Here is a 55,836-nt window from a genome sequence, read left to right as displayed (position 1 = left end):
CTAGCACCCGTTGTGCGGGAAGCTCTCGAAGCCGCCGGCTTCGACCTCGACGCGCTCGACGTGAATCAGGCTGGGCGCCGCCGTCTGGTCAAAGTGGTCGTGGACGGCGAGGACGGGATCGGTCTCGACGAGGTCGCCGAGGCGAGCCGCGTGGTCTCCGCCGCACTCGACGAGCACGACCACATCATCAACGGGCCGTACACCCTCGAGGTCACCTCGCCGGGTGTCGACCGTCCCCTGACGCGCCCGCGCCACTGGAAGCGCGCTCACCTGCGTCTCGTGAAGATCAAGCAGCCCGACCAGGCCGAGTGGTTCGGCCGGGTCGGCGAGTGCGACGAGACCGGTGTCGAGCTGCTGCACAAGGACGAGCTGCGACGCGTGGAGTTCCGGCACATCGAACGCGCGGTCATGGAGATCGAGTTCAAGCAGCCGCCGGTCGAGGAACTGGCTCGGCTCACTCGGAGAGCACCGAAGGAGGAGCCGAGGTGAACGTCGACATCGCCGCCCTGAGGGCGATCGAACGTGAAAAGGACATCCCCTTCGAGACGGTCCTGGAGGCGATCGAGTCAGCACTGCTGACCGCCTACAAGCACACCGAAGGGCATGCCACGCATTCGAAGGTGGAGATCGACCGCAAGACCGGGGTCGTGCGCGTGATCGCGCAGGACATCGCGCCGGACGGCGCGGTCCGGGAGGAGTGGGACGACACTCCGGAGGGCTTCGGCCGCATCGCGGCCACGACGGCGCGTCAGGTCATCCTGCAGCGCCTGCGCGACGCCGAGCACGAGCGCACGTTCGGTGAGTTCGCCGCCAAGGAGGGCGAGATCATCGCGGGTGTCGTCCAGCGCGACGCCCGTGCGAACGCCCGCGGCATGGTCGTCGTGCAGGTCGGCGACACCGAGGGCGTGCTGCCGCCGGCCGAGCAGGTGCCGGGCGAGCAGTACAACCACGGTGAGCGCATCAAGTGCTACGTCGTGAGCGTCTCCCGCGGCGCGCGCGGCCCGCAGATCGCCCTGTCCCGGACGCACCCGAACCTCGTGCGGCGGCTGTTCGCCCTCGAGGTCCCGGAGATCGCGGACGGCACCGTGGAGATCCCCGCGGTGGCACGTGAGGCAGGTCACCGTTCGAAGATCGCGGTGAAATCAACGGTTGCCGGAGTGAACGCCAAGGGCGCCTGCATCGGCCCCATGGGAGCCCGTGTGCGCAACGTCATGCACGAGCTCGGTGGCGAGAAGATCGACATCATCGACCACTCCGACGACCCGGCCACTTTCGTCGGGAATGCATTGTCACCAGCGAAGGTTGTGTCGGTGAAGGTGCTCGACGAGCGGGCCAAGACGGCCCGTGTCGTGGTGCCGGACTTCCAGCTCTCGCTGGCGATCGGCAAGGAGGGCCAGAACGCCCGCCTGGCCGCCCGTCTGACGGGCTGGCGCATCGACATCCGCAGTGACGCGGAGGCTCCGGCCGCCGGTGCGGTCACATCTGGTTCGGCTGAGTGAGCTCCAGGGGATAGAATTATCAACGGTTCAACGTCGGGATCGGTTTCCCAGCACATCGGCCCTGTTCGTACGTGCATTGGATGCCGTACCCGAGCGTTGCCGTCTGAGCTGCTGCGTGTGGTCGCGGTGGACGGTTCGGTGGTTCCGGACGTCCGTCGGCGGCTTCCTGGTCGGGGTGCTTGGTTGCATTTCGATCTCGAATGTCTCCGCAACGCCGAGCGGCGACGGGCGTTCTCGCGGGCCTTCAAGGTCCAGGGAGCACTCGACGTCGCTTCGCTGCGCGAGCACGTGGAGCAGCAGCAAGGGAACTTGGCCTCGGGACAGCCCCGCGGCCAGCAAGCATCAAGGAAGCAGGTCGACCCGTCATGAGTCAGCCGTGAAGCTGAAGACATGAACGCGCGACGTTAAGACGAGGTCGATGGGACTTGCCCGCCGGCCTCACGACCTAGGAGAGCAGTGGCAGGCAAGGCCCGCGTGCACGAGCTCGCAAAAGAGCTTGGTGTTACGAGCAAGGAAGTTCTGAACAAGCTCGCCGAACAGGGCGAGTACGTGAAGTCCGCGTCCTCGACCGTCGAGGCCCCCGTGGCCCGGCGGCTTCGTGACGCCTACGAAGCCAAGTCCTCGAAGCCGTCGGCTCCCAAGCCGGCCGCTCCGAAGCCGAAGGCACCCGCACCCGCTGCTGCCGCAGCGCCCGCCGCACCGGCGGAGTCCAAGCCGGCAGCTTCCGACAACAGGCCCGCTGCGCCCAAGGGCATGCCCGGACCGCGTCCGGCCGCCCCGCGCCCGCCGGCACCGAAGCCCGCACCGGCAGCTCCTGCCGCGCAGGCCCCGGCTCCCGCGGAGCAGGCACCCGCCCCCGTGCAGCCCCAGGCTCCGGCCGCCGCACCGGCACCCGCCGCGTCGGCACCGGCAGCCCCCAAGGCTGCCCCGGCACCCGGTGGCTCCAAGCCCGGTGGCGGCCCGCGTCCCGGCCCGCGCCCGGCACCGCAGCAGCCAGAACAGCCCCAGCAGCCGCAGGCTCCCGCCGCGGCCGCCGGTGCACAGCAGTCCCCGTCCGTGGTGCCGCCGCGCACGCAGTCTCCCAAGCCTGCTGGCCCGCGCGCCCCTCGTCCGGGCAACAACCCCTTCGGTGTCGGTGGCGGCAACGCCCCCTCGCCGCGTCCGGGGCCCCGCCCCGGCCCGCGTCCGGAGCAGGGCGAGCGCCCTTCCGGCCCGAAGCCCGGCGACCCGCGTCCTGCGAACCCTCGTCCGAGTGGTGCGCCTGGTCAGGGTGGTCAGCGTCCGGCAGCCGCACAGGGTGGCGGTCGTCCCGGCCCCGGTCAGGGCGGTCCCCGTCCCAACCCGGGCAACATGCCCCCGCGGCCGAACCCCGGCATGATGCCGGGCAACCGTCCGGCCGGTAACCGGCCTGGTCCCGGCGGTGGCGGCGGTGGCCGTCCCGGTGGGGGCGGCGGTGGCGGCGGTCGTCCCGGTGGGGGCGGCGGCGGTGGCGGCGGCTTCCGCGGCGGCGGCGGCGGTGGCGGCGGTGCCGGTGGCGGCTTCCGTCCCGGTGGCGGCGGTGGCGGTGGCGGCGGCTTCCGTCCCGGTGGCGGCGGTGGCGGCGGTGGCGGCTTCCGTCCCGGCGGTGGCGGCGGCGCAGGCGGCGGTGCACCTGCCGGTGGTGGCGGCGGTTTCCGCGGTCGTCCCGGTGGTGGCGGCGGCGCAGGTCGCGGCGGTACCGCTGGTGCCTTCGGTCGTCCGGGTGGTCCGGCGCGTCGTGGACGCAAGTCCAAGCGGCAGAAGCGCCAGGAGTACATGGACAACATGCAGGCGCCTTCGGTCGGTGGCGTCCGCCTGCCCAAGGGCAGTGGCGAGACGATCCGCCTCCCGCGCGGTGCCTCGCTGACCGACTTCGCCGACAAGATCAACGCCAACCCGGCGTCGCTCGTGCAGGTGCTCTTCCACCTGGGCGAGATGGTCACGGCGACCCAGTCGGTGTCCGACGAGATCCTGGAGCTGCTCGGCTCCGAGATGAACTACGTCGTGCAGGTCGTGTCCCCCGAGGAGGAGGACCGCGAGCTGCTCGAGACGTTCGACATCACCTACGGCGAGGACGCCGGCGGTGAGGACGACCTGCAGATCCGTCCGCCGGTCGTGACCGTCATGGGTCACGTCGACCACGGTAAGACCCGACTCCTCGACACCATCCGCAAGGCGAAGGTGCACGAGGGCGAGGCCGGTGGCATCACCCAGCACATCGGCGCTTACCAGGTGCAGACGGAGCTCGAGGGCAACGAGCGCCTCATCACCTTCATCGACACCCCGGGTCACGAGGCGTTCACCGCCATGCGTGCTCGTGGTGCGAACGCGACCGACATCGCGGTCATCGTCGTCGCCGCTGACGACGGCGTGATGCCGCAGACGGTCGAGGCCATCAACCACGCGCAGGCCGCTCAGGCGCCGATCGTGGTCGCGGTCAACAAGATCGACAAGGAGGGTGCGAACCCCTCCAAGATCCGCCAGCAGCTGACGGAGTACGGCCTCGTCGCCGAGGAATATGGCGGCGAGACCATGTTCGTCGACATCTCGGCCAAGCAGGGCATCAACATCGACAGCCTCCTCGAGGCCATCCTGTTGACCGCCGACGCCTCGCTGGACCTCCGGGCCAACCCGGACATGGAGGCCCAGGGTGTCGCGATCGAGGCTCACCTCGACCGCGGCCGCGGCCCGGTCGCCACGGTGCTCGTCCAGCGCGGTTCGCTCCGCGTTGGCGACTCGATCGTCGCGGGTGACGCGTACGGTCGCGTCCGCCGCATGGTCGACGAGCACGGCGATGACGTCACCGTCGCGACCCCGTCGCGTCCGGTGCAGGTCATCGGTCTGACCTCGGTGCCGCGCGCCGGTGACTCGTTCCTCGTCGTCGACGAGGACCGGGTGGCCCGCCAGATCGCCGAGCGTCGTCAGGCCCGCACCCGCAACGCCGCCAACGCGGCGAAGCGCAAGCGCGTCAGCCTGGAAGACCTGGACGCAGCGCTCAAGGAAACCAGCGCTCTCACCTTGATCATCAAGGGTGACAACTCGGGTACCGTCGAGGCCCTCGAGGACGCGCTCATGAAGATCGAGGTCGGCGACGACGTCGAGCTGCGCGTGATCCACCGCGGTGTCGGTGGCATCACCGAAGGCGACATCAACCTCGCCGTGGCCGGTAACGCCATCGTCCTGGGCTTCAACGTCCGGGCAGAGGGCAAGGCGACCGAGCTCGCGAACCGCGAGGGCGTCGACGTGCGCTACTACACGGTCATCTACCAGGCGATCGACGAGATCGAGGCGGCCCTCAAGGGTCTCCTCAAGCCGGAGTACGAAGAGGTCCAGCTCGGCCGCGCCGAGATCCGCGACGTCTTCAAGTCCTCCAAGGTCGGCACGATCGCGGGTTGCATGGTCCTGTCGGGCGAGATCCGTCGCAACGCCAGGGCTCGCCTGCTCCGTGACGGCAAGGTGATCGCGGAGAACCTCCCGATCAGCTCGCTCAAGCGGTTCAAGGACGACGCCACCGAGGTCCGCGAAGGTTTCGAGTGTGGTCTCACGCTCGGCAACTACAGCGACCTCAAGCTGGAAGACATCATCGAGACCTTCGAGATGCGCGAGAAGCCGCGCGCCTAGTCGGTAGATGAGGGGTGCGGAGCCGTTTAACCGGTGGCTCCGCACCCTTTTCTTCTGGAGGATCTTGCCCATGTACGTGGGGGCTCTGGAACTGGACGTGCTCTTGGGCGACGTCCACTCGTTGAAGGAGAAGCGCTCGCTGGTGCGGCCCCTGGTGGCCGAGCTGCGCAAGCGCTTCGAGGTCGCTGTCTCCGAAGCGGGTCATCTCGACCTGCATCGGCGCAGCTTGATCGGGGTCGCGGCCGTCGCCGCAGACCTGGAGCACGTCAGGGACGTTCTCGCCGGCTGTGAAAGGCTGGTCGCCGGACGTCCCGAACTGGAACTGCTCTCCACCCGGACAAGGTTCGTCGGGCCGGAGGACGACTAGGAAGGGGAGGCTCGTGGCCGACACGGCACGTGCCCGCAAGCTCGCCAAGCGGATCTCGCAGATCGTCGCTTCGGCTCTTGAGCACGAGGTCAAGGACCCGCGCCTGGCGCGGGTCACGATCACCGACACCAAGGTGACCGGCGACCTGCACGACGCGACTGTGTACTACACCGTTCTCGGTGAGCGGCTGGACGTCGAGCCCGACTTCGTGGGTGCCGCGCTGGCGCTGGAGAGTGCCAAGGGTGTGCTTCGATCCATGGTCGGAGCGCAGACCGGGGTGCGTTTCACGCCCACGCTGACGTTCATGACCGACACCGTGCCGGACGAGGCGCGGAAGATGGAAGAGCTGCTCGCCAAGGCTCAGGCCTCGGACGCCGAGGTGGCTCGGCGCGCGGTGGGAGCTGCTCCCGCCGGCGACGCCGACCCGTACAAGGCGCCGCGTGAGGACGAAGACGAGGACTGAGTCCTCGTCGGACTGTTGTGACCAGGGGCGGACACGGTGAACCGTGTCCGCCCTTCGGTCTGCGCGGATGGTCCACTTGGCACACTCGCGCTGAAATTGGATGGAAACTGTCTTGTCTGAGGGTGCCGTACAGCACTTCGAGACGGTGAGCGGCTAACGTCTCCCTGTGGCAGACGACCTGAGCACCACCATCGCCGAGGCCGCGCGGTTACTGGCCGGCGCCCGTGATGTGACCCTCCTCAGTCACATCAACCCCGACGCTGACACGCTCGGGAGTGCTCTGGCGGTGGGGCTCGCGCTGCACCGGCGCGGAGTGGCGGTGCGCGTGGCCTTCGGCGAACCGGAGACCGTGCCCGAGTCGCTCAAGGCGCTGGACACCGCCGGGCTGCTCGTTCATCGCGACGAGGTGCCGCAGGAGCCCGAGCTGCTGGTCGTCATGGACACGGGCAGCCTGGAGCGGCTCGGACCGTTGGGTGACCGCGTGGCGAACTGCCGCGGGCCCGTCATCGTCGTCGACCACCACGTGTCGAACACGCGCTACGGGACGTTGCACTGCATCGACGAGCACGCGGAAGCCACGGCGCTCATCGCGTTGAAGCTGCTCGACGAGATGGACGTCGAGGTCGACGAGCCGATCGCGCGCTGCATCTACGCGGGGCTCGTGACCGACACCGGAGGCTTCCGCAAGGCCGGGCCCGAGGCGCACCACACCGCCGCGCGGCTGCTGGAGACCGGAGTGGACGCGTACGCCGTCACGCGGCCGCTGATGGACGCGCATCCGTTCGCGTACCTCGGCATGTTGTCGCGTGTGCTGGCCAAGGCGGAGCTCGACCAGGAGGCCGCGCACGGCCTGGGGCTCGCGCATGCCGTCGTGAGCATCGAGGACGTTCGCGGTGTCCGCAGCGAGGAGGTGGAGAGCGTGATCGACGTCGTGCGCTCCACCGCCGAGGCCGAGGTCGCTGCCGTGCTGAAGGAGCTCAAGCCCGGGTTCTGGTCCGTGTCGCTGCGGGCCGTGAGCCGGGTCGACGTTCGGGAGGTGGCACAGGTGCTCGGGGGCGGCGGGCATCGGCTGGCGGCCGGGTTCACCTTCGCCGGCACCGCCGAGCAGGTCGTCGCCGCGCTGAAGGGCGCGTTGGAGCAGGTGGGGTCATGACACGGACAGGAAGCCCGCGGCTGCTGCGGGAGATCAACGACCGGGCCGCGATCGAGACGTTGCTGCGCAGCGGGGCGATGACGCGGGCGGAGCTGGAAGAGGTCATCGGTCTGTCCAAGCCCGCGACCGCCCAGCTGCTGGCGCGGCTCGAAGAGGACGGCATGGTCGTCCGCACCGGGCTGCGCGGTGGCGGGCGCGGGCCTCGGGCGCAGATGTGGGCCGTGAACGGCGGCGTCGGGTACGTGGCGGCGGTCGCGCTGACGGCCGACCTGATCGACGTGGCCATCGCGGACATCACCGGCTCGTTGCTGGCCGAGCACAGCGCGCCGATGCCGAAGGAGAACTCGCTCCGGGTCTTCCGCGAGACCGTGCAGAAGGCGGCGGCGCTGGCCGGGCTGAAGCTCGACGCGTTGTCGCACGTCGTCGTAGGTACGCCAGGTGCGGTGGACCCGTCCACCGGGCACCTCGGGTTCGCGCCGCACCTGCCGGGGCTGGTGGACGTCGACCTGCCGTCGACGTTGCGCGAGCTGCTCGGCACCTCGGTGTCGATCGAGAACGACATCAACCTCGCCGCGCTGGAGGAGATGAGCTCCGGCAAGGCGGCGGGGGTGCGCAACTTCGTGCTGTTCTGGCCCGCGGACGAGATCGGGTCGGCGGTCGTGGTCAACGGCGTGCTGCTGCGCGGCGTCACGGGCGGAGCGGGCGAGATCGACTCGATGCAGGTGCCCGGCGGCCGCTACGGCGACCAGGTCGACAACGAGGCGATCATCGCGCTGGCGGCCGAGCACGGGATCTCCGAGTCGTCCGGCCTGGAAGCGGTGGCGCACGCGCTCAACGCGGGCACCGACGGACGGGCGTTCCTCACGGTGCTGGCACACCGCATAGCGCTCGGGCTCGCGAACGTCGTGTGCGTGCTCGACCCCGAGCTCGTGCTGCTGTCCGGTGGGGTGGCGCACGCGGGCGGCGAGACGTTGTGCGATCTGGTGGCTGCCGAGCTGTTGAAGCTCGTCGTGCCGCGGACGCCGGTGTACCTGGCGCAGATCACCGCGAACCCGGTGCGCTCCGGTGCGCTGCACTCGGCGCTCGCGGTGGCGCGCGAGCAGGTGTTCGGGCTGCCCCAACGGTCGTGAGTGGCCGCCATCACCGCACGTTGGCGGCTGGGGGCGCATAGGTTCATCGGGTGGAGGATCGGGTTCCCGCTCGGCGGGTGATCGGGCTGGCGGTACCCGCACTCGGGGTGCTGGCGGCCGAGCCGTTGTACGTGCTCGTCGACACCGCCGTGGTCGGGCACCTCGGGGCGTTGCCGCTCGCCGGGCTCGCGCTCGGCGGTGTGCTGCTCACGCAGGTGTCGACACAGCTGACGTTCCTGTCGTACGGCACGACGGCGCGCACGGCCCGGTTGCACGGGGCTGGGCGTCGTCAGGAGGCCGTCGAGGAGGGCGTTCAGGCGACGTGGCTGGCGTTGGCGGCCGGTGTGCTCGTGGTGCTGCTGGGGCAGTTGTTCGCGCGGCCGTTGGCGGAGCTGCTCGCCGGGCCTGGTGCCGTGGCGGACGCGGCGGTGGAGTGGGTGCGCATCGCGTTGTTCGGTGCGCCGTTCATCCTCGTCACGATGGCCGGCAACGGGTGGATGCGCGGCGTTCAGGACACCAAGCGGCCGTTGAAGTACATCCTGATCGGCAACGGCATCAGCGCGGTGTTGTGTCCTGCGCTCGTGTACGGCGCGGACTGGGGGCTTGAGGGCTCCGCCGTGGCGAACGTGGTGGCACAGGTGCTCTCGGCCGGGTTGTTCTTCCGTGCGCTGTTCGCGGAGCACGTGTCGTTGAAGCCTCAGTGGACTGCCATGCGTGCGCAGCTCGGCATGGGGCGCGATCTGGTGTTGCGGAGCTTGGCGTTCCAGGCGTGCTTCATCAGCGCGGCCTCTGTGGCCGCACGGACGTCCGTCGGGGCGTTGGGCGCGCACCAGGTCGTGTTGCAGCTGTGGACGTTCCTCGCACTAGTGCTCGACTCGTTGGCCATCGCCGCGCAGTCGCTCGTGGGTGCGGCGCTGGGGGCGTCGAAGCGCAGGACCGCGGAGAAGCTCGCGTGGCAGATCACGCGGTACGGGCTGGTGTTCGGCATCGGGCTCGGGGTCGTGTTCGCGGCGCTGTTCACCGTGCTGCCGCGGGCGTTCACGACGGACGCCGGCGTGCTGTCCGAGATCCCGAACGCGTGGTGGTTCTTCGTTGCGCTGCAACCGATCGCGGGCGTGGTGTTCGCGTTGGACGGTGTGCTGCTGGGCGCCGGTGACGTGAAGTTCATGCGCACGGCCACGCTCGGGTCGGCGGTGATCGGGTTCCTGCCGCTCGTGTGGGCCTCGTACGCGTTCGGGTGGGGACTCGTCGGCATCTGGACGGGGTTGTCGGCGTTCATGGTGCTGCGACTCCTGGCCGTCGTGTGGCGCACGCGGTCGGGGGCGTGGGCGGTCGAGGGCGCGGTCCGGTAGGTGTGAGCAGTCCCACGGCACGAAGCCCCGAACGGGCGCTGTGTGCGACCTCACGGCATGAAACCGTTACCAAGAAGGTTGTTTAGGCGATGTAACTAATATCCGCCGCCTCTGACCTGGGAGAGTGCCGTCTTGCCACCGGTCGATCGCGCCACCCGAACCTCGTGGCTGATCTGGACCACCGCCGTCTTCGTCTACTTCGCCGCCCTGTTCCACCGCACCACGCTCGGCGTGGCCGGACTGGAGGCGAGCGAACGCTTCGGGCTCGGACCCGCTCAGCTCGGTGTGTTCACCGTGCTGCAGATCGGTGTCTACGCCCTCATGCAGATTCCCACCGGCCTGCTCGTGGACCGCTACGGGCCGCGCCGCGTGCTCACCGTCGCCGCCCTGCTCATGGGCACGGGCCAGCTGCTCTTCGCCATCGCCGACTCCTACGCGCTGGGGCTCACCGCACGAGCCGTGCTGGGCATGGGCGACGCGATGACGTTCATCAGCGTGATCCGCCTGGTCGCCACCCACTTCCCGCCGCGCCAGTACTCGCTCGTCGTCGCGGTCACCGCCGCGATCGGCGGTGTCGGCAACCTCGTCGCCACGGTGCCGTTGACGCTCATGCTCGGCTCGATCGGGTGGACGTGGGCGTTCCTCATCGCGGGCGGGATCACCGCGCTGTACTCGGTCGTGGCGTTCCTGCGGGTGCGCGACGTGCCCACCGGGTTCGTGGCGCCGAAGCCGGAACCCGTGCCGCTGCGCAGGATCTGGCCGAAGGTGCGGCAGGCGTGGAGCGTGCCCGGCACCCGGCTCGGCTTCTGGGCGCACTTCAGCACCATGTCGACGCCCGCCGTCATCGGCCTGCTGTGGGGGTACCCGTACCTGGTGCAGGCGCAGGGCATGTCTCCCAAGGCAGCGTCCTCCACGCTCGGACTGCTCGTCATCGGCGCGATCGTCGCGAGCCCGATCATCGGCGGGTTGTTCTCGCGCAACCCCGAGTGGCGCATGCCGATCTCGGTCGGGTTCCTGGCCTTCGCGTTCACCGGGTGGGGAGTGCTGCTGCTGTGGCCGGGCGGGCACGTGCCGACGCCGGTCATCGCGGTCGTGTTCCTCGTCCTGACCGTGGGCGGGCCGATCTCGGGCGTGGCGTTCGCTCTGGCCCGTGACTACAACCCGTCGCATCGCCAGTCCACGGCCAGTGGCCTGGTCAACGTCGGCGGCTTCCTCGCCGTGACCGTGACCGCGCTGGGCGTAGGTGTGCTGCTCGACCTCTTCGAGGGCGTCATGGCGCCTGCCTCCGCGTTCCGCATCGCCCTGAGCTTCTGCGTGCTGGTGCTCGTGGTGGGCGGCTGGCGGATGCTCGTGTGGTGGCGTCGCGCACGTGCCGCCGTGTTCGAGGCGGAGGAGCGCGGCGAGACGGTGCCGGTGCAGATCAGGCGCCGTCGCTGGGACGCTCTGCACGTCGCTTAAGCTTCTGCGGCGTGAAACCCTCTGTTGCACCGGGCCTGGTCGTCGTCGACAAGCCGGACGGCATGACCTCGCACGACGTGGTGGCGCGTGTGCGCAGGATCCTCGGCACCCGCAAGGTAGGACACGCGGGCACGCTCGACCCGATGGCGACCGGCGTGCTCGTGCTGGGCATCGAACGAGCCACGAAGCTCCTCGGCCACCTCGCCCTCGACAGCAAGGCCTACCTCGCCACGATCGTGCTCGGCGCGTCCACCACCACGGACGACGCCGAGGGCGAGGTGCTGTCCACTGAGGACGCCTCCGGTGTCTCCGACGACGCCATCGCAGCCGAGATCGCGAAGCTGACCGGCCCGATCCAGCAGGTGCCGTCGTCGGTCTCCGCGGTGAAGATCGATGGCAAGCGCGCCTACGCCCGCGTCCGCGCCGGCGAGGAAGTCGAGATCCCCGCACGCCCCGTGACCGTGCACCGGTTCGACGTGCTGTTCTCCCGCCGCGAGGACAAGCAGGTCCTCCTCGACGTGATGGTCGAGTGCTCGTCCGGCACCTACGTCCGCGCGCTGGCCCGCGACCTCGGCGCCGCCCTGGGCGTAGGCGGACACCTGGGTGCGTTGCGCCGCACCAGGGTCGGCCCGTTCGACCTGCGCGTGGCCAAGACGCTGGCGCAGCTGGAGGAGACGCCCGGCCTGTCGCTCGACCTGGACGCCGCGGTGGCCACGGCGTTCCCGCGCAGGGAGATCGATCCGACCGAGGCTTCGGCGCTGTCGCACGGGCAGCGGCTGCGCTCGGGTGGGATCGAGGGGACCTACGGGGTGTTCGGGCCCGATGGGCACGTCATCGCGCTGGTCAAGGACGAGGGCACGGCGTGCAAGGCCGTGGTGGTGCTGAGCCCGGCGGGCTGACGGGACCGGATCACGATGACGTACATCGAAGCCGATCACGTGGCCGAGCTCATCCGGCAACACGGTCTGGTGGTCGCCCCCGCACAGTGGTCGCAGGACTTCGGCGCACACCTGAAAGGGCTTGCCTGGAAGGGTTTCAGCCTGGACTGGAACGGCGTTGAGCACCAGCTCGTCGACCTCGAGGACCCCGGCTCGGATCCGGTGCCGGAGTTGATGGCGTCGAGGTGGCCGGACGTCCGGCGGCTGTTCGTCCTGTACTCGCCGTCCGAACCGGGCCTGGTCGCGGATGCCGCGTTCGTGGCGAACGAGTTCGACCAGCTCTACTGGAAGGCTCCCGGCAGCCGGTACATGTGCGCCGTCCGGAGCGTGGCGGGCGAGGACGAGCCCGACTTCACGAGGCTGATCGAGTTCAACGGTGCGAACAGGCTGGTGTTCGCGGGCTAGCTATCGGGACGTCACCCGCGGCTGCCTCGGCCGTGGTCGTAGGCTGATCACCGTGCAACGCTGGCGCGGACTAGATCACCTCCCCGGCGGCTGGGGCCGCCGCGTAGTGACCATCGGCGTGTTCGACGGTGTCCACAAAGGCCATCAGGCCCTGATCGGGCGTGCCGTCGAGCTCGCGCGGCAACGTGGTCTGCCGAGCGTGCTGATGACGTTCGACCCGCACCCGTCCGAGGTGGTGCGGCCCGGTAGCCATCCCGCGCAGCTCACCACGTTGCGGCGGCGGGCGGAGCTGGTCGAGCAGCTGGGGGTGGACCACTTCGTGGTGGTGCCGTTCAGCCTGGAGACCAGCCGGATGCCCGCCGACCAGTTCGTGCACGAGGTGCTGGTCGAGAAGCTGCACGCGGCGGCTGTCGTAGTGGGTGAGAACTTCACTTTCGGGCACAAGGCGGCCGGTAACGTCGAGATGCTGCGCCAGCTCGGGCAGCGGTTCGGATTCGTGACCGAGGGGGCTGATCTGGTGTCCGCAGACGAGGTGACGTACTCGTCCACCTACATCCGGGCGTGCATCGACGCCGGTGACGTGAAGGCGGCGGCGGAGGCTTTGGGCCGGCCGCACCGGCTCGAGGGGATCGTCGTCAAGGGTGACGGGCGCGGCAAGGACCTCGGGTTCCCGACGGCCAACCTGTCCACGCCCAAGTTCGCCGCTGTGCCGGCGGACGGCATCTACGCGTGCTGGTTCACCGACGCCAAGGGCAAGACGCTCAAGGCCGCGGTGTCGGTGGGGACCAATCCCACCTTCTCCGGCAGGGAACGCCGCGTCGAGGCGTTCGTGCTCGACGTGGACGAGGACTACTACGGGCAGCGCGTGGCCGTCGACTTCGTCGAGAGGCTGCGCGAGATGGAGAAGTACGACTCCGTCGAGGCGCTGCTCGAACAAATGCATCGAGATGTAGACCGAACGAGGGAACTGCTGACCGACTCGTGACCGTCAGATTGGGCGAAGCGGACGTCCGTGCGTCCGCGGCCTGGCAGGATGCGGGTCTCAGAGCTGGCTACCGGAGAGGCCATGGTGGAGGACCACAAGATCGTTCAGCGCAACCTCGCCCTGCAACGGGAGTGGTACGGGGAGCCGCTGGGTGACCGCGTGCGGCGGCTGGTCGTGGCCTTCAACGTGTCCCAGGCGCAGCTCGCGGACGTGCTCGGGATCAGCGCGCCGATGCTCAGCCAGGTGATGAGCGGGCGGCGCGCCAAGATCGGCAACCCGTCCGTGCTCGCTCGGATGATCATGCTCGAGCGCAAGATCCTCACGCCGGACGTGGCGACCGGGGCGCCGGAGGCGTTGCAGCGCGCGCTCGACGACGTGCGCGAGTCCAAGCCGACGGTGTCGCGCGACTCGTTGCCGGTCAACGGGGACGAGAGCGTCGCGTACCCGGTGCTGCGCCGCGTCGCGGACCGGGTCGAGCTCCAGCAGGCCGCCGACCTCCTGCACGAGGACTTCCCCGCGATCGCCGAGCTGTTCCGCCGAGCCATCCGGGCCGCCACGAGGTGAAGTTCTTCACCGCGATCTACCCGCCGCGGTACGTCGTGGACGAACTCGACGCCGTGTTGGACCGCGGTCTCGATCTGCAGTGGACGAAGCAGGAGAAGTGGCACATCACGTTGTGCTTCCACGGCGAAACCGCTGATGAGGAACGTTTCAAAGCCCTCGAGGGTCATGAGGTGCCGGAACTTCGCCTCAAGAATTTCAGCGACTTCCGCGGCAGGGTTCTGTGGGCTGGTGTTCACGGCGATTTAAATCAGTTGGCAAGGGCGGCGGGCGCGGACGACAATTGGTTCGCGCACTTGACGGTGGCGTACGGGTACGGGGGACAGGCGATGCCGGAGTTCCTCGGCAGCCCGTGGCAGCCGTCCGAGGCAGTGCTCGTGAGCAGCGCCGACGGCGTCCACACACCCCTGGATCGGGTGGGGTTGCGCACGTCAGCGCGCCGCTGAGCGGTGTGCCTGATAGCCTTCGCAGTTGGGTCTGGCTGCGGTCCGTGGCGGCCAGTACCGGCTACCCCGGCCAGCAATTCGGCGGACGGGGCCGCACGGACCTGAACAAGTAGGAGAAGTACCTAGTGGCACTGTCCACGGATCAGAAGAAGTCCATCCTCGGTGAGTACGGTCTGCACGACTCGGACACCGGCTCCACCGAGGCCCAGGTGGCCCTCCTGAGCAAGCGCATCGCTGACCTCACGGAGCACCTGAAGCAGCACAAGCACGACCACCACTCCCGCCGTGGTCTTCTGCTGATGGTCGGCCGTCGCCGCCGTCTGCTGAACTACCTGACCAAGGTGGACATCAACCGCTACCGCGCGCTGATCCAGCGCCTCGGTCTGCGCAGGTGATACTTGCCGAGGGGGAGTGACCGGCCGGTCACTCCCCCTCGGCGTACAACCAGGTGTATACAGATCCCTGGTTGCAAAGAGGAACAAACAGGACCCGCATCGCGCGAAGCAGTTTCTACGCCGGTCCTCGGTAGTGGCCTCCTGGTGGAAACGCCCCAGGGGACTTCGATCGAAGACCGGCCTCGTCAAAACGCGTGAGCGGTGTCCAAAAGACGAGGAGTAACAAGTAAATGACGGACATCGAGGTCCACGAGGCGACTGCCGTTATCGACAACGGCAAGTTCGGCTCGCGCTCCATCCGCTTCGAGACCGGGCGCCTCGCGCGTCAGGCCGCCGGCAGCGTGGTGGCGTACCTGGACGACGAGACCATGCTTCTGAGCGCCACGACGGCGTCGAAGCACCCCAAGGAGCACTTCGACTTCTTCCCCCTCACGGTGGACGTCGAGGAGCGCATGTACGCAGCGGGCCGCATCCCCGGCTCGTTCTTCCGGCGTGAGGGCCGTCCCAGCACGGACGCCATCCTCACCTGCCGCCTGATCGACCGTCCGCTGCGCCCGTCCTTCGTGGACGGTCTGCGCAACGAGATCCAGGTCGTCATCACGGTGATGAGCCTGAACCCGAAGGACCTGTACGACGTCGTGGCGATCAACGCCGCGTCCGCGTCGACGCAGCTCGCGGGTCTGCCGTTCTCCGGCCCGATCGGTGGCGTCCGCGTGGCGCTCATCGAGGGCCAGTGGGTCGCCTTCCCGACCTACGAGCAGCTCGAGAAGGCCGTGTTCGACATGGTCGTCGCGGGCCGCGTGGTCGACTCCGGCGACGTCGCGATCATGATGGTCGAGGCCGAGGCCACCGACAACGTGATCGACATGATCGCCGAGGGCGCCACCGCCCCGACCGAAGAGGTCGTGGCCGCCGGTCTCGAGGCCGCCAAGCCGTTCATCAAGGTCCTCTGCGAGGCCCAGGCGCAGCTCGCCCAGGTCGCTGCGAAGGCCACCGGCGAGTACCCGACGTACCCGGCCTACCAGGCCGACGCGTTCGAGGCCGTCGAGGCCTCCGCCTCCGGCGAGCTGGCGCAGGCGCTGACCATCGCGGGCAAGGCCGAGCGCGAGTCGAAGCTCGACGAGGTCAAGGCCGCCACGCTGGAGAAGCTGGCCGAGCAGTTCGAGGGTCGCGAGAAGGAGGTCGGCGCCGCGTTCCGCTCGCTGACCAAGAAGCTCGTGCGCCAGCGCATCCTGCGCGACAAGGTCCGCATCGACGGCCGCGGCCTCACGGACATCCGTGACCTCGGTGCCGAGGTGGCCGTGATCCCGAGGACGCACGGTTCGGCGCTGTTCGAGCGCGGCGAGACCCAGATCCTGGGTGTCACCACGCTGAACATGCTGCGCATGGAGCAGCAGATCGACTCGCTCGCCCCGGAGACGCACAAGCGTTACCTGCACCACTACAACTTCCCGCCCTACTCGACCGGTGAGACCGGCCGCGTGGGTTCGCCGAAGCGCCGCGAGATCGGCCACGGCGCGCTGGCCGAGCGGGCGATCATGCCCGTGCTGCCCAAGCGCGAGGAGTTCCCCTACGCGATCCGCCAGGTGTCCGAGGCGCTGAGCTCCAACGGCTCGACGTCCATGGGCTCCGTCTGCGCCTCGACGCTGTCGCTGCTCAACGCGGGTGTCCCGCTGAAGGCGCCGGTCTCCGGCATCGCGATGGGTCTCGTCTCCGACGAGGTCGACGGTGAGACCCGCTACGTGGCGCTGACCGACATCCTCGGTGCCGAGGACGCGTTCGGCGACATGGACTTCAAGGTCGCGGGCACCAAGGAGTTCGTGACGGCGCTGCAGCTCGACACGAAGCTCGACGGCATCCCGTCCGAGGTGCTGGCGGCGGCGCTGGGCCAGGCCCGCGACGCGCGCTACACCATCCTGGAGGTCATGGCCGAGGCCATCTCCGACCCGGACGAGATGAGCGCCTTCGCTCCGCGCGTGACGTCGGTCAAGATCCCGACCGACAAGATCGGCGAGGTCATCGGCCCGAAGGGCAAGATGATCAACTCGATCACCGAGCAGACCGGTGCCGACATCTCCATCGAGGACGACGGCACGATCTACGTCGGTGCGGCGGACGGCCCCTCGGCCGAGGCCGCGATCGGCATGATCAACGCGATCGCGAACCCGCAGCTGCCGAAGGTCGGCGAGCGCTTCCTGGGCACCGTGGTGAAGACCGCGGCGTTCGGCGCGTTCGTCTCGCTGCTGCCCGGCAAGGACGGTCTCGTCCACATCTCGAAGCTGGGCAACGGCAAGCGCATCGCGAAGGTGGAGGACGTCGTCAAGGTCGGCGACAAGCTCCGCGTCGAGATCGCCGACATCGACCAGCGCGGCAAGATCAGCCTCGTCGTCGTGAACGAGGACGACGCCGCGAAGCCGGCTGACGCCCCGGAGGCCGTCGAGGCCACCGAGGCCGCTGAGGCGGCTCCCGCGCAGTGAGCACGACTGACAACAACGTGACGGCCGCGGGTGCATCCACCCGCGGCCGTCCGCGTACTCACACGTTGGGGCACCTGCAGAAGCCGGGCAGCACGCGGGTGCTCGAGATGTCCGCGGGGTCCGAGGTGCGGCGCAGCATGCTGCCGTCGGGCCTGCGGGTCATCACCGAGCGCATCCCGAGCGTGCGGTCCGCCTCGGTCGGGCTGTGGGTGCAGGTCGGCTCGCGGGACGAGCGGCCTGAGGTCGCCGGTGCCGCGCACTACCTGGAACACCTGCTGTTCAAGGGGACTTCGCGGCGAACGGCGGCGGCCATCGCGGAGGAGATCGACGCGGTCGGCGGCGAGCTGAACGCGTTCACCGCGAAGGAGCACACCTGCTACTACGCGCACGTCCTCGACGAGGACCTGCCGTTGGCGGTGGACCTGGTGGCGGACGTGGTGTTCGAGGCGATCTGCGGCCCGCGTGACTTCGAGACCGAACGCGGTGTCGTGCTCGAAGAGATCGCGATGCGCGACGACGACCCGGAAGACCTGCTGCACGACGCGTTCACCGAGGCGTTGTTCGGCGGGCATGCGTTGGGGCGTCCCGTTCTCGGCACCGAGAAGTCCATTCAGGACATGGAACGTGACGCGCTCTACTCGTTCTACAAGAAGCGCTACACGTTGCCGCGCATGGTGTTCTCCGTCGCGGGCAACATCGAGCACGCGCACGTGATGCGGCTGGTGCGCAAGGCCATCGGCGACCGGCTGTCGCGGGAGGGCAGCGCGGTCGCGCCACGAGCGGGCCGCGCGCGCATCGCCGACGCCCGCAAACTGGTGCTGCACACCGACGACACCGAGCAGGCGCACCTGATGCTCGGCATGCGCGGGATCGACCGCCACGACGAGCGCCGGTTCGCGTTGAACGTGCTGAACGCGGCCATCGGCGGCGGCATGAGCTCCCGGCTGTTCCAGGAAGTGCGCGAGCGGCGAGGCCTGGCGTACCAGGTGTACTCGTCGGTCGGGCTCTACGCGGACACCGGCACGTTCGCCGTCTACGCGGGCTGCCAGCCGGACCGGCTCGGCGAGACCGCCGGCGTCATCCGCGAGGTGCTCGTGGACGTCGCCCGCGGCGGCCTGTCGGATGCGGAGGTGGCGCGCGGCAAGGGACAGCTGCGCGGTGCGCTCGTGCTGGGCCTGGAGGACACCAGCTCCAGGATGTCGCGCATCGGCAAGTCCGAGCTGAACTACGGCGACCACCTCAGCGTGGAGGACACGCTGGCGCGCATCGACGCGGTGTCGGCCGACGAAGTGGCGTTGCTCGCACGTGATCTGCTGCGCCGCCCCACCGCCGCGGCGGTGGTCGGCCCTTACGATCACGCCGACGATCTGCCGGACCAGGTACACGAGGTGATTGCATGATTCGCGTCGGAGTTCTCGGCGCGCGGGGCCGCATGGGCGCCGAGGTGGTCCGCGCGGTCGAGGCCGCGAAGGACATGGAGGTCGTGGCGGCCATCGACGCCGACGACCCGTTGCAGGCGTTGGTGGACGCCGACGCGCAGGTCGTCGTCGACTTCACGCACCCCGACGTCGTGATGGGGAACCTGGAGTTCTGCATCGGCGCCGGAATCCATTGCGTGGTCGGCACTTCCGGCTTCGACCAGCCGAAGCTGGACGCGGTGGAGGCGTTGCTCGCCTCGCAGCCTTCCGTCGGCGTGCTGGTGGCCCCGAACTTCGGCATCGGCGCCGTGCTGCTGATGCGCTTCTCGGAGATCGCCGCGCGCTACTACGAGTCGGCCGAGATCATCGAGCTGCACCACCCGCGCAAGGCCGACGCCCCGTCGGGCACGGCCGCGCACACCGCCCGCCTGATCGCGGCGGCTCGGTCCGGAATGGACCCGATGCCCGACGCGACCACGCAGGAGGAGCCGGGCGCGCGCGGTGCCGTTATCGACGGTGTGCGGGTCCACTCGCTGCGGATCTCCGGCATGATCGCGCACCAGGAGGTCGTGTTCGGCGGGGAGAGCGAGACCCTGACGCTGCGGCAGGACTCGTTGCACCGCACCTCTTTCATGCCCGGCGTGGTGCTGGGCGTGCGGGAGATCGTGGGTCGCCCCGGGCTCGCCGTCGGCCTCGACAAGTACCTCGACCTGTGAAGGTCCGCATCACCGTCGGGGTGCTGATCGCGGCTCTCGCGGTCTACTTCGTCCTGCTCACCGGCCGGGCCGTGGCACTGCTGCGGACCGGCGAGGTGGTCGGTGTGCTCCTCGGCGTCGGCGTGCTGATCCTGCCGCTGCTCGGGGTCTGGCTCGTGTACTCCAACCTGCGGTTCGGGTGGGAGACCGAGAAGATGGCCCGCGAGCTGGACGCGGACGGGCTGCTGCCGGACGTCTCGCACCTGCCGCGCCGGCCGTCCGGGCGGGTGGACCGGGATGCCGCCGACTCGTGGTTCGAGGAGCGGCGGGCCGAGGTCGAGGCATCGCCCGAGGACTGGCGGGCGTGGTTCCGGCTGGCTTACGCGTACGACATCGCGGGGGACCGCGGGCGGGCGCGCGAGACGATGCGGAAGGCGATCGAGCTGCACGCCTGATCTTGTCGGGGGTGCTGAGTACGTTGTGATGCAGGGGTTCCCGGTTCGAGGGGACCCCTGCGTCAGCCTGAGACAGCGGCTATCCGTTGACCACGGCCGCGATCAGCTCCGCCGCCAGGTCCCCCTTCTGCACCACCAGAACGTCCTCCAGCCCCAGCCAGTCGGCCATGTGCCGCAGCTCCGCGGCCAGCTCCACCGCGACCCGGGACCGCTCCACCCCGGCCTCGGCCCACGCGGACTGCACCCGCAGCACCCCGGCCGCCCGATCTGCCTTGATGTCCACGCGGGCCACCAGCGAGCCGTCCAGCAGGAACGGGAACACGTAGTACCCGTGCACCCGCCGGGGCTCTGGCACGTAGATCTCGATGCGGTACCGGAACCCGAAGATCCGCTCGGTCCGCGCCCGCTCCCAGATCAGCGGGTCGAACGGGCACAGCAGCGCCCGCCCCACGACCCGCCGCGGCGCCTTCGCGTCAACGTGCCGGTAGCCGACGCCGCGCCAGCCGTCGACGGCCACCGGTTCCAGCACACCGTCCTCCACCAGCGAGGCCACGGCGGCCTGCGAGCGGCGGGGGTCGAGGCGGTAGTAGTCGCGCAGGTCTGGTTCGGTGGCCACGCCCAGCGCCACGGCGGAACGCAGCACCAGTTCGCGGGCGCCCTCGTCCGGGGTCCACTTCTGGGACAGGACGTCGGCCGGGATCACGCGCTCGGTCAGGTCGTAGAGGCGCTCGAACGAACGGCGGGTGCCCGTCGTCAGGATGCCCACGCCGAAGAGGACCTCGCAGATGCGCTTGACCTCGGACCAGTCCCACCACGGGCCCTTCGCGCGGCCCTGGTCGCCCATGAGGGCCTTCTCCAGGGTGCCGGCGCCGATGGGGCCCAGTTCCTTCACGGCGGCCAGCACGTCGTCGACCAGAGCAGGGGAGCGTTCGAGGATCGTCTGGTAGTTCTGCCACCAGCCGCGCTTCTTCGCGCCCGAGTGGAACAGCGGCCAGTCCGCTACCGGGACGAGCGAGGCCTCGTGTGCCCAGGTCTCGACGAGCATGCGGGGTTTGCGCGGCGAGTGCGTCCAGGCGGCCTCGTCCAGCAAGGACGGCGCGTACGAGCCCAGGCGGGAGAACAGCGGCATGTAGTGCGCGCGCACGGCCACGTTCACCGAGTCGATCTGCAGCAGCTGCACGCGGGACAGGACTCGCTGCAAGTGTCTGCGGGTGGCGGCGGACGGCCGCAGGTCGGTGAAGCCCTGGGCTCCCAGCGCGATTCGACGGGCCACGTCCGCACTCATCCTCTGCACGTCGCCGATGGTGCCACGCACCCCTGACAATTCCGCGACGCGGCGTCGATAAGCTGCGTTTATGGCCGACGCCGGCGTGCACATCGCCACCGCTGCTGACCTTTCGGAGATCGTCCGCATCCATCGGGAGACGTGGCGGCTCGCCTACGCCGAACTGCTCCCGCCGGAGGTGCTGGACGCGCTCGACGCCGACGACGCGTGGGCTCTCGCCGTCCGCAGCGGCGCGGTGCTGAAAGCGACCGAGGGGGAGTGGACCGTCGGGTTCGTGGTGGCCAGCAAGGCTCCTGACGAGGAGGTGGCCAAGGCGGACGGGACGCTTCCCGAGGACGCCGCCACCACGGCGCTGCTGAGCGTCCTCGTGGAACCCCGCTGGGGGCGGCGCGGGCACGGCACGCGGCTCGTCGCGGAAGCGACCAAGAGGCTCGGCGAGACCGGTGCCACGCGCGGGATCGCGTGGGTGCCGGAGGCCGACAAGGCGTCGCGGAACTTCTACGAGCGACTGGGCTGGACGGGTGATGGCACTGTGCGCACGTTGGACGCAGGCGGGCGTCCGTTGAGAGAGGTCAGGGTCTCCGGTCCGCTCGAGGTCCGACTCGCCGACTGAGATGTGTGTAGCCTCGGCCGGGTGCTCGCCCTGGTCGGTCTCACCTTCGGGGTCGCGCTCGGCTCGGCCATCGTTCCCCTGATCAGCATCGAGATGTTCGTCCTGGGACTGTGCGCGCGCTGGCCCGACACTTCGTTCTGGATCGTCGGCCTTTCGGTCGCCGTGGGCCAGGTGCTGGGCAAGCTGCTGTACTTCTACGCCGCGCGCGGCGACATCCACCTGCCGAAGTTCATGCACCGCAAGCCCAGTGACAAGCCGTCGAAACTGGCGCGCTGGTTCGGGCCCGGCACGCGCATGCACCGCTGGGGCGACTGGATCCACGTGAAGTGCAAGGCGCACCCGAACTGGATGGCCGGCACGCACGGGGTGAGCGCGCTGGTCGGGGTGCCGCCGTTCATGGCGACGAGCGTGCTCGCCGGGCTCGCGGGCATGTCGACGCTGATGTTCGTGGCGACCGGCATGGTGGGCCGCTTCGCGAGGTTCAGCTTCCTCGCGGCCTCACCGGCCATGGTCATGGCCTGGCTCTAGTAGCTGAACAGGATCGACGCCGTCACCGAGAAGGCGATCAGGACTGCGGCCACGGCGATGCGCGCTGACTCAAGCACGACCCCGAAGTTATCGAGCCGCGACCGATGAATGCCAGGCGCAAACGGGTGAGAACCGAATGATCTGGCTCTCACCCGCCCGTTTCACGCCTGATTATTCGAGCACGAGCGCGCCGTCGGGCACGCCGGGGATGTCGAACGAGTGCCACATCGGCCGCCAGCCGGGCAGCTCCAGCATGCGGCGCAGGTCCGCGAAGCCGGACAGCCAGCCCATCCACGGCCCGTAGGGCGGGCTCGCCGGGTCGAAGCCGCTCTGCACGAACGTCAGCCGCGTCTTGCCCTCCGAGCCCTTCAGCTCCCAGGACGACACCATCCCGCCGTGGAACTCCAGCGCGAGGTTCCCCTCGTCCAGCGCGATGACCTTGCCGGGGTTCGGATCGTCCTCGAGGCCGCCCATCGTCCAGCGGCCGCCCACGTGCGGCTCGATCTCCATCCGGGCGCCGAACCACCGCGCGAACACGTCGGGATCGGTCAGCGCGTTGATGATGGCCGCGGGCGACGCCGCGATGTCGAACTCGAACCGCTGCTCGGGTGAGGTGAAGTCGCAGAACCCCAGCACCGGGCGGCCTTCGACGAGCTCGACCAGGTTCCCCAGCGCCAGCGGCCAGAACGTCTGCAGGACCTCTGACTCGTCGTCGCCGACGCCCCACTCCGGGTAAGGGGACTGCGTCACCGCCACGAGCGTCTCGCCGTCGCGCTGTTCCACGGCGAGCTCGACCGTGTACTCGGTGCCGTACAGCAGCCACGTGAAGCGCACCGACGAGTCCGTCAGCTCCAGCAGCTTCTGCCGGCCGCGTTCGCCGTCCGGTGTGAAGCGCCCCCAGAACTCGAAGGTGTCCTGGTCCACCACGGCGTGCTCGGCCAGCCAGACCTGCAACTCCTCCGCGGTCGTCAGGGCCTGGTGGACCCTCGCGGCCGGCGCGGACGTGCGGACGCGGATGGTTCCGGTGCTCATGGGTTCTCTCCCTTGGGGTAGCAGGCGAGCGCGATGCGGAACGCATCCCCCTCCGCGCCGCCGTATCGGGTGAAGAGGTCCTGCAACGTCGTCTGCAGCTCGGCCAGGAACTGCTGCCGCTCCTCCGGTCGCACCCGGATCTCGCCGGACACGCCGACGGACGGCAGTTCGCTTCCGCGGTCCAGGCCCGCCACGTCGATCTGGATCTGCTCGGCGAGGTCGACGAGGTGGCCCAGCACGAGCTCGTCGCGCGACCCCAGCCGGCCGACCAGCCGCGGTGACAGCCAGTACGACCGCGCCACGGCCTGGTAGAGGCCTTCCTGGACGCCGCGCACCTTGCGTTCGGACACCTGGGTGGCCAGACCGGCCTTGACCAGCTGCTTCACGTGGTAGTGCACGCGTTGCGGCGTCTGGTCGAGCACGTCGGCGACCTCGGTGCACGAACGCGGCGCGGCGAGCTGCCGCAGCACCTCCACGCGCTGCGGCTTGAGCAGGGTCTCGGCCTGCTCCATCCGGTCCAGATAGATCACGTCTCTCATTGCAAAAAAGACTTTGAACGTTCAAAACTCTTTTGTCAATGAGACGGACAACTATGGACTGACAGATATTGAAATCTGTCAGTCCATCGGGCATGGTGGAGGAACAGACAGAGACGAAGGGGTTCGAAATGCAGAAGCGTCAGCTCGGAGCCACCGGCCCGGTCGTGTCCGCCATCGGGCTGGGCTGCATGGGCATGTCCAACGCCTACGGCCCGGCCGACAGGGACGAGAGCATCGCGACCGTCCACGCCGCCCTCGACGCGGGCGTCACGCTGCTCGACACCGGTGACTTCTACGGCCAGGGCCACAACGAGATGCTCGTCGGCGAGGCCATCAAGGGCCGTCACGACGAGGTGCAGCTCAGCGTCAAGTTCGGCGGCATGCGCGACGCCGACGGCGCGTTCATCGGGTTCGACACCCGCCCGGTCGCCGTGGCCAACTTCCTCGCGTACTCGCTGCAGCGCCTCGGCGTCGATCACGTCGACATCTACCGGCCGGCGCGGCTCGACCCGGCTGTCCCGATCGAGGACACCATCGGCGCCATCGCCGAGCAGATCGACAAGGGCCGCGTGCGGCACATCGGCCTGAGCGAGGTCGGGCCTGAGACCATCCGCCGCGCCCACGCCGTGCACCCCATCGCGGACCTGCAGATCGAGTACGGCCTGCTGGAGCGCGGTGTCGAGCGGGAGATCCTGCAGACCACCCGTGAGCTGGGCATCGGCATCACCGCGTACGGCGTGCTGTCGCGCGGCCTGATCTCGGCCACGCCGCTCACCCTCGACGCGGGCGACTGGCGGGGCCACGCGCCCCGGTTCCAGGGCGACAACCTGACCCGCAACCAGGGCCTGGTCGAGAAGCTCGACGAGATCGCGAAGAACAAGGGCGTCACGGTCGCGCAGCTCGCGATCGCGTGGGTCGCGGCGCGCGGCGAGGACGTGGTGCCTCTGGTCGGCACGACCAAGCGTGCGAGGCTGACCGAGGCGATCGGTGCCGTCGACGTGACGTTCACCGAGGCAGAATTGAAGGAGATCGAGGCCGTCGCTCCCCTGGGAGCCGCCGCGGGCACGCGTTACGCGGCCGAGCAGATGGCCATGCTGGACAGCGAGAGGTGAGATGAAGTGGCGGAGGCGTTGACGTCGGAGGCGATCCTCGCGGCGACCGAAGAGGTCCTGCGCAGGTACGGCCCCGCCAAGGCGACGGTGGTCGACGTCGCCAAGGCGCTCGGGGTCAGCCACGGCAGCGTCTACCGCCACTTCGCCACCAAGGCCGCGCTCCGGGAGGCCGTGACAAGGCGCTGGCTCGACGCCATCCACGACGAGATGGAGAAGGAGTTCGACCCGACCCTCTCCGCCTCCGAGATGCTGAGGGACTGGCTGCAGCGGCTCTTCGACAAGAAGCGGCTCTCGCACACCGACGACGTCGAGCTGTTCACGACGTTCCGGACGCTCGTCGGCGAGAACAGCGCCGTCGTCGACTACCACCTGGAGCACCTGGTCGGTCAGGTCGAACGCATCATCCGCCAGGGAGTGGAAACCCGGGAGTTCGTGACCGACGACGTCAAGAGGACGGCGCAGGCGGTGTGGGACGCGACGCAGGTGTTCCACCACCCGGCTCACGCCCAGGAGTGGGGGAATCCTCACATTCAGGACGCGTTCGACGCCGTCGTCTCACTGGTCGTCGCCGGACTGCGGTACAACCGAATCCCTAGTGCCACAGGCGATGCTTGAGGGTCACGGAGGTGAACGGTGCCGCCTGACGAGTGGATCGATCTGCTGGGAGCGCCAGAGAGGCGTCCTGACCCGGTTGACTGGCACGCGGTCAAAGCACGGGTCGGCACCGCGCTGCCCAGCGACTACGTGCATCTCGCGGAGGCCTATCCGCCACTCATCGTGGGCGGTTACGTCCGGATCCTGCACCCAACGGCACGTGCCGGTTTCATGAACTGGATGTCAACGGCGCCGAAGATGCTGCGCGCGTTGCGCCGCCAGCCGGGCCTGCGCGTGCACCCGGACTCTCCCGGTCTGCTGCCCTGGGGCATGACGGTGAACGGCGAGCACTGCCTGTGGTTCACCAGGGGCGAGCCGGACGAGTGGACCGTGATGATCACGGACCTGCGGCAGAAGTGGTCCTACGACGGGAACTTCTCCAGCTTCATCAGGAGGTTCCTGACCGGGGAGCTGCGCTGCCCGCTCTTCCCGGACGACGTCCCCGGCGGCTCCAAACCGTTCCAGGAGCCCTGACCGCCCTGTTTTTGCCGCACGCGGGGCGCTTTCGTACCGACATGCAGTACGAAAGCGCCCCGCGTGCGCCTTTACCCGACCCCCCGGTCAGCTTGAAGCGGCGGTCACCAGGGCGTTGCCGCTGCCCGTGCGGCCCGTGACCGACAGGGCGGCGTCACCCAGCGGCGCGGACGAGACGTCGAAGTCGCTGCGCGCGGTGCCGGACGTGGACACCAGGTCGATGCGGGCTAGCGTGCCCTGCCGGATGCCGACGCGGATGTGGCCGGAGCCGGTGCCGAGCTGGATCTCCCCGGACGCGGCGTCGGCCACGGTCAGGTCGCCGCTGCCGGTGCGGACCTGCACGTTGCCCTGCACGGCGCCCAGCCACACGTCACCGGTCCCGGTGATCAGCGTGCTCGTGCCGCCGATCGACGACACCTCGACGTCACCGCTGCCCGTCTTGGCCTTGAGCGACGACAGCATCGTGCCCAGGCGCACGGTGCCGGCACCGGAGTTCACCTTGGCCTCGCCGGTCGCCCGGTCCGCGGACACGCTGCCCGTGCCGGTGTTCAGGTCGAGACGACCCGCACCGCCCGTCACGAGGACGTCCGCCGCGCCGGTCCGTGACGACACGTGCGACCCCACGGGAGCCGTTACCACCACGGAGAGCGGCACTGCGCGCAACGGCAGCGCCTTCGACGACTCGATGCGCAAGCGGTTGCCCAGCAGTTCGACCCGTGCGTCGCGCACGGCCTCCTCCGGACCCGATGGAGGAGCCGCCTTGTCGGTGCCGAACTGGCCGCTGACCCAGCTCAGCACGCTCGTCAGGCCCTCGGTCCACGAGTTGCCCGCGTTCGGGTCGTGCCGCACTTCAACGTGCACGCCCGGCTCGTCGACGAGCTGCACTTGGACCCGGCCGCTGAGCAGCGAGATGTCGATCTCGGCGATGCCCGCGAACTCGAAGCTCTGCCGGCGCACCACGCCCGCGGGCTCCTCGGGTTCGGAAGTCGGTCCTGAAGTCGGCTCTGTCATGGCACTCACCCCTGCACCCATCCGCGGACGCGCGAGCCCGAGCCGGCGTTTCCGCTCCACCCCTTGTTGTGTCCGTGATGCTTGTGCCTGCCGTGCACCGCGCCACCCACGGCCTGCTGGATGAACGAGTTCAGCGACACGCCCTGGGCCGACGCGGCGGCCTCGGCCTTCGCCTTGAGCTCGTTGATCATGCGCAGGGTGATGCGGCTGATGTCACCCGTGGCGTCACCTGCGCCAAAGTTGGGCAGGTCGTGTCCTGGGCCGGGCTCCGGCTCCGGTTCCGCCGATCCCGTGACGACCACCTGGACGTCACGACCGGACAGGCGAACGTCCACGACCTGGCCGTCCAGGGAGGCGGTGACCTCCGCGGCCAGGTCGGACAGTGCGTTCATGATTGCCAGTCGCGCGGCTGGCTCGAGCGCTGCGGACAACGCGGCGGCCGTTCGACGGGTGTTCTCGTCCCCCGCTGATGCGGCCGTCGCCAGGTCCTCGCGCAGTGACGCGATATACGGCGACAGATCCATGACACCACTATGACGTCACTTTCGACATCGTGCAACCACCACCTGATGTCAGGGCTAATCTCGGGCCATGCCGAGAGTGCGTTTGGTGGCCAAGACCGAGTTCATCCCACCGGACGACGTGCCGTGGACGACCGACGCGGACGGTGGCGCGGCGCTCGTCGAGTTCGCCGGCCGGGCCTGCTACCAGTCGTGGGACCGCTCGAACCCCATGACGAACACCAACGCGACGTTCCTGCACCACCTGCTCGACGTCGGCCACCTCGCCGCGTTCGAGCACGGCAGCGCGTCGCTCTACCTGACCGAGCTGCCGCGCTCGCTCACCCACGAGCTGATCCGGCACCGGCACTTCTCGTACTCGCAGCTCTCGCAGCGCACCGACCCGACCGACGTCGTGGAACCGGACCTGATCGCGCAGGACCCCGAGCTGCACGCGCGGTTCGCCGCCGCGACCGAGGCGAGCCTGAAGGCCTACGAGGACCTGGTGCACAGCCTGGAGAAGACGGTGAACGGCCGGCGCGCGCGGCAGATCGCACGATCCGTGCTGCCCAACGCCACAGGCACCGAGATCGTCGTGACGGGCAACTACCGCTCGTGGCGGCACTTCATCGCGATGCGCGCGACCGAGCACATCAACGTCGAACTGCGCGAGCTGGCCGTGGCGTGCCTGCGCGAACTGACGAAGGCGGCGCCCAACGCGTTCGCGGACTTCGTCATCTCGACACTCCCGGACGGCACAGAAGTTGCTTCCAGCCCACTGGTGGTTGAAGGCTGAAGCCATGAAGCGGCTCATCGTGGACGTACGGCCCGGCGAATACGCGGTCACCCGCCTGGCATCGGACGCTCCGGTCCCCGGCGGGCTGCTCGACCTCACCGACGTGCTGGTGTCCGTGACCAGGACCCCGGCCGAGCTGTCGATCATCGCGCCGGCGTCGTTCGCAGTGGACGGTGACACCGTCGAGAAGGGCTGGCGGCTGCTGACCGTGCGCGGGCCCCTGGAGTTCACGCTCACCGGCATCATGGCTGCTCTGGCGGGTGAACTGGCGGCGGCGGGCGTCTCGCTGTTCGCGCTGTCCACATACGACACGGACCACCTGCTGGTGAAGCACACCGACCTGGGCCGCGCCGTGCTCGCGTTGCGTGCCGCAGGTCACGAACTGGTTGTAGCGCCGGAAGCTTAGGAACCGATCCTCCAGTTGGCGGGTCTGAAGTACCGTCAACGCCCCCTGGTTCCGAGGTTCGTAGGAGCGCACGTTGCACGGACAGGCAGTCGAACCGCGCGTCATCGCCGGCAGGTACGCCCTCGTGGCGGAGCTCGGCCGCGGCGGCATGGGCATCGTCTGGCGCGCCCAGGACCGTCACATCGGACGCTTCGTCGCCATCAAGGAACTGCACCTGCCGGACGGCATCGCGCACGAGGAACGCCGTGTGCTCGAAGAGCGCGCGCTGCGTGAGGCGCGCACCGCCGGCAAGCTCAACGACCCCGCCGTCGTGACGGTGTACGACGCGATCAACGAGAACGGCACGACGTACATCGTCATGGAGCTGGTCGATGCGGCCACGCTGTCGACGTTGATCAGCACGCACGGCCCGATGCCGCCGAACCAGGTCGTGTCGATCGCGCTGCAGTCGTTGTCGGCGCTGGAGGCCGCGCACCAGGCCGGGATCGTGCACCGCGACGTCAAGCCCGGCAACCTGATGGTCCGCCCGGACGGCAAGGTCAAGCTCACCGACTTCGGCATCGCGCAGGGCATGGACGACCCGCGCCTGACGACGAGCGGCAGCCTCATCGGTTCGCCCGCCTACATGTCGCCGGAACGCATCCACGGCCACGAAGCCGGTCCCGCGTCCGACCTGTGGGCGCTGGGCGCGACCCTTTGTTACGCCGTCGAGGGCTGGAGCCCGTTCGAGCGCTCCTCCACGGCCTCGACGCTGCACGCGATCATGAGCGAGACCCCGCGCCTGACCCGTGCGACGGGTGTCCTGAGCGCCGTCATCACCGGCCTGCTGATCGCCGACCCGAACGCCCGGCTGTCCGGCCCGCAGGCCCGCGCGATGCTCTCCAGCATCGGCAACCAGCCGACGCCGCCCACCGGCATCGCGCCGGCGCAGACCCAGCAGTACCAGCAGGGTCCCGCCGCCGCGGACCCGGCGAAGAAGAAGCGCAACCGCATCATCGCGCTGGTCGGTGCCGTCGTCATCGCCGCGGCGGCGTTCACCGGCGGCATCTTCGCGCACAAGGCGTTCACGACACCCGGAGCCAGCAGTGGCAGCCAGGCGCTCACGTACGGCGAGGGCGCAGAGGTGCCGGTGTTCGGGCTCTACGAGAACACGTGCGGCATCGGCGACGTCGCGCCGGCCAAGCTGCTCGACTCCGACAGCAAGGAGGAGTGCGACAAACCGCACGACTTCGAGGTCTTCGACGTGATCGACACGCTGCCCGTCCAGTCGAACCTGCCCGATGCCGGGTATCCAGGGGTCGACGCGCTGAAGAGCCTCGGCGTGGCGCGCTGCGAGATGACGCTGAACTCGCCGTGGATCAAGGACGGTTCGAAGCTCAAGCTCACCACGCTGGTTCCGGGCCAGAGCGCGTGGACCAAGGACAAGAGCGGCAACGCGGAGCGCAAGGTGTGGTGCATCGCGGGCACCAAGGACGGCAGCAAGTTGGACGGCACGATCAGCGCGAAGAAGGACAACTGACGGTGAAGAGCAAGATCGTTTCCGCCCTGCTCGTTCTCGGGTGCGCGGCCACCCTGTCGGCCTGCTCCGGCAACGAGGACAAGTTCGTCGCCGAGCTCAAGGCCGCCGGATTCACCAACGTCGGTGAGCCCAGCACCGAGACGGCGAAGAAGTCCAAGAAGGTCGGCAAGCGCACGGTCAAGTCCTCGGAGAAGACCATCGAGGTGATGGTGCGGGTGAAGGGCTGCGACCTGGAGTTCGCCAAGACCTCCGGCCAGTCCGGCTACTGGCTCGACGAGCTGCACGTCGACGGGCAGGAGCCCGACTGGCCCGGCTACCCGGAGAACCTGAAGCGCGACCAGGTGGTGAGCCTGCTGGCCGACAAGTCGGCCAAGCCGGACGGCTTCACCAAGTGCTACAAGCCGAACGAGGCCTGACCCGGCTGTGGTGCAATGGGCGGGTGAGTCTCGCCCGTGAGGAACGCAAGGCGCTCGTCGACCTGATGACCGAGCTCGGCCCGGACGCGCCGACGTTGTGCGGCACCTGGTCGACCAAGGAGCTGGCCGCCCACCTCGCGATCCGCGAGCGGCGGCCGGACACCGCGCCCGGCATCGTGCTGCCGGTCTTCGCGAAGTGGACGGAGAAGGTCCAGGAGGACTACACGCACAAGGCGTGGAGCGAGCTCCTGGATCTGGTGCGCACGCCGCCGTTCTGGATCAAGCCGGTCGACGACCTGATGAACACCGGCGAGTACTTCGTGCACCACGAGGACGTGCGGCGCGCACAGACCGACTGGGAGCCGCGGCCGTACGACGAGCGCCGCGAGAAGGTCCTGTGGAAGCTGCTGCCGTTCACCGCGCGCATGACGTACAAGTCGTCGCCGGTGGGCGTGACGCTGGTGCGCCCCGACGGTGAGCACATCGTCGCCAAACAGGGCGCGAACGGCGTGGTGATCACCGGTGAGGTGTCCGAGCTCGTGATGCTCGCGTTCGGGCGCGACGAGGCCCGGGTGGAATACAGCGGGGACGCCGACGCGGTGCAACGAGTGCGGTCGTTGAACCGGAGCGTGTGAACTCGGGTAGTTTCTGCGCATGCCCGCAAGCCCGTACGCAGGGCCGAACCGCCCGTTCGGCCGCGTTCTCACCGCCATGGTCACGCCTTTCGACGCGCGCGGCGAAGTCGATCTCCCCAAGGCGCAGGAACTCGCGAAACACCTGGTGGACCTGGGCAACGACGGCCTGGTCGTGAACGGCACGACCGGCGAGAGCCCCACGACCACCGACCGGGAGAAGGCCGCGCTGATCACGGCGGTCGTAGAGGCCGTGGGCGACCGTGCGACCGTGGTCGCCGGTGCGGGCACGTACGACACCGCGCACAGCGTGCACCTGGTGCAGCAGGCCGCGAAGTCCGGCGCGCACGGCGTGCTCGTCGTGACGCCGTACTACTCCAGGCCGCCGCAGGAAGGCCTGCTGGCGCACTTCACCGCCATCGCCGACGCCTCCGAGCTGCCGGTGATGCTCTACGACATCCCGCCGCGCGCGGTCGTGCCGATCGAGGTCGACACGCTGCTGCGCCTGGCGGAACACCCGCGGATCCTGGCCGTGAAGGACGCCAAGGGCGACCTGCACGCGGGCAGCCGGGTGATCGCCTCGACCGATCTCGCCTACTACTCGGGCGACGACCCGCTGAACCTGCCGTGGCTGTCCGTGGGCGCCGTCGGGTTCGTGAGCGTCATCGGTCACCTCGCGGCGGATCGCCTGCGGGATCTCATTGATGCGTATGAATCCGGAGACGTGGTCCGGGCAAAAGAAATCCACGAGTCGCTGCTGCCGTTGCTGCGACCCTTCCGCCGGGTTCCCGGCGTGACGTACACGAAGGCGGCGCTGCGCCTGCGCGGACTCGACGTGGGGGAACCCCGTCTGCCGCTGGTGCCTGCCGCTGCCGAAGACATCGAGGCCATCGCGGCCGAACTGGGAGTCAACGCGTGACCCAATCGACCGAATTGCCGCCCGCACTGCCGGAAGGCGGCCTCCGCGTCGTCGCACTCGGCGGAATTGGCGAGGTCGGCCGCAACATGACCGTCTTCGAGCACGCCGGAAGGCTGCTCGTGGTCGACTGCGGCGTTCTCTTTCCCGAAGACGACCAACCGGGCGTCGACCTGATCCTGCCGGACTTCCGCGCCATCGAGGACCGCCTCGACGACATCGAGGCCATCGTCCTCACGCACGGCCACGAGGACCACATCGGCGCGGTCCCTTTCCTGCTGAAGCTGCGTCCCGACCTGCAGGTCGTGGGGTCCCGCTTCACGCTGGCGCTGCTCGCCGCCAAGTGCCGCGAGCACCGCCAGACCCCGCGCCTCGTGGAGGTCAAGGAGGGGGAGCAGCGCTCGTACGGACCGTTCGAGCTCGAGTTCTTCGCCGTCAACCACTCGATCCCGGACGCGCTGGCCGTGGCCATCCGCACCGCCGCGGGTCTGGTGCTGCACACCGGTGACATCAAGCTGGACCAGCTGCCCCTGGACGGCCGCCTGACCGACCTGGCGGGCTTCTCGCGCCTGGGCGACGAGGGCGTCGACCTCTTCCTGGTCGACTCGACCAACGCCGAGGTGCCCGGCTTCGTGGTGCCCGAGCGCGAGATCGGCCCCGTGCTGGAGAACGTGATCCGCAAGGCCGACCAGCGGGTCATCGTGGCCTGCTTCGCCTCGCACGTGCACCGCGTCCAGCAGGTGCTCGACGTCGCCGTGCAGTACAAGCGCAAGATCGCGTTCGTCGGCCGGTCCATGGTCCGCAACATGGGCATCGCGTCCGACCTGGGCTTCCTGAACGTGCCCGACGGCCTGTTCGTCGACCTCGACGTCGCGATGCGGATGGAGGAGAACGAGGTCATCTTCGTCTCCACCGGTTCGCAGGGCGAGCCGCTGTCGGCGCTGTCCCGCATGGCCCGCGGCGACCACCGCCAGATCTCGATCCGCGAGGGCGACACGGTCATCCTCGCGTCGTCGCTGATCCCCGGCAACGAGAACGCGGTCTTCAACGTCGTCAACGGCCTCGCCAAGCTCGGCGCGACCGTCGTGCACCAGGGCAACGCCAAGGTGCACGTCTCCGGCCACTCACCGGCCGGCGAGCTCCTGTTCCTGTACAACGCCGTGCGGCCGTCGAACGTGATGCCGGTGCACGGCGAGTGGCGACACCTGCGCGCCAACGCGGCCCTCGCGGTCGCCACCGGCGTCGCCGAGGACCACGTGGTGATCGCCGAGGACGGCGTCGTCGTGGACCTGGTCGACGGCAAGGCGACGGTGTCCGGCCGCGTCGTCGTCGGTCACGTGTACGTGGACGGCCTGTCCGTGGGCGACGTCGGCGAGTCGACGCTGTCCGACCGGCTGGTGCTGGGCGAGGGCGGCTTCATCTCGATCTCCGTCGCCATCGACCAGACGACGGGCCGCGCGGTCGTGGCGCCGACGATCTCCGGGCGCGGCTTCTCCGACGACCCCAAGGCGCTGGAGGCCGTCGTCCCGCTCGTGGAGATGGAGCTGGCGCGCACCGAGGCCGAGGGGATCACGGACACGCACCGGATCGCCCAGGCCGTGCGGCGCGTTGTCGGGCGTTGGGTCGCGGAGACCTACCGGCGCCGGCCGATGATCGTTCCCACGGTCATTCCGGTGTGAACGTGACCCTGCTGTGATCTGCGTCCCCCTCGTCCGCTAAGGTCTAGTCCCAGACCATGGACGAGGGGGTTCGCCCTATGGCCGGTAATGACGTCTTCAGCCCACCGGGCAAAGAAGACATTCTGCTTCCACCCATGTTCACGTGGCACGAGCCGTTCGGGTTGCCGTTCGACTTCTCGGTGACCAAACCGCAGGCTCTGCTGGTGTTGTCAGTGGTGATCATCCTGACGTTCTTCCTGGTCACGACCAGGAGCATGAAGCTGATCCCGACCCGCTGGCAGTTCGCCGCCGAATCGGTCTACGACTTCGGCCGCAACACCATCGCCCGTGAGCAGATAGGCGCGAAGGAATTCGCGCCGTACGTGCCGCTGATCGTCAGCATCTTCTGCTTCGTGCTCGTGAACAACGTGTACGGGCTGATTCCGTTCGTGCAGTTCCCGACGTTCACGCACAGCGGTTTTCCGGCGGCCGTCGCGCTGCTGATCATCTTTCCGCTCTACCACTACGTCGGCATCAGGAAGTTCGGGCTCCGGGGTTACCTGCGCAACCAGTTCGTCATTCCGGACGTGCCGAAGCCCGTGCTGTGGGGGCTGCTGATCCCGACCGAGGTCATCCTCAAGTTCTTCTTCGACCCGGTGAACCTCGCGATCCGGGTGTTCGCGGCGATGTTCGCCGGGCACCTGCTGATCCTGGTGTTCACGCTCGGTAGCGAGTTCCTGTTGTTCAACGCGCCGATCTACCTCAAGCCGGTGTCGGTGCTGGGCTTCGCGCTCGCCATCGCGCTGTTCTTCCTGGAGGCGCTGGTGCAGGTGCTGCAGGCCTACATCTTCGCCCTGCTGTCGGCGCACTTCATCGGCCGCGCGCTCGCCGAGCAGCACTGACGCCGTTTGGTCGTTTTCTCGCAGCGGCAGGGATTACAGTGGGTCGGCTCACCGGGGATCTATGGGGGATTCATGAGACGGTTGCTCGCTTTGTTAGGTGTGCTCGCACTGCTGGGGGTCACCCCCGTTGCGGCACAGGCACAGGCTGAACCTCGCGCGCAGGCGGTGGACGAGGGTGACACCTTCGTCCCGATGCCACCGCTGCGGGTGCTGGACACCAGGAACGGCACGGGCACCGGCGGCAAGGTGGAGCCGATCACGAGTGGTGTGCAGCTCGACCTCTCCGCCGCGCTGCCGGCGTCGGCGACCGCGGTGGTGCTGAACCTGACGGGCACGCAGCCGTCGGCTTCCACCTATCTCCGGGTGTCGCCGGTCAACTACAACGTCCCGGACATCTCCAACCTCAACCTCGTCGCGGGTGAGACGCGCGCCAACCAGGTGACCGTCACGGTGCCCGCGGACCGGAAGATCTACCTGTTCAACAACGTCGGCACCGTCCACCTGGTCGCGGACGTCGCGGGCTACTACACCACCGACAGCGCGTCGCGGTTCACCACGACCGCTCCGACCCGGTTGATCGACACTCGCGAAACCACCCCGGTGGGTCCGGCGTCGACGCTGGAGGTGGACTTCTCCAGCGTGGTGCCTGCCTCGGCGACGTCGGTGACGTTCAACCTGACCGGCACCCAGCCGACCTCGACGACCTACGTCACGGCGATCCCGTCCGGCACCGTCCGTCCGGCCGCGTCGAACGTGAACCTGGTCCCCGGCCAGACCTCGCCGAACCTCGTGACCGTCGCGCTCGGCGCCAACCGCCGCGTCACGCTGTACAACAACGCCGGCACCGTCCACCTGATCGTGGACCTGGCCGGCTACTACGCGTCGGACCGCGGGCACCGCTTCTTCCCAGTGGCGCCGGTGCGCGCCTTCGACACCCGCTTCGCGCCGGGCGGTCCGGCGGGTCCGGGGCAGACCAAGACCGTCGAGCTCGCCACCAGGATCGCTCCCACCGCGGCCGCCGCGGTGCTGAACCTGACGGGCGCCGCTCCGACCTCGGTCTCCTTCGTGACCGCGTACGCGAACGGCACGCCCAGGCCGATCACGTCGAACCTGAACCTGACTCCGGGGCGTGACACCGCGAACAGCGCGGTGGTCGCGCTCAACGGCGACGCGCGGATGACGTTGTTCAACAACCTCGGCACGACGGAACTGATCGTCGACGTCGCGGGCTTCTTCGCCACGCCGCCGCCGTGCGTCGTCGACTGTCTGTACGCCTGGGGTGGGTACTACTCCTACTACAGCCCAACGCCTACTCGTCGTCCGTGGCTGTCCGGGATCACCTCGGTGGACGGTCACAACGAGAACGTCCTCGCGCTGAAGTCCGACGGCACCGTGTGGTCCTGGGGCGACAACCAGTTCGGCCAGCTCGGCGCGGGTGGCACCAGCGGCAGGTCGACGGTGCCGCTGCGGGTCGCCGGGCTCACCGGTGTGACCGCGGTGGCCGCCGGCACCTGGGCGGGATACGCGTTGAAGTCCGACGGCACGGTGTGGTCCTGGGGCTGGAACGACGCGGGCCAGCTCGGTACCGGCACCGCTGCCAGTTCGAACGTGCCGGTGCAGGTGTACGGCCTCACCGGCGTGACGGCCATCGCCGGCACCCACCAGAACGGGTACGCGTTGAAGTCCGATGGCACCGTGTGGGCCTGGGGCAACGACGTCTGGAACGGCCGGGGCAATGCCAGCTGTCCTGCCGGGCAGGTCTGCCCGGCAGGAACCCCGCTGCGCGTCGCGGTGCCGCTGCCGGGAACCACCAAGGTCACCGCGATCGCGAGCGGTGGAGGGGAGACCGGCTTCGCGTTGCGCTCCGACGGCACGGTCTGGGCGTGGGGGCGCAACTGGTCCGGCGAGACCGGAACCGGCTCGTCCTACCGGTCGACCGTGAGCGTCTCGCAGGTCGTCGGGTTGACCGGCGCCACGTCGATCGCGGGTGGTGACGAGGTCGGGTACGCCACCACCTCCGACGGCAAGGTGTGGGCCTGGGGCGACGACTACTGGGGGACGCTCGGAATCGGAGGCCTGTGCCCCAACCCCGAGGTCTGCAAGTCCAACGTCCCGGTCGAGGTCCAGGGCCTGACCGGTCCGGTCAAGATCGACAGCGGCGCCGGGACCACGTTCGCCGTCAAGCCGGACGGTTCGGTGTGGGCGTGGGGGCGCAACGCGAACACCGGGAACCTGGGCAACGGCACCACCGACCCGTGCACCGAGTGGCCGTTCACGTCGGGCTGCCGGGCGAGCCGGCCGGTGCAGACCTCGATCAGCGCGGTGCGCGACGTCGCGGCCAGCGGGTTCGGGATGTACGCGGTCGTGCCGAGCTAGTGGTGCGACCCAGAACGCCGGCTGGGTGATTCGCGCTCAGCAGGAAGCCTCATGACACCGCCCCCACGTCCAGTACGAGGACGTGGGGGCGGTGTCATGAGACCGCGCGTCAGGGGCGCTGGCACACCAGGTGCAGCGACTCCTCGGGCATGGCACCGGGGTAGGACGGGGTGAACACCGGACGGCTGCGGCGCACGACGCGCAGCCCGACCTCGGCCAGGTGCGCCTCGAAGTTCTCCTCGGAGAACGACGAGACCTCGATCTCCTGGCCCATCCAGGGCAGAGTGACCTGTTCCACGTCGACGGCGACCGTGGCGAGGAAGAAGTGACCGCCGGGCCGCAGCCAGGTGGAGATCTGGCCGAGGGTCTGGATGATCTCGGCCTGGGTCATCTGCAACAGCGAGAAGACGGCGCAGATGACGTCCCACGAGCCGGGGGGTGACTCGAAGTCGCGGACGTCGATCTTGTGGAACGTGGCGTCGGGGACCTGGGAGGACGCGATGTCGACCATCACGGGCGAGACGTCGAGGCCGGTGACCTTCATGCCCGCCTTGGCGAGCGTCCGCGCGACCGGGACGCCGGTGCCGCAGCCGATGTCCAGCACGCGCGAGCCCGACGGCTGCGTCGCGGCGAACCAGGCGAGAGTGCCGTGCAGTGCGGGCTGGTGCGACCAAGCGCGTTGGTATTCCAGTCCGAGCGTGTCGAAGACCTCGGCCGCGTTCATTCCCCGCCCCTCATTTCGACCCAATCCACCTGAGTGAAGTGTGGAGAACCTCTCTGGACGACCTCTGGATGGCTTCTGGACGAAAACTGACGGTAGGTTGCTGGATGAACGCGGACAGCGACGAAGTGAGACCCAAGGTGCAGAACGAGTTGCGCGTCAGCTTGCTGGGCGCGCTCGCGGCCACGGTGGACGGTGAGGAGCTCACGCTCGGTCCGCCGCGGCAGAGGGCTGTGCTCGCGGTGCTCGCGTTGCGCGCGAACCACGTGGTGTCGCGCAGTGAGCTCATCGACGCCGTGTGGGGCGAAGATCCACCCGCCAGCGCCGACAACGGCATCCACACCTACGTCGCCGGGCTCCGCAGGCTCTTCGAACCCGGCAGGGCGTCACGCGCGCCGAGTGCCGTGCTGCTCTCCACGGACGCTGGATACTTGCTGAGGCTCCCGTCGAGCAGTTCGGACGCCGGCGTTTTCCGCGCGCATCTGGACGAAGCGGGGCGGCTGCGTGCCACACCCGCCGAGGCGATCGCCGCATTCGACGCCGCTCTCGGACTGTGGCGGGGCGTCGCTCTGGACGGCGTGCCTGGGCCGTTCGCCGCGGTGGAACGCGCGCGCCTGGCCGAAATGCGGCTCACGGCCGTGGAGCAGCGTGCCGCGTTGATGCTGACGGTCGGGCGTGAGGCCGAGGTGGCGGCGGAGCTGACGACGCTGGTCAGCGCGCATCCGTTGCGGGAGCGGCTGCACGGCCTGCTGATGTCCGCGCTGTTCCGCGGCGGCAGGCAGGCGGAGGCGCTCGCGGTCTACACGGACCTGCGCCGGCTGCTGATCGAGGAACTGGGCATCGAGCCCGGCCCCGAACTGCGCCACCTGCACGAACAGGTGCTCGTCGGCCGTCATGACCCGCAGCCGGAACCCGCAGCGCCCGTGCTGGTGCCGGTCCAGCTGCCGCACGAGATCCGCGACTTCACCGGCAGGGGCAAGGAGCTCGCGAAGCTCATCGAGGTCGTTCCGCACGACCACTCCCCAGTGCTCGTCGCGATCACCGGCACCGGTGGTGTCGGCAAGACCGCGCTCGCCGTGCGGTTCGCGCACCAGGTGGCAGCGCGGTTCCCGGACGGTCAGCTGCACGTCGACCTGCGCGGGTTCGACTCGTCGGCGCCGCCCGTGCAGCCGGCCGCCGCGTTGCACCAGCTGCTGCAGAGCCTCGGCGTGCCGTCCGAACGCATCCCGGAGGACCTGCCCGCGAAGTCCGCGCTGTACCGCAGTGTCCTTGCGGGCAAACGGGTCTTGGTGCTGCTCGACAACGCGCGGCTGGCCGAGCAGGTCCGTCCGCTGCTGCCGGGCCGGTCGACGTCGATGGTGCTCGTGACGTCCCGCAACCACCTCGGCGGGCTCGTCGCACGCGATGGCGCGCACTCGCTGACGTTGTCGACCCTCACCCGCGACGAGGGCCTGGCCCTGCTGACCTCCGCGGTGGGCGCGGACCGCGTCGCCGCCGAACCCGCCGCCGCCGCGAAGCTCGTCGAACTGTGCGGGCACCTGCCGCTGGCGGTCCGGATCGCGGCCGAACGCGTCGTCACGCGCCCGCACCTCACGCTGGCCGACCTCGCGAGCGACCTCGCCGACGAGCACGACAGGTTGAACGTGCTGGCCACGGGCGACGACGAGGACACGGCGGTGCGCGCCGCCTTCTCGTGGTCGTACCTGGCGCTGAAGCCCGACGCCGCGAGGTTGTTCCGGCTGATCGGCCTGCACCCCGGCGCCGAGATCAGCCTGAACGCCGTGGCGGCGCTCGCGGGCGTGCCGGTGTCGCGGGCGCGGGCGCTGGTGGACGTGCTGGCGGGCGGGCACATGCTGGAGGAGGTCGCGCGCGGCCGGTTCCGGCTGCACGACCTGCTTCGCTTGTACGCCACGGAACTCAGCGCCACCGAGGAGTCGTCCGACGGCCGTGCCGAGGCCGTGCAACGCCTGCTGGGCTGGTACTTCGACACCGCGAACGCCGCCGGCACGGTCATCGCACCGCCGGACCACCCGGCGTTCCTGCTGCCGCCACTGTCCACTCAGGACTTCGCTTCGCACGACGAGGCCTTCACCTGGTGCCGCACGGAGTCCTCGAACCTGCTGGCGGTGGCGCGGCTGGCCGAGGAACACCATTCGCCGACGGCGTGGCAGATCCCGGTGGCGCTGTGGAACTACTTCATCGTGTCGAGCGCCCTGGACGAGTGGACGCGCACGTACCGCGTCGCCGAACGCGCCGCGACCCGTGACGGCGACCAGGCCGCCCGCTCGTGGGCGGTGCACGGCCAGGGACTCTCGGCGTTCCGCGGGCAGCGTTTCGCCGACGCGCTCGAACTCTTCGACCGCGCGCTGGCGATCCGGCGCGACATCGGCGACTCGGCCGGCGCCGCGTGGAGCCTCACGGGCCTGGGCATGGCGTACGGCGGCCTGCGCCAGTTCGACCTCGCCGTCGACAGGTTCGGTGAGGCGCTGCGAGGGCACACCGAGGTCGGCTCGTGGTTCGGCGAGGGCGGCACGAGGTTGTTCCTGAGCGACATCCTGCGGTCGGCCGGCCAGTTCGAGGCGTCGCTGGCGTCGGCACGGAGGGCGTTCGAGCTGATGGACTCGCACGACGCCGTGCACGGCAAGGCGATGGCGCTGGTGGGCATCGGCTGGGCGCAGGCGAAGCTGGGGCAGCGGGTCGAGGCACGTGACTCGTTCCGGCACGCGCTGGCGTTCCTGCGCGTGCTCGGTGATCGCAAGAGTCTCGCGGAGGCGTTGCACGGCCTGGGGGAGACGAGCGCGGGGCAGCCCGACGTGGCGCGGACGCACCTGCTGGAAGCGTTGACGATCTACGAGGACTACGACCACCCGCTCACTCCCGAAGTACGGGCGAGGCTGCACGAGCTCGCCTAGGGGAGATCCCTGATGTGCCCGCGCTGATACGTAGGCAAGCTACATGTCATGCAGAAGCGCGCTCGGACCCTGTTGGTGTGGCTGCACGTCGTCACGTCCGTGGGCTGGCTCAGCCAGGCCGTGGCGCTGCTGGCCCTGGTGCTCTACGGCATGAGGACGGGTGACCTCGCCGCGTTCCGGATGGCGCGCTACCTCGACCACGAGGTTCTGGCGATCATGGCCAACACCAGCGCGTTCAGCGGCTTCATGCTCAGCGCCACGACGCCGTGGGGGTACTTCCGGCACTGGTGGGTGCTCGCGAAGTTCGTGATCACGATCAGCCAGCTCTACATCGGCATCTTCATCCTGAGCGGCAACCTGCAGGAGGCCCTGAACGGGCACGTCACCGCGTGGATGCCGGTCGGCACCGCGCTGATGATCAGCGCGATCGCGTTCCAGGCGTGGCTCAGCGTCGCGAAACCGTGGGGGCGCACGCCGTGGGCCGCCCCGTTGGTCAAGCTGCCCACGGCGAGCACCTTCACCTTCATCGCCGCGCTGATCATCCCGGTGATCGATTTCGCGATCAGCCTGTGGCGGGGCAACCCGATGCCGCTGCTCATGCTGATCACGGTGATCGGTTACTCGATCAGGCGGGCCGCCAGGGCGAGGCGCCGGTCGTCGGGCGCGTCGGGTCGTGGAAGCGCGGCAGGTCCGGCTCGTCGAGACGCAGCGGCACCAAGCCCTCGGTGATCGCGGTCATGATCCGCTCGTGGGCGCGCCGGGCGTCGCCCATCGTCTCGGCGTTGAGGTCCGTCAGCTCGACGGGCTTGCCGAAGTGGACCTTGAACGTCGGCCGTTTGCGCACCGCCCGCAGCCAGGACGTCAGGTACGGCAGGACGTCCTTCCAGCCGTTGACGCTGAGGTTGCCCCAGTACACGGCCTCGTGCGCGCCCCACTGGCTGATCGGGACCACCGGGATGCCGCCGCCCAGCGCCATGCGGGCGACGCCGGTCTTGCCGCGCTCCGGCCACATGCCGGGGTCCAGCGTGATCTTGCCCTCGGGGTAGACGGCGATCGGGTCACCGCCCTTCTGCAACGCCTCGACGGCACGGTGCATCGCCTCGCCGACGTTCGCCGAACGCCGGTCGACGCGCAGGTGACCGCACGCTTTGAGCGCCGGTCCCATGATCGGCGCGTCGAGCAGGCCGCCCGCGAGCATGAACCGCGGGTTCACGCCGATCTTGCGGCAGGCCGCGATGAGCACCATCGGGTCGAGGTTGCCGATGTGGTTCGAGGCGAGCAGCAACGGCTTGCCGATCAGCTCCGGCGGGATGTCGCCCGATACCTCGAGCTTGCCAGTCAGCGCGATCAGGCCCCGGTCGACCACCATGAGCACGCGCCAGAAAAGCGGTGTGGACACGCCGGGCAGCGTACGGCGTGTCGAAACGACACCGTGCACGATCCGGTGAACCATGAGGTTTCGCACGCGTCCCAGTTGCGAACGGGGCTGGTGAGACGCGAGGGACTACCTTATACACATGGCCGGGCGCACAGGGACTTCGAGAAAGACCACGTCACGCGGCAAAGCACCAGCCAAGCCGCGGGCGCGATCCACCGCGTCCAGAAAGCCTGCTCCACGCAAGAAGAGCGGCGGCGCCATCAGCGCCGTGTGGGGTGCTTTGGGTCGTGGCGTCGGCAGTCTCGTGCGCACCGTCAGCCGTACCAAGGACCTCGATCCCGAACACCGTCGTGACGGCCTGGGCCTGCTGCTGATCGCGGTCGCGGTCATCACCGGCGCCGGCGTGTGGTGGCAGGCGGGCGGACCGGTCGGGCAGTGGGTCGACGTCGCCGTCCGCAGCTCCGTCGGGTTCCCGGCGGTGATCGTGCCGGTCGTGCTGCTCGGCATCGGCATCACGCTGATGCGCACCGACCCGTCACCCGACGCGCGGCCACGGCTGATCATCGGCTCGTTGCTGATGATGATCGGCGTGCTCGGCATGTTCCACCTCATCGGCGGCCTGCCGATGGACCCGATCGAACGCCGCACCGCCGGTGGGGCTCTGGGTTATCTGGCCGGCGGGTTCCTCGCGCAGGGGCTGACGCCGTGGGTCGCGGGGCCGCTGCTGTTCCTGATCTTCGGGTACGGCCTGCTGGTCGTGACGCACACGCCGATCCGCCAGGCGCCCGAACGCATCCGCTCGCTGCTGCACCCCGGCACCAAGTCCTCGGACGAGCCCACCGACGAGGAAGAGCCCGTCGAGGAACCGAAGCCGGTCCGCCTGCGCCGCCCGGCCCGCCGTCGTCAGGCCGTCGAGCCGGTCGAGGAGCAGACGCAGGCCGAGCTTCCGCTGGAGGAGCCGGAGGAGCCCGCCCCGAAGCCCGCGCCGAGGGAGAAGAAGGCCGCGGCGCAGACGATGGTCGTGCGCGCGGTCGAGGGCGAGTACCAGCTGCCGCCGCCGGACGTGCTCAAGGACGGCGACGCGCCGAAGACCCGCAGCAAGGCGAACGACCTCATGATCGAGGCGATCTCCGGCGTGCTGGACCAGTTCTCGATCGACGCCCAGGTCACCGGCTTCACCCGCGGCCCGACGGTCACGCGCTACGAGGTCGAGCTCGGCCCCGGCGTGAAGGTCGAGAAGATCACCGCGCTGACCAAGAACATCGCGTACGCCGTGGCGACGGACAACGTCCGCCTGCTGGCCCCGATCCCCGGCAAGTCGGCCGTGGGCATCGAGGTCCCGAACAGCGACCGCGAGATGGTGCGGCTGGGCGACGTGCTGCGCGCGCCCTCCACGGTCAAGGACACGCACCCGATGGTGATCGGCCTCGGCAAGGACATCGAGGGCCACATGGTCACCGCGAACCTGACGAAGATGCCGCACCTCCTGGTCGCGGGCTCCACGGGTTCCGGTAAGTCGTCGTTCGTGAACTCGATGCTGGTCTCGCTGCTCGCGCGCGCGACGCCGGACGAGGTCCGCATGATCCTCATCGACCCGAAGATGGTCGAGCTGACGCCGTACGAGGGCATCCCGCACCTGATCACGCCGATCATCACGCAGCCGAAGAAGGCGGCGGCCGCGCTGGCGTGGCTCGTGGAGGAGATGGAACAGCGCTACCAGGACATGCAGGTCAACCGGGTGCGTCACGTCGACGACTTCAACCGCAAGGTGAAGTCCGGCGAGATCACCGCGCCGCCCGGTTCCGAGCGCGTCTACCGGCCGTACCCGTACATCATGGCGATCGTCGACGAGCTCGCCGACCTGATGATGACCGCACCGCGTGACGTCGAGGACGCGATCGTCCGCATCACGCAGAAGGCCCGCGCGGCCGGCATCCACCTGGTGCTGGCGACGCAGCGCCCGTCCGTCGACGTCGTCACCGGCCTGATCAAGACGAACGTGCCGTCCCGGCTGGCGTTCGCGACGTCGTCCCTGACCGACTCCCGGGTCATCCTGGACCAGCCGGGCGCCGAGAAGCTGATCGGCATGGGCGACGCCCTGTACCTGCCGATGGGCGCCTCGAAGCCGGTGCGCATCCAGGGCGCGTTCGTGGGCGACGAGGAGATCTCGGCGATCGTCGAGTTCACCAAGAACCAGGCGCAGCCGGAGTACACCGACGGCGTCACGGCGCAGAAGGCCGGCGAGAAGAAGGAGATCGACGCCGACATCGGCGACGACCTGGAGCTGCTGGTGCAGGCGACCGAGCTGATCGTCACGTCGCAGTTCGGCTCGACGTCGATGCTGCAGCGCAAGCTGCGCGTCGGGTTCGCGAAGGCGGGGCGCCTCATGGACCTGCTGGAGACCCGCGGCGTCGTCGGGCCGTCCGAGGGCTCGAAGGCACGTGAGGTGCTGATCAAGCCGGACGAGCTCGAGAACGTGGTCTACCTGATGCGTGGAGGCGGCCCCGCCGACGAGGAGGACTAGTTCTGGAGCGCCTTCTCGCCGCGGTCGGGCCAACGCCGGAGAACCGGTGGCCGTCCCAGGTCCTCGCGGATCTGGTTCATCAGGGCACGCCGGAGATCGGCGGTCATGACACCGATGTCGGTGTCGGCCGTCGGTTGTCCCTTCTCCACGGCGGCCGCGATGTCGACCAGTTCCCAGTGGTAGCGCTTGGTGGCCGCGAACACGGCTTCACCGCCGACCAGGTCCAACTGGGTTCGGGCCTCGGTCGCCAGCCGCACGAGGTCGTGGATCTCGCCGGCGTCCGGCTCCGCGCCTGACGAGCTCCGTTGTTTTCCGGCACGCGTCAGGAACTGGGCCAGCTGCAACGTCGCCGTCAGGTAGTCGGCGCCGGCCGTGCGCAGTTCGGTGCGGTCGGCTGTCTGTTGCTGCCACAGGTGGATGCGTCTGGCCTGGAAGAACTGGAGGCCCGCCCCGACCAGCACACCGAGGATGGCTGCGCTGGCGGTGACCACTGCGCTCATGACTCCTGGCATGCACGAATGATCGCGTGCGCTGTCAACCGTTCGGAAGCCACGGGCCGGGAGGACCGCCTTGCCGCGTCCGGCGAGATCAAGGCGGTCGCTCGCGACGAGGGTCCTACTTCAGGCCGGCCTTCTGGATGCTCGTGGCCGTGGAGCTCGCGCTGCCACCGAACTCGCGCACCGCGGCGTAGTACAGGTCGGCCGTGCGCTTGCACGCCCAGTTGGAACCGCACTGCTTGTACATGTCGGACTTGAAGTTGTTGTCGATGCGCAGGCGGTTCGTCTCGTTCCACCGGCCCTGCCGCTTGTAGTTGCGGTAGCCGAAGTCGTGCCGCTCGCAGGTCGGCAGGAACTTGAAGCCGAAGGGGTTGTCCGGCGAGTACGAACAGCCGTCGGACGACCAGTCGAGCTGGCCCGCGTAGGGCTGTTGTGCGCGCAATGTTGTGAACTGGCTGATGGTCTTCGTGTAGAGGTAGTCGTCGGTCACCGCGACGATGTCCACGGCGTGTGCCGGGGCACCCGTGAAGATCAGGGCGATGGATGCGGCGGCACCCACGAAGGCGGAGCGCAGGGTCTTCGTCGACATGGCGAGCTCCTCGGAGTGTGAGCAGGGTCTCGCCAAGTTGTAGCGGGTGATCGACTGTCCTCGGTAGACACGATCTGATGAACGTCAGGTGATCATGTGCCCGCACGCGATCGCGGTGGCCACGCGGAGTTCGCGGGGTAGTCCCAGCGCTTGCAGCATTTCGTTGTCCGCTACTCCGCCGAGCAGATAGCCGCCCAGTTTCCGCTCCGCCAAACGGAGGCAGATGTTCTGCGCCGCGGCACCTGCTTCGATCAAGCCGAAGCGGCCGGCGCGTTCGCCGTACTTCTCGAACGAGTCTTTGTCCGTTAACACCAGGACGATCGTCAGCGGGGGCGCGTCCGGCGTGCCGAGGATCTCCGCCAGGTTCTCCGGTGCCGGGCCGATCTCCTGCAACGCGTGCCGCGCGATGTCGTAGCGGACCGCGCGGCCGGCGAAGAACGCGTAGCAGCGCAACGGGTGCAGTCCGCCGGCCGACGGGTAGCTGTTGTCCGACAGTGCACCCAGGACGGCGCCGAGTTGCTTGTCCGTCAACGGTTTGCCGGCGAACTCCCGCGTGCTCCTGCGTGCCTGGAACAGCTTCTGCAGCCGGTCGTTCTGGCGGGGGAGCGCGACCGGTGCCGCCGGCAGTTCGAGCGGGTCGATCAACGCGGGCCGCGGCCGGAAGTCGCGGAGCCGGTCGCCGAGCCTGCGCTGGTGCAGCGGTGAGAACCGGCTCGCGGCCCAGAAGTCGTAGAACATCGGCGTCACCCCAGCGGATGCGGTGCGGGATTGGGGAACACGCCCGGTGAGGCGTGCGGGTAGCGCCAGTCCAGCTCGCGGGCGCGGCCGCCGAGGTGCGGCCAGCGGTGGTCCGAGTGCAGTGGCGCGAGGTCGGGGGACAGGACGCGGACGCAGTGCAGTCCGACGGCCGACAGTTCCGGCGTGGTCAGCTCGCGGTAGGCGAGCCGGACGTCCGCGCGATCCAGGGCGTGCACCAGTTCGGTCAGTTCCGCCGCTGTGCCAAGGGATTCGGCGTCGCGCGGCGGGTCGGCCTCGAAGCCGCCGAACCACGGCAGCGCGTCCCACTCCTGCGGACGTGTCGCGTAGTAGACGGCGTGCTCGTCGAAGTCGGTGACCTCCTCGACGGGCTTGTCGCCGTTGCGCGCCAGCCACACCTCGATGAACACCGTGCCCTGGACCCATTCCTCGTAGGCCTTCCGGACGGCCTCGGCCGTGGTCGCGCGGCAGGCCAGGCCCAGCGTCGGTCGTGGCCTGCCCGCGATCGGCAGCGAACCCGCGACGGCGACCACCGGGTGCGGGCTGTAGGCGGGCGTGAGATCGAACGCCATCGCGCCGTGCGGCAGGTCGGCGGCGAACCGTTGCGGTGCCAGGGAATGCAGCCAGGTCGTGGTGAACGCGTCGCGCTCGACCAGTTCCTGGACGGCGCGCAGCAGGGCGCTGGTCGTCGACGGACCGGCCGCCAGTCCCGACGAGGTCGCGGGCAGCCCGTACGAGGCGTCCAGGCCGACGAGACCGGTGGGCACGCGGATCGGTTCGTTGCCGGGCAACGTCCACGCCCGCGTGTACGGGGTGTCGACGTATCCCTTGCGGTAGCGGTACTTCGGGGCCACGCGCTGCTCGACCGTGTGCAGGCTGAAGTGTTCCAACGGCCAGCACTCGCCGTCCGTCGCGATCTCCAGCGACGCCCGCGCGGCAGCGTGGCGTTCCAGTGCCTCGGCCACCGCCGCGACCTTCGACGTGCCCCCGGACGTGCCGCCGGTGGCGAACGGCTCCGGCACCGCTGCCCAGCCCTCGACGTCCACATCGGACAGACTGTGCGGCACGGGATGCAGCTGCGACACCACTCCCTGCCGCCAGCCGACCGCGCGTTCGACCAACGCCTCCGCGACCGTCTTCACCGCTTGCCCCGGTAGTGCCGGAAGATCCAGTACCCGAGCCACAACGCCCCGCCGAGGTACAGCGCGCCGACGGCCCACACGACCCCCTCAGCGACAGTGGCGAGCGGCCCCAGCGCGAACAGCACGACGAAAGGCTCGACGCACCACAGCAAGGCCCAGCCGAGCAATCGGACCAGGCTCATCCACGGCTTCGGCGACCGGGCGATGAACCCGGCGGCCGCGGCCCACCCGAGCGCGACGCCGAAGGCCCCGAGCCACCAGCCCCAGTGCAGGTCGAAGACCGCTCCCATCGTGGCGAACGGCAGCACGACGACGAGCAACGGGAAGATCGCGGCGGGCAGGACGAGCGCGCTGCGCGGTTTCTCGAGCTCTTTGGTGTCCTGGTGCAGGGCCGCCGGGATGTGCACGGCTGCACCGACCGAGGAAACCGCACAGCAGCAACAACAACAGCAACAGGTGGGTGTCGCGGCGTTGGCCGCGGCCGCACCCGGTGAGAACTGGTCAGGTAACCGGACTGCCGTCGCGTTCATGGTCCCCCCAAGGAAGTGACACGCGCCCGAACTCGGTCTTCGGGCAGATCTCGCAGTCCGCGGCGGGGAGCACGCTCTCCCGCGTCGTCGTGAACTCGTCGAGGTCGACGGTCACGACCGCGTCCAGCAGCGCCAGCGAGCCGCCGCGGATGTTCTGGATCGCCTGCATGGCGAGGGAGATCGGGAAGTCGTGCCCGAGGGCTCCCGGTCGTGGCGGAGGAGGCGGATCTCCCCACCGCCGCCCCGTCCGCACCGCGAGGCACGCCAGGCAGGCGCCGGCACCGGGCACCACGAAGGGCCCGACGGAGGCGGTGTGGTGATACGCGAGGTCCAGCAACAGGTGCGGAACCTTCGTCTCGCGTGCCACCTCGATCAGGTCGACCAGCGTGCCCGTCGTCCGCACGACCAGCAGCAGGTCAGGATTCTCGTTGTGCGGCAACCGCTCTGCCAGCCCGGCGGGTGCCTCCCCGACGACGCGCGTGCCGACCCCCATCGGTCTCGCGTCGTCGTTCGGCAACCCGGCCGGGCGGAGAGCGCCCAGGGTCCTCAGCTGGGCCACGTGCCGGCGAACCTGTTCCCCCAACAGGCTCTCGTCGACCGTTCGAGCCACTCCCCTCAAAACCGGCTCGAACAGTCCTGCCAGCGCCACGGCCACCGCCCTGGGCAGGTCTGGAATCAGGTACGCGAGATCCGCACCCGCGTACACGACAAGGCCTTCGTCCCTCACCTGCGCGTGCCAGGCGGGATCAGCGACCAAGCTCATCGTCGTCCCCCCTCGCCAGGAAGTTCTCGATCTCCTGCTCGCTCGGCAGATCCCCCGCCGGGTCCATGAGGTTCTCGGCGATCGGCGGCAACGGCTGCTCGGCCCACGCGGGCTGGAAGTCGTCGCTGGGCAGCAACCCGTGCCGTGACGCGAACTCCTCGGCCGCGTCCCGGATCGACTCCCGCAGCGTCCCCACCACCGCGGTCTCCGCCGTGTAGGTCAGCTCGACGAGCAACGCCCGCACGTTCTCGAGCTGGTTCTCGTCACCGGCCTTGCGCGCGAGCTCAGGCCAGAACTGCCGTTCGAACAACCGCACGAAGTCCGCCGCCACCGCGTCGGTCGCCGTGCGCAGGCGCGTGAAGCTGTCCATGACGTCATCGCTGGGCACCCGGAGGCCGGCGAGCCTGCCGCCCGCCTCGAGTGCCCAGCGACGCGCGTGCGGCCAGCCGTACTTCCACCGCACCAAGCCCAACCGCATAGCCCGGAGGAGGAGTCGCGGTTGGACGTCTCCCATCGGAATCAGGTGCTTGATGTCGCGCACCTTGATCCGAACCCAGTCGTCGGGCCCCTCGGCCTCGCTGAAGCCGAGGACCGCGGCGACCGACTCGCCCTTCTCGCGCGCCGAGATCAGTTCGGCGATCGCGGGCAGCGAGAACCCCCGCTGCTGCAACCGCTGGACCAACGTCAACCGCTCGACGTGCGAGGCGTCGTAGTACGCCACGCGTCCCTGCCGTCTCGGCGCGTGCAGCACACCCTTCGTCTGGTACATGCGAATGGTGCTGCTGGGCAGGCCGATCCGGGCAGCGAGCTCGTCGACGGTGAGCGATTCGGGCACGCCTGAGATCCTGCTGCGCGCGGTTCGTTGAGTCAAGACTCTTCGAGTAATTACTCGAAGAGTTACAGCTCCAGGAGCATCCGGCTGTTGCCGAGCGTGTTCGGCTTCACGTAGCTCAGGTCGAGGAACTCGGCGACACCCTCGTCCACCGATCGCATGATCTCCTCGTAGACCTCGGGACTCACCGGTGTGCCCTCGATCTCGACGAAGCCGTGCTTGGTGAAGAACTTGGTCTCGAACGTCAGCACGAAGATGCGCGCGAGCTGCAGCTCCTTGGCGGTGGCGATGAGCTGGGCCACGATCCGGTGACCTACACCCTTGCCCAGCGCCATGGGGGAGACCGCGACACTGCGGATCTCGGCCAGGTCCTCCCACATCACGTGCAGGGCACCGACGCCGAGCAGCTCGCCGTCCTCCTCGGCCACCCAGAACTCCTGGACCGCCTCGTACAGCGTGACCAGCGGTTTGGCCAGCAGAACCTTGCCCGCGTACCCGTCGATCAACGCCTTCATGGCGCGCACGTCACTGGTGCGGGCACGCCGCACGACTACCCCACTGGTCACAACCGTCAAGTATGAGCGGCGCCCCCGACCTGGTGACGTGCGGTGGTCATCGCCGCGAGATCCGCCGTGCGGGTGAGTCTTAGGCTTGTTTGTGCGGTTTACTTGCAGGGAAGCGGCTTTGGAACGTTCTGGAGGGAGTTTAGGCGGTGCTACGCAGTTTTCGGCTGGGAAACCATCGTTCGTTCCGCGACGAGCACGAGCTGTTGCTCATGCCCGCCTACTCGAAGGACCGCGACGTCCTGCCGGTGGCGGCGATCTACGGAGCGAACGCCTCGGGGAAGTCGAACCTTCTCGACGGCCTGAGGTTCATGGCCGACGCGGTGCGCGACTCGTTCGCGGTCTGGATGCCGGAAGGCGGCGTGCCGCGACGTCCGTTCAAGCTGGACGAGTCCGCAGGCAGGCCCTCCGTGTACGTGGTCGAACTGGTCGAATCGGGTGTTCGCTACACCTACGGCTTCGAGGTGGATGACCGCCGCGTCCGGGAGGAATGGCTGTACAGCTACCCGGAGAAGCGGAAGCGAGTCTTGTTCGAACGGTCCGGCGGTGACATCAAGCTCGGCACCACAGTCACCGAAGGCGCGGGCAAGGGGGAAGTGCTCAAGGGGCTCCTCAGGCCTAACTCGTTGTTCCTCAGCCTTGGCGCCCAGTCCGGACTCGACGCCGTGCTTCCAGTGCAGCGGTGGTTCGCGAACAGGCTCGTGTTCCGGGACGGGGAACGCTCCACGTTCGATCACGCCACGATCGCGCGCTTTCTGGCTGGCTCCGACGGGCTGACCGAGCAGTTCGTCAGCCTGCTGAAGATTGCGGATCTCGGCATCACTGGCATCGAGTACAACCTCACGCCAATGCCTGATGACGAGGAGGTCTCAGCCGTGGCGCGCGGGTTGAGAACCGACTACTCGATCGAGCAGGTCCGCGAGATGTTGGAAAGTGTCCTTCGAAATAGAGACCGCGTGCGGCTCACTCACGGACCGAAGAACCGCGCGTTCGACATCGGCGAGGAGTCGGCAGGAACGCTGTCGTGGCTGATGCTGCTGCCCACGGTGCTCGGCATGCTCCGGGACGGCGGCGTGCTCGCCATCGACGAGATCGACGCGAGCCTGCACCCACGCGTCACTGCCGCTCTGGTCGGTCTGTTCCGCAGCGCGAAGGCCAACGTGGGTGGTGCACAGCTCGTGTTCACCACCCACGATGCGAGCCTGCTCAGCCCGGTGCTGGGCGACGAGGTGCTAACCCGTGAAGACGTCTGGTTCGTGGACAAGAATTTCGATGGTGCATCTGATCTATACCCTTTGACCGATTTCAAGCCGCGCAAGGAAGGCGAGAACCTGGAGCGTCGCTACCTCGGTGGCAGCTACGGAGCAGTTCCCGACGTACAGGCAGAGACCTTCGTGTCCGCACTTCTACGAGGTGTCGATGGCGCGGCGTGAGAACTCATCTCATCGTCGACGCACACCATCGCGGGTTTCGGCCAGCCGTGTGCTCGTCGTGTGCTGTGGGCAGACCGAGCAGGCCTACTTTGACGGGTTGAAGAGGCTGTCGAAGCCTGTGACCGTGAAACCGGTGGTCAAAGTCGGGTCCCCCGCGCAGCTCGTCAGGTACGCGGCGAAGATGCGTGAGAACGATCGCGGTGGGTTCGACGAGTACTGGTGTGTCGTGGACGTCGATGACTTCGACATCGGCGAAGCGATCGTCGAAGCAGGGGCGACCGGGATCTCACTGGCCGTGTCGAATCCCTGTTTCGAGGTCTGGCTGATCCTTCACTTCGTGGACTGTGCGGCCGGCCTCTCCAGCCCGAAGGCCGCTGCCGAGAAGCTGCGCAGACATCTGCCTGGCTACACGAAGGGGATGCTCGACTTCGCCGTGCTCGCAGAGCGCGTCGACAAGGCGGTCGAGAGGGCCAAATCGCTGGGCGCGGGCAACCCTTCGAGTGATGTGTGGCGGCTGGTCGAGGTCGTTCGGAAGCACTGAATTCAAGGTCTGACACCCGACCCGGTTACTCTGAGCGCCGTGTCTTCTCCCACCACTCCGCGACGCGTGTCGCTGCTGACCCTGGGCTGTGCCCGCAACGAGGTCGACTCCGAAGAACTCGCCGGGCGCCTCGGCGAAGGCGGCTGGGAGCTGGTGGACGAGGGCGCGGACGTCGTCGTCGTCAACACGTGCGGCTTCGTCGAGCAGGCGAAGAAGGACTCGGTCGACACGCTGCTCGCCGCGTCCGACACCGGCGCCAAGGTCGTCGCGGTCGGGTGCATGGCGGAGCGGTACGGCAAGGAGCTCGCGGACAGCCTCCCCGAGGCGGCCGCGGTCCTGGGCTTCGACCAGTACAACGACCTGGCCGAGCGGCTGCAGGACGTGCTGCACGGCAAGCCCGTCGAGTCGCACGTGCCGGTCGACCGCCGCACACTGCTGCCCATCACGCCCGTGCAGCGCCAGGAAGCCAGCAAGGACGTCCAGGTGCCCGGCCACGGCTGGGGGCCCACCAAGGTCCAGCGGCGCAGGCTCGACGACGCCCCCGTGGCGCCGTTGAAGATCGCGTCCGGCTGTGACCGGCGGTGCAGCTTCTGCGCCATCCCGAGCTTCCGCGGCGCGTTCGTGTCGCGGCACCCCGACGAGATCGTGGCCGAGGCCATGTGGCTCGCCGAGAACGGCGTCAAGGAGCTGTTCCTCGTCAGCGAGAACTCGACGAGCTACGGCAAGGACCTGCCGCGTGAGCAGGGCGCCCTCGAACAGCTCCTTCCGCGCCTGGCGAGCATCCCGGGCGTCGAGCGGGTGCGCGTGAGCTACCTGCAGCCGGCCGAGACCAAGCCGAGCCTCGTCGCGGCCATCGCGAAGACCGACAAGGTCGCGAACTACTTCGACATGTCGTTCCAGCACTCCAGCGAGAACGTGCTGCGCCGCATGCGCCGGTTCGGCGACACCGACAGCTTCCTCAAGCTCGTGTGGCAGATCCGCGAGCACGCGCCCGAGGCCGGCATCCGCAGCAACTTCATCGTGGGCTTCCCCGGTGAGACCGAGCACGACCTGCAGGAACTGGAGCGGTTCCTGACCGAGGCGCGCCTCGACGCGGTCGGCATCTTCGGGTACTCCGACGAGGACGGCACCGAGGCCGAGGGGCTCGAGGGCAAGCTCGACGCGGACACCGTCGCGGAACGCGTGCAGCGGATCGGCAACCTCGTGGAGGAGCTGACGAGCCAGCGCGCGGAGGACCGCGTGGGCACCGAGGTCACCGTGCTGATCGAGACCGAGGAAGACGACGAGAACGACTGCGTCGGCCGGGCCGAGCACCAGGCGCCCGAGGTCGACGGCGAGTGCATCGTGCTCGAGGCCGAGGGGCTCAAGCGCGGCGACTTCGTGCGCTGCCGCGTGGTCGACTCCGAGGGTGTGGACCTGATCGTAGAGGTGCTTCCGACATGACGGAGGCCCGGAAGGTCCCGCTGCTCAACGTCGCGAACATCCTCACGATGGCGCGGCTGGCGCTCGTTCCGGTCTTCCTGTTCTCCCTGTTCGAAGCGGGCGGCTTCGACACGACGTGGCGCCTCATCGCGTTCGGGATCTTCGCGGTCGCGAGCTTCACCGACCACATCGACGGCACGCTCGCCCGCAAGCACGGCCTCATCACCGACTTCGGCAAGATCGCCGACCCGATCGCGGACAAGGCGCTGACCGGGTCCGCGCTGGTGGGCCTGAGCATCCTCGACGTGCTGCCGTGGTGGATCACGATCACCATCGCGGTGCGCGAGGTCGGCATCACGCTGCTGCGGTTCTGGGTGATCCGCTACGGCGTCATCCCCGCGAGCCGCGGCGGCAAGGCCAAGACGCTCGCCCAGGTCATCGCGATCGGGCTGTTCGTGCTCCCGCAGAACGACGTGCTGCAGCTGATCGCGTGGGTGATCATGGCCGTTGCGCTGGTCCTCACCATCGTCACGGGAATCGACTACGTCATCCGGGCGTTCAAGCTGAAGGCAAGAGCAGGCCGGGCCGTGCTGTGACGGACGTCGTCGGACTGCTCAAGGCGAAGAACCAGACCGTCGCCACGGCCGAGTCGCTGACCGCGGGTCTGCTGTGCGCGACGATCGTCGACACACCGGGGGCGAGTGCCGTGGTCCGCGGTGGGTTGATCGTCTACGCCACCGAGCTCAAACACGAGCTCGCGGGCGTGGACCAGCGGTTGCTCGACGAGCACGGTGCGGTGCACCCCGACGTCGCGATCCAACTGGCCGAAGGCGCCCGCAAAAGGTGCAAATCGGACTGGGGAATCGGGCTCACGGGGGTCGCCGGACCTGATCCGCAGGACGGAGTGGCGCCAGGAACGGTCCACATCGGCTTGAGCGGGCCTGGAGTGTCCACAGTGCGGACAATCACGGTGAGTGGCGACCGCGCAGCGGTGCGTTCCACCGCCGTCGAAAAAGCCCTGGTCCTGCTCTCGGATTACCTGCTGGTGACCGGAGACGGGAACAAATGATGACTCCGCGTTCGTTCGCCCTTGGCGGACGTGTTCGGAAGTCAGTGCCCGTTGTCGGTGTCGATCGGTAACGTAGGGACACGGCCGGCCGGAAGGAGGCGCGCGATGCCAGTGCTGCTACGCGAGGCGATCGGTGATCGGCTTCGCCATGCCCGCACCAATCAACGCCGCACGCTGCGCGAGGTCTCTCGGACCGCCCGCGTGAGCCTGGGGTACCTGTCCGAGGTGGAGCGCGGCCGCAAAGAGGCGTCCAGCGAGCTCCTCGCGGCCATCTGTGACGCTTTAGAGCTGCCTCTGTCCGAGTTGCTGCACCACGTCGCCTCCGACATCGGCGCCGTCCAGCAGACGCCGGACACGGTGCCCGACACCGTCCCGGACGGACGAACGGATCGAGGCAAGCTGGAAGGTGGCCGGGTGCTGCCGTCCACGCTGTCGGACGACCTGTCCGACCTGCGCCTGCAGCCCATGCTCACCCACAGGCTCACGAGCAAGATCGGCGAGAGTCCCAAAGCAGTCGTCGCAGCCTGATCCCCATGTCATCCGACCCCGCTTGCCCCGATGGCGAGCGGGGTCGCCTGCATTCGGGTGACATGTCACCGACTGTGGCCCCCGCCACGTGACGGTGTGCAACAAGATTGCCTCTTCGGACGTTCAACTGACAACGACGGCAGCGTGCTGGGCGGCAGGCAACGGCTTGGCATCGGCACGCTGGGTCACCGCGTCTCCAGGCGCGGGTGAGGGCAGGATTGGCACGTCGTCAGACGTGTTCTCCTAAGTCCCGGGGTGGGTCAGGGTGTTCCCGGATATCTCCCCGTGTCGGTGGATACGCCGACGCACAATTGAGACGATGGATCCAACACCGGCACCGAGAAGGCAGGCGTAGGAGATGGCCAGTCCGTTCGTGAAGTTCTGGAAGTACCTGATGGCGTCGTTCTCGTCGAAGATCGACGAGCACGCTG

The 55,836-nt window shown here is 68.9% G+C and carries 59 protein-coding genes (2 of these 59 cut by a window edge); 44 read left to right on the top strand and 15 right to left on the bottom strand.

Annotation, left to right across the window (positions count from 1 at the left end):
• From rimP to ACSHWB_RS05260, 20 genes are all read left to right on the top strand, one after another.
• Nucleotides 1–489, top strand: partial view of a ribosome maturation factor RimP gene (gene rimP / locus ACSHWB_RS05355; RefSeq protein WP_439660974.1) — the 3' portion only. It extends 36 nt beyond the left edge of the window; only the last 489 of its 525 coding nucleotides appear in the window; the start codon falls outside the window, past its left edge; the stop codon is at nt 487–489.
• Entirely contained in the window at nt 486–1,499 is a 1,014-nt protein-coding gene (nusA, locus tag ACSHWB_RS05350) for a transcription termination factor NusA (protein ID WP_439660973.1), read from the top strand. The genes rimP and nusA overlap by 4 nt, the downstream gene beginning before the upstream one ends.
• A 117-nt stretch (nt 1,500–1,616) precedes the next feature.
• The gene (locus tag ACSHWB_RS05345) at nt 1,617–1,868 is read left to right on the top strand and encodes a YlxR family protein (protein ID WP_406601821.1); all 252 of its coding nucleotides are present in this window, start codon (nt 1,617–1,619) and stop codon (nt 1,866–1,868) included.
• Between the two features lie 87 nt (nt 1,869–1,955).
• A complete protein-coding gene (gene infB, locus ACSHWB_RS05340) occupies nt 1,956–5,138 on the top strand; it encodes a translation initiation factor IF-2 (RefSeq protein WP_439660972.1) in 3,183 nt (1,060 codons plus the stop codon).
• Between the two features lie 70 nt (nt 5,139–5,208).
• Nucleotides 5,209–5,505, top strand: a complete 297-nt coding sequence (locus tag ACSHWB_RS05335) for a DUF503 domain-containing protein (protein ID WP_439660971.1) — start codon at nt 5,209–5,211, stop codon at nt 5,503–5,505.
• A gap of 13 nt (nt 5,506–5,518) precedes the next feature.
• Nucleotides 5,519–5,968 (top strand): 30S ribosome-binding factor RbfA, encoded by a 450-nt coding sequence (gene rbfA / locus ACSHWB_RS05330; RefSeq protein ID WP_439660970.1) that lies wholly within the window; start codon nt 5,519–5,521, stop codon nt 5,966–5,968.
• Between the two features lie 166 nt (nt 5,969–6,134).
• Nucleotides 6,135–7,121, top strand: a complete 987-nt coding sequence (locus ACSHWB_RS05325) for a DHH family phosphoesterase (RefSeq protein WP_439660969.1) — start codon at nt 6,135–6,137, stop codon at nt 7,119–7,121.
• Nucleotides 7,118–8,251, top strand: a complete 1,134-nt coding sequence (locus ACSHWB_RS05320) for an ROK family protein (RefSeq protein WP_439660968.1) — start codon at nt 7,118–7,120, stop codon at nt 8,249–8,251. Before ACSHWB_RS05325 ends, ACSHWB_RS05320 begins: the two co-directional genes overlap by 4 nt.
• Before the next feature lie 50 nt (nt 8,252–8,301).
• Nucleotides 8,302–9,603 (top strand): MATE family efflux transporter, encoded by a 1,302-nt coding sequence (locus ACSHWB_RS05315; RefSeq protein WP_439660967.1) that lies wholly within the window; start codon nt 8,302–8,304, stop codon nt 9,601–9,603.
• A gap of 132 nt (nt 9,604–9,735) precedes the next feature.
• A complete protein-coding gene (locus tag ACSHWB_RS05310) occupies nt 9,736–11,061 on the top strand; it encodes an MFS transporter (protein ID WP_439660966.1) in 1,326 nt (441 codons plus the stop codon).
• 11 nt (nt 11,062–11,072) lie between these two features.
• Nucleotides 11,073–11,960, top strand: a complete 888-nt coding sequence (gene truB, locus ACSHWB_RS05305; protein WP_439660965.1) for a tRNA pseudouridine(55) synthase TruB — start codon at nt 11,073–11,075, stop codon at nt 11,958–11,960.
• A 15-nt stretch (nt 11,961–11,975) separates the two neighbouring features.
• A complete protein-coding gene (locus tag ACSHWB_RS05300; RefSeq protein WP_439660964.1) occupies nt 11,976–12,404 on the top strand; it encodes a hypothetical protein in 429 nt (142 codons plus the stop codon).
• Nucleotides 12,405–12,456: 52 nt separating this feature from the next.
• Nucleotides 12,457–13,389, top strand: coding sequence for a bifunctional riboflavin kinase/FAD synthetase (locus tag ACSHWB_RS05295; protein WP_439660963.1), 933 nt, complete (start codon nt 12,457–12,459; stop codon nt 13,387–13,389).
• An 84-nt stretch (nt 13,390–13,473) separates the two neighbouring features.
• Nucleotides 13,474–13,953, top strand: coding sequence for a helix-turn-helix domain-containing protein (locus tag ACSHWB_RS05290; protein ID WP_439664523.1), 480 nt, complete (start codon nt 13,474–13,476; stop codon nt 13,951–13,953).
• On the top strand, nt 13,950–14,396 hold the full coding sequence (locus ACSHWB_RS05285; protein ID WP_439660962.1) for a 2'-5' RNA ligase family protein: 447 nt from the start codon (nt 13,950–13,952) through the stop codon (nt 14,394–14,396). Before ACSHWB_RS05290 ends, ACSHWB_RS05285 begins: the two co-directional genes overlap by 4 nt.
• 125 nt (nt 14,397–14,521) lie before the next feature.
• Nucleotides 14,522–14,791: a 30S ribosomal protein S15 gene (gene rpsO / locus ACSHWB_RS05280; RefSeq protein WP_045318466.1), complete on the top strand. Its 270-nt coding sequence runs from the start codon at nt 14,522–14,524 to the stop codon at nt 14,789–14,791.
• A 230-nt stretch (nt 14,792–15,021) separates the two neighbouring features.
• The gene (locus ACSHWB_RS05275; protein WP_439660961.1) at nt 15,022–17,268 is read left to right on the top strand and encodes a polyribonucleotide nucleotidyltransferase; all 2,247 of its coding nucleotides are present in this window, start codon (nt 15,022–15,024) and stop codon (nt 17,266–17,268) included.
• A 107-nt stretch (nt 17,269–17,375) separates the two neighbouring features.
• Nucleotides 17,376–18,668 (top strand): M16 family metallopeptidase, encoded by a 1,293-nt coding sequence (locus ACSHWB_RS05270; protein WP_439664522.1) that lies wholly within the window; start codon nt 17,376–17,378, stop codon nt 18,666–18,668.
• Entirely contained in the window at nt 18,665–19,402 is a 738-nt protein-coding gene (dapB, locus tag ACSHWB_RS05265) for a 4-hydroxy-tetrahydrodipicolinate reductase (RefSeq protein ID WP_439660960.1), read from the top strand. The genes ACSHWB_RS05270 and dapB overlap by 4 nt, the downstream gene beginning before the upstream one ends.
• Nucleotides 19,399–19,836, top strand: a complete 438-nt coding sequence (locus ACSHWB_RS05260) for a tetratricopeptide repeat protein (protein ID WP_439660959.1) — start codon at nt 19,399–19,401, stop codon at nt 19,834–19,836. The genes dapB and ACSHWB_RS05260 overlap by 4 nt, the downstream gene beginning before the upstream one ends.
• A 79-nt stretch (nt 19,837–19,915) precedes the next feature.
• Here ACSHWB_RS05260 and ACSHWB_RS05255 read toward each other — a convergent pair whose 3' ends face one another.
• Complete coding sequence (locus ACSHWB_RS05255) at nt 19,916–21,121, bottom strand: winged helix-turn-helix domain-containing protein (protein WP_439664521.1); 1,206 nt, start codon at nt 21,119–21,121, stop codon at nt 19,916–19,918.
• A 70-nt stretch (nt 21,122–21,191) separates the two neighbouring features.
• On the opposite strand from ACSHWB_RS05255, the gene ACSHWB_RS05250 reads away from it, so the two are divergent.
• Together ACSHWB_RS05250 and ACSHWB_RS05245 are read left to right on the top strand one after the other, a co-directional pair.
• Complete coding sequence (locus ACSHWB_RS05250; protein WP_439660958.1) at nt 21,192–21,734, top strand: GNAT family N-acetyltransferase; 543 nt, start codon at nt 21,192–21,194, stop codon at nt 21,732–21,734.
• 21 nt (nt 21,735–21,755) lie between these two features.
• On the top strand, nt 21,756–22,262 hold the full coding sequence (locus ACSHWB_RS05245) for a hypothetical protein (RefSeq protein WP_439660957.1): 507 nt from the start codon (nt 21,756–21,758) through the stop codon (nt 22,260–22,262).
• A 171-nt stretch (nt 22,263–22,433) separates the two neighbouring features.
• On the opposite strand, the gene ACSHWB_RS05240 is transcribed toward ACSHWB_RS05245, so the two are convergent.
• Both ACSHWB_RS05240 and ACSHWB_RS05235 read right to left on the bottom strand, forming a co-directional pair.
• Complete coding sequence (locus ACSHWB_RS05240) at nt 22,434–23,294, bottom strand: SRPBCC domain-containing protein (RefSeq protein ID WP_439660956.1); 861 nt, start codon at nt 23,292–23,294, stop codon at nt 22,434–22,436.
• Nucleotides 23,291–23,833 carry a helix-turn-helix domain-containing protein gene (locus ACSHWB_RS05235; RefSeq protein WP_439660955.1) on the bottom strand — a complete coding sequence of 181 codons (543 nt, stop codon included), beginning with the start codon at nt 23,831–23,833 and terminating at the stop codon, nt 23,291–23,293. Before ACSHWB_RS05235 ends, ACSHWB_RS05240 begins: the two co-directional genes overlap by 4 nt.
• Before the next feature lie 128 nt (nt 23,834–23,961).
• Here ACSHWB_RS05235 and ACSHWB_RS05230 point away from each other — a divergent pair, with 128 nt between their 5' ends.
• From ACSHWB_RS05230 to ACSHWB_RS05220, 3 genes are read left to right on the top strand one after another with little or no spacing between them, the layout of a single operon-like run.
• Nucleotides 23,962–24,945, top strand: a complete 984-nt coding sequence (locus ACSHWB_RS05230; protein ID WP_439660954.1) for an aldo/keto reductase — start codon at nt 23,962–23,964, stop codon at nt 24,943–24,945.
• Between the two features lie 6 nt (nt 24,946–24,951).
• A complete protein-coding gene (locus ACSHWB_RS05225; RefSeq protein ID WP_439660953.1) occupies nt 24,952–25,560 on the top strand; it encodes a TetR family transcriptional regulator in 609 nt (202 codons plus the stop codon).
• An 18-nt stretch (nt 25,561–25,578) separates the two neighbouring features.
• Nucleotides 25,579–26,073, top strand: coding sequence for a hypothetical protein (locus ACSHWB_RS05220; RefSeq protein WP_439660952.1), 495 nt, complete (start codon nt 25,579–25,581; stop codon nt 26,071–26,073).
• 87 nt (nt 26,074–26,160) lie between these two features.
• Here the strand turns inward: ACSHWB_RS05220 and ACSHWB_RS05215 are convergent, their stop codons facing one another.
• Together ACSHWB_RS05215 and ACSHWB_RS05210 are read right to left on the bottom strand one after the other, a co-directional pair.
• The gene (locus ACSHWB_RS05215) at nt 26,161–27,084 is read right to left on the bottom strand and encodes a DUF4097 family beta strand repeat-containing protein (RefSeq protein WP_439660951.1); all 924 of its coding nucleotides are present in this window, start codon (nt 27,082–27,084) and stop codon (nt 26,161–26,163) included.
• A gap of 5 nt (nt 27,085–27,089) precedes the next feature.
• On the bottom strand, nt 27,090–27,608 hold the full coding sequence (locus ACSHWB_RS05210) for a toxin-antitoxin system HicB family antitoxin (RefSeq protein ID WP_439660950.1): 519 nt from the start codon (nt 27,606–27,608) through the stop codon (nt 27,090–27,092).
• A 67-nt stretch (nt 27,609–27,675) separates the two neighbouring features.
• On the opposite strand from ACSHWB_RS05210, the gene thyX reads away from it, so the two are divergent.
• The 9 genes from thyX to ACSHWB_RS05165 all read left to right on the top strand — a co-directional run bounded on the left by thyX (nt 27,676) and on the right by ACSHWB_RS05165 (nt 37,205).
• Entirely contained in the window at nt 27,676–28,380 is a 705-nt protein-coding gene (gene thyX, locus ACSHWB_RS05205) for an FAD-dependent thymidylate synthase (protein WP_439660949.1), read from the top strand.
• A gap of 4 nt (nt 28,381–28,384) precedes the next feature.
• Complete coding sequence (locus ACSHWB_RS05200) at nt 28,385–28,786, top strand: ACT domain-containing protein (RefSeq protein WP_439660948.1); 402 nt, start codon at nt 28,385–28,387, stop codon at nt 28,784–28,786.
• 73 nt (nt 28,787–28,859) lie between these two features.
• The gene (locus tag ACSHWB_RS05195) at nt 28,860–30,305 is read left to right on the top strand and encodes a protein kinase domain-containing protein (RefSeq protein ID WP_439660947.1); all 1,446 of its coding nucleotides are present in this window, start codon (nt 28,860–28,862) and stop codon (nt 30,303–30,305) included.
• Nucleotides 30,306–30,307: 2 nt separating this feature from the next.
• Complete coding sequence (locus ACSHWB_RS05190; protein WP_439660946.1) at nt 30,308–30,721, top strand: hypothetical protein; 414 nt, start codon at nt 30,308–30,310, stop codon at nt 30,719–30,721.
• Between the two features lie 23 nt (nt 30,722–30,744).
• Complete coding sequence (locus tag ACSHWB_RS05185) at nt 30,745–31,356, top strand: TIGR03085 family metal-binding protein (protein WP_439660945.1); 612 nt, start codon at nt 30,745–30,747, stop codon at nt 31,354–31,356.
• Nucleotides 31,357–31,375: 19 nt separating this feature from the next.
• A complete protein-coding gene (gene dapA / locus ACSHWB_RS05180; RefSeq protein ID WP_439660944.1) occupies nt 31,376–32,272 on the top strand; it encodes a 4-hydroxy-tetrahydrodipicolinate synthase in 897 nt (298 codons plus the stop codon).
• Nucleotides 32,269–33,948, top strand: a complete 1,680-nt coding sequence (locus ACSHWB_RS05175) for a ribonuclease J (protein WP_439660943.1) — start codon at nt 32,269–32,271, stop codon at nt 33,946–33,948. Before dapA ends, ACSHWB_RS05175 begins: the two co-directional genes overlap by 4 nt.
• Nucleotides 33,949–34,025: 77 nt before the next feature.
• The gene (atpB, locus tag ACSHWB_RS05170) at nt 34,026–34,829 is read left to right on the top strand and encodes a F0F1 ATP synthase subunit A (RefSeq protein ID WP_439660942.1); all 804 of its coding nucleotides are present in this window, start codon (nt 34,026–34,028) and stop codon (nt 34,827–34,829) included.
• 72 nt (nt 34,830–34,901) lie between these two features.
• Nucleotides 34,902–37,205, top strand: a complete 2,304-nt coding sequence (locus ACSHWB_RS05165; protein WP_439660941.1) for an RCC1 domain-containing protein — start codon at nt 34,902–34,904, stop codon at nt 37,203–37,205.
• A 109-nt stretch (nt 37,206–37,314) separates the two neighbouring features.
• Here ACSHWB_RS05165 and ACSHWB_RS05160 read toward each other — a convergent pair whose 3' ends face one another.
• Complete coding sequence (locus ACSHWB_RS05160) at nt 37,315–37,929, bottom strand: class I SAM-dependent methyltransferase (RefSeq protein ID WP_439660940.1); 615 nt, start codon at nt 37,927–37,929, stop codon at nt 37,315–37,317.
• Between the two features lie 104 nt (nt 37,930–38,033).
• Between ACSHWB_RS05160 and ACSHWB_RS05155 the strand changes: the two genes are divergently transcribed.
• Complete coding sequence (locus ACSHWB_RS05155; RefSeq protein ID WP_439660939.1) at nt 38,034–40,838, top strand: BTAD domain-containing putative transcriptional regulator; 2,805 nt, start codon at nt 38,034–38,036, stop codon at nt 40,836–40,838.
• Nucleotides 40,839–40,886: 48 nt separating this feature from the next.
• A complete protein-coding gene (locus tag ACSHWB_RS05150) occupies nt 40,887–41,567 on the top strand; it encodes a hypothetical protein (RefSeq protein WP_439660938.1) in 681 nt (226 codons plus the stop codon).
• Here ACSHWB_RS05150 and ACSHWB_RS05145 read toward each other — a convergent pair.
• Nucleotides 41,464–42,291, bottom strand: a complete 828-nt coding sequence (locus tag ACSHWB_RS05145; RefSeq protein ID WP_439664520.1) for a lysophospholipid acyltransferase family protein — start codon at nt 42,289–42,291, stop codon at nt 41,464–41,466. The genes ACSHWB_RS05150 and ACSHWB_RS05145 overlap by 104 nt on opposite strands.
• 64 nt (nt 42,292–42,355) lie before the next feature.
• On the opposite strand from ACSHWB_RS05145, the gene ACSHWB_RS05140 reads away from it, so the two are divergent.
• Nucleotides 42,356–44,740, top strand: a complete 2,385-nt coding sequence (locus tag ACSHWB_RS05140; RefSeq protein ID WP_439660937.1) for a DNA translocase FtsK 4TM domain-containing protein — start codon at nt 42,356–42,358, stop codon at nt 44,738–44,740.
• Here ACSHWB_RS05140 and ACSHWB_RS05135 read toward each other — a convergent pair.
• The 8 genes from ACSHWB_RS05135 to ACSHWB_RS05100 all read right to left on the bottom strand — a co-directional run bounded on the left by ACSHWB_RS05135 (nt 44,737) and on the right by ACSHWB_RS05100 (nt 50,415).
• Nucleotides 44,737–45,240 (bottom strand): hypothetical protein, encoded by a 504-nt coding sequence (locus ACSHWB_RS05135; RefSeq protein WP_439660936.1) that lies wholly within the window; start codon nt 45,238–45,240, stop codon nt 44,737–44,739. The two genes, ACSHWB_RS05140 and ACSHWB_RS05135, sit on opposite strands and share 4 nt — an antisense overlap.
• A gap of 115 nt (nt 45,241–45,355) precedes the next feature.
• A complete protein-coding gene (locus ACSHWB_RS05130; RefSeq protein WP_439660935.1) occupies nt 45,356–45,826 on the bottom strand; it encodes a phospholipase in 471 nt (156 codons plus the stop codon).
• Nucleotides 45,827–45,910: 84 nt separating this feature from the next.
• Nucleotides 45,911–46,564 carry a nitroreductase family protein gene (locus ACSHWB_RS05125; protein WP_439660934.1) on the bottom strand — a complete coding sequence of 218 codons (654 nt, stop codon included), beginning with the start codon at nt 46,562–46,564 and terminating at the stop codon, nt 45,911–45,913.
• A 5-nt stretch (nt 46,565–46,569) separates the two neighbouring features.
• A complete protein-coding gene (locus ACSHWB_RS05120; RefSeq protein ID WP_439660933.1) occupies nt 46,570–47,724 on the bottom strand; it encodes a YcaO-like family protein in 1,155 nt (384 codons plus the stop codon).
• A complete protein-coding gene (locus ACSHWB_RS05115) occupies nt 47,721–48,131 on the bottom strand; it encodes a hypothetical protein (protein ID WP_439660932.1) in 411 nt (136 codons plus the stop codon). The genes ACSHWB_RS05120 and ACSHWB_RS05115 overlap by 4 nt, the downstream gene beginning before the upstream one ends.
• A 94-nt stretch (nt 48,132–48,225) precedes the next feature.
• Nucleotides 48,226–49,017, bottom strand: a complete 792-nt coding sequence (locus ACSHWB_RS05110) for a hypothetical protein (protein ID WP_439660931.1) — start codon at nt 49,015–49,017, stop codon at nt 48,226–48,228.
• Nucleotides 49,001–49,852 (bottom strand): MerR family transcriptional regulator, encoded by an 852-nt coding sequence (locus ACSHWB_RS05105; RefSeq protein WP_439660930.1) that lies wholly within the window; start codon nt 49,850–49,852, stop codon nt 49,001–49,003. Before ACSHWB_RS05105 ends, ACSHWB_RS05110 begins: the two co-directional genes overlap by 17 nt.
• Nucleotides 49,853–49,914: 62 nt before the next feature.
• Nucleotides 49,915–50,415 carry an amino-acid N-acetyltransferase gene (locus ACSHWB_RS05100; RefSeq protein WP_439660929.1) on the bottom strand — a complete coding sequence of 167 codons (501 nt, stop codon included), beginning with the start codon at nt 50,413–50,415 and terminating at the stop codon, nt 49,915–49,917.
• A gap of 209 nt (nt 50,416–50,624) precedes the next feature.
• Between ACSHWB_RS05100 and ACSHWB_RS05095 the strand changes: the two genes are divergently transcribed.
• From ACSHWB_RS05095 to ACSHWB_RS05065, 7 genes are all read left to right on the top strand, one after another.
• On the top strand, nt 50,625–51,845 hold the full coding sequence (locus ACSHWB_RS05095; RefSeq protein WP_439660928.1) for an AAA family ATPase: 1,221 nt from the start codon (nt 50,625–50,627) through the stop codon (nt 51,843–51,845).
• A 49-nt stretch (nt 51,846–51,894) separates the two neighbouring features.
• A complete protein-coding gene (locus ACSHWB_RS05090) occupies nt 51,895–52,386 on the top strand; it encodes an RloB family protein (RefSeq protein ID WP_439660927.1) in 492 nt (163 codons plus the stop codon).
• A gap of 39 nt (nt 52,387–52,425) precedes the next feature.
• A complete protein-coding gene (gene rimO / locus ACSHWB_RS05085) occupies nt 52,426–53,829 on the top strand; it encodes a 30S ribosomal protein S12 methylthiotransferase RimO (RefSeq protein ID WP_439660926.1) in 1,404 nt (467 codons plus the stop codon).
• Nucleotides 53,826–54,404, top strand: a complete 579-nt coding sequence (gene pgsA, locus ACSHWB_RS05080) for a CDP-diacylglycerol--glycerol-3-phosphate 3-phosphatidyltransferase (RefSeq protein WP_439660925.1) — start codon at nt 53,826–53,828, stop codon at nt 54,402–54,404. Before rimO ends, pgsA begins: the two co-directional genes overlap by 4 nt.
• The gene (locus ACSHWB_RS05075) at nt 54,401–54,877 is read left to right on the top strand and encodes a CinA family protein (protein ID WP_439660924.1); all 477 of its coding nucleotides are present in this window, start codon (nt 54,401–54,403) and stop codon (nt 54,875–54,877) included. Before pgsA ends, ACSHWB_RS05075 begins: the two co-directional genes overlap by 4 nt.
• A 105-nt stretch (nt 54,878–54,982) precedes the next feature.
• Nucleotides 54,983–55,405 carry a helix-turn-helix domain-containing protein gene (locus tag ACSHWB_RS05070; protein ID WP_439660923.1) on the top strand — a complete coding sequence of 141 codons (423 nt, stop codon included), beginning with the start codon at nt 54,983–54,985 and terminating at the stop codon, nt 55,403–55,405.
• 358 nt (nt 55,406–55,763) lie between these two features.
• Nucleotides 55,764–55,836, top strand: the beginning of a protein-coding gene (locus tag ACSHWB_RS05065; RefSeq protein WP_439660922.1) for a PspA/IM30 family protein. The gene runs 779 nt beyond the window's last position; 73 of the gene's 852 nt are visible here — the first part of the coding sequence; its start codon is at nt 55,764–55,766; its stop codon lies beyond the right edge, outside the window.

It is taken from the genome of Lentzea sp. HUAS TT2, from assembly GCF_051853195.1.
Lineage (GTDB): Bacteria > Actinomycetota > Actinomycetes > Mycobacteriales > Pseudonocardiaceae > Lentzea.
Note: the sequence above shows the minus strand (reverse complement) of the source record. Positions and strands in the feature narration are given on the sequence as shown.

Excerpts from the sequence above, each read along its gene's own strand:
- ACSHWB_RS05070 (WP_439660923.1), top strand. The coding sequence starts at position 54,983 with ATGCCAGTGCTGCTACGCGAGGCGATCGGTGATCGGCTTCGCCATGCC.
- ACSHWB_RS05150 (WP_439660938.1), top strand. The coding sequence starts at position 40,887 with ATGCAGAAGCGCGCTCGGACCCTGTTGGTGTGGCTGCACGTCGTCACG.
- ACSHWB_RS05275 (WP_439660961.1), top strand. The coding sequence starts at position 15,022 with ATGACGGACATCGAGGTCCACGAGGCGACTGCCGTTATCGACAACGGC.
- ACSHWB_RS05140 (WP_439660937.1), top strand. The coding sequence starts at position 42,356 with ATGGCCGGGCGCACAGGGACTTCGAGAAAGACCACGTCACGCGGCAAA.
- ACSHWB_RS05235 (WP_439660955.1), bottom strand. The coding sequence starts at position 23,833 with ATGAGAGACGTGATCTATCTGGACCGGATGGAGCAGGCCGAGACCCTG.
- ACSHWB_RS05145 (WP_439664520.1), bottom strand. The coding sequence starts at position 42,291 with ATGGTTCACCGGATCGTGCACGGTGTCGTTTCGACACGCCGTACGCTG.
- ACSHWB_RS05165 (WP_439660941.1), top strand. The coding sequence starts at position 34,902 with ATGAGACGGTTGCTCGCTTTGTTAGGTGTGCTCGCACTGCTGGGGGTC.
- ACSHWB_RS05200 (WP_439660948.1), top strand. The coding sequence starts at position 28,385 with ATGAAGCGGCTCATCGTGGACGTACGGCCCGGCGAATACGCGGTCACC.
- thyX (WP_439660949.1), top strand. The coding sequence starts at position 27,676 with ATGCCGAGAGTGCGTTTGGTGGCCAAGACCGAGTTCATCCCACCGGAC.
- ACSHWB_RS05240 (WP_439660956.1), bottom strand. The coding sequence starts at position 23,294 with ATGAGCACCGGAACCATCCGCGTCCGCACGTCCGCGCCGGCCGCGAGG.
- ACSHWB_RS05230 (WP_439660954.1), top strand. The coding sequence starts at position 23,962 with ATGCAGAAGCGTCAGCTCGGAGCCACCGGCCCGGTCGTGTCCGCCATC.
- ACSHWB_RS05255 (WP_439664521.1), bottom strand. The coding sequence starts at position 21,121 with ATGAGTGCGGACGTGGCCCGTCGAATCGCGCTGGGAGCCCAGGGCTTC.
- atpB (WP_439660942.1), top strand. The coding sequence starts at position 34,026 with ATGGCCGGTAATGACGTCTTCAGCCCACCGGGCAAAGAAGACATTCTG.
- ACSHWB_RS05095 (WP_439660928.1), top strand. The coding sequence starts at position 50,625 with ATGCCCGCCTACTCGAAGGACCGCGACGTCCTGCCGGTGGCGGCGATC.
- ACSHWB_RS05335 (WP_439660971.1), top strand. The coding sequence starts at position 5,209 with ATGTACGTGGGGGCTCTGGAACTGGACGTGCTCTTGGGCGACGTCCAC.
- ACSHWB_RS05125 (WP_439660934.1), bottom strand. The coding sequence starts at position 46,564 with ATGTTCTACGACTTCTGGGCCGCGAGCCGGTTCTCACCGCTGCACCAG.
- ACSHWB_RS05130 (WP_439660935.1), bottom strand. The coding sequence starts at position 45,826 with ATGTCGACGAAGACCCTGCGCTCCGCCTTCGTGGGTGCCGCCGCATCC.
- ACSHWB_RS05110 (WP_439660931.1), bottom strand. The coding sequence starts at position 49,017 with ATGAGCTTGGTCGCTGATCCCGCCTGGCACGCGCAGGTGAGGGACGAA.
- pgsA (WP_439660925.1), top strand. The coding sequence starts at position 53,826 with ATGACGGAGGCCCGGAAGGTCCCGCTGCTCAACGTCGCGAACATCCTC.
- ACSHWB_RS05215 (WP_439660951.1), bottom strand. The coding sequence starts at position 27,084 with ATGACAGAGCCGACTTCAGGACCGACTTCCGAACCCGAGGAGCCCGCG.
- ACSHWB_RS05300 (WP_439660964.1), top strand. The coding sequence starts at position 11,976 with ATGACGTACATCGAAGCCGATCACGTGGCCGAGCTCATCCGGCAACAC.
- ACSHWB_RS05155 (WP_439660939.1), top strand. The coding sequence starts at position 38,034 with ATGAACGCGGACAGCGACGAAGTGAGACCCAAGGTGCAGAACGAGTTG.
- ACSHWB_RS05160 (WP_439660940.1), bottom strand. The coding sequence starts at position 37,929 with ATGAACGCGGCCGAGGTCTTCGACACGCTCGGACTGGAATACCAACGC.
- ACSHWB_RS05210 (WP_439660950.1), bottom strand. The coding sequence starts at position 27,608 with ATGGATCTGTCGCCGTATATCGCGTCACTGCGCGAGGACCTGGCGACG.
- ACSHWB_RS05135 (WP_439660936.1), bottom strand. The coding sequence starts at position 45,240 with ATGAGCGCAGTGGTCACCGCCAGCGCAGCCATCCTCGGTGTGCTGGTC.
- dapA (WP_439660944.1), top strand. The coding sequence starts at position 31,376 with ATGCCCGCAAGCCCGTACGCAGGGCCGAACCGCCCGTTCGGCCGCGTT.
- ACSHWB_RS05250 (WP_439660958.1), top strand. The coding sequence starts at position 21,192 with ATGGCCGACGCCGGCGTGCACATCGCCACCGCTGCTGACCTTTCGGAG.
- ACSHWB_RS05320 (WP_439660968.1), top strand. The coding sequence starts at position 7,118 with ATGACACGGACAGGAAGCCCGCGGCTGCTGCGGGAGATCAACGACCGG.
- dapB (WP_439660960.1), top strand. The coding sequence starts at position 18,665 with ATGATTCGCGTCGGAGTTCTCGGCGCGCGGGGCCGCATGGGCGCCGAG.
- ACSHWB_RS05270 (WP_439664522.1), top strand. The coding sequence starts at position 17,376 with ATGTCCGCGGGGTCCGAGGTGCGGCGCAGCATGCTGCCGTCGGGCCTG.